The sequence below is a fragment of the Sphingobium sp. AP50 genome, assembly GCF_900109095.1.
Taxonomy (GTDB): Bacteria; Pseudomonadota; Alphaproteobacteria; order Sphingomonadales; family Sphingomonadaceae; genus Sphingobium.
The window spans coordinates 112,190-168,454 of sequence record NZ_FNYZ01000009.1 but is presented as its reverse complement, the minus strand read 5'-3'; the positions used below and the strand labels follow the sequence as shown (position 1 = coordinate 168,454).

Genomic DNA, 56,265 nt, shown 5'->3' with positions numbered 1-56,265 from the left:
GGCGTGGCGATGGCGATCGCTTTCGACTTCATGCTGCGCCGGTTGCGGATGAACATCGTCGATGTGCTGGGCAAGCGCGCGGATTTGCGCATGTCGGACAAGGTGTTCAGCCATGCGCTGCGGGTGCGCAATCGTGCCCGACCGGCTTCCACCGGCACCTTCATCGCGCAATTGCGTGATCTGGATCAGGTGCGCGAATTGCTGACATCGACCACGATCGCGGCGATTGCGGACCTGCCCTTCTTCCTCATCTTCCTGGCCATCCTCTGGTCCATCGGCGGGCCGCTGGTGCTGGTGCCGCTGGCCGCGCTGCTGTTGCTGATCCTGCCCGGATTGCTCGTCCAACGGCGGCTGCGGGCTTATGCCTCCGCTTCGATGCGGGAAGCCTCGCTGCGCAATGCCATGCTGGTCGAAGCGGTGCAGGGCATGGAGGATATCAAGGCATTGCAGGCCGAGGAGCGGTTCCGCCAGCATTGGAACCGCTATAATGCCGAAGCGGGTGAGGCCCAGCTCAAGCTGCGCGGCCTGACCAACAGCCTGACGGTCTGGACGCAAAATGTGCAGACGGGCGTCTATGCCGGCATCATCTGCGCCGGGGCGCCGATGGTGATGGCCGGGGATATCACCACGGGCGCGCTGGTCGCCTCCTCGATCCTGGGATCGCGGATGATGGCGCCGATGTCGCAGGTGACGTCGCTGCTCAGCCGGTTCCAGCAATCGCGCGTCGCGATCGGCAGCCTCAACCAGATCATGAACCTGCCCGTCGACCGACCGGATTCGGAACATCGGATTTCGGTCAATGCCATTGCCGGGACGATGACGATCCGCGAAGGGGTCTTCAGCTATGGCGACCCGAACAGCCCGCCGGCCCTGACGATCGTCGATCTGGAGATCGCCGCCGGGGAGAAGGTTGCGCTGCTCGGCCGCAATGGCGCGGGCAAGTCGACCCTGTTGCAGGCCTTTTCAGGCATGTTGCCGCCGATATCCGGCGAGGTGCTGGTCGATCATCTGGCGCTGCATCATGTCGATCCCGAAGATTTGCGCCGCGATGTCGGTTTCCTGTCGCAAAATAGCCGACTGTTCCACGGGACCATCCGCGAAAACCTGACCCTTGGCGCGCCGGACGTGTCCAATGAGGAAATCGTCGCCATGCTGGCGATGACCGGCGCGGCCGAATTTGTACGGCGGCTGCGCAGAGGGCTGGAGCATGTCATCCTGGAAGGGGGACGGGGCCTGTCGGGCGGCCAGATCCAGACGCTGTTGCTGGCGCGGCTGTTGTTGCGGCATCCGACCGTCGCCTTGCTGGACGAGCCGACCGCGTCGATGGACGAGGTATCGGAACGGCATTTCATCACCGGCCTCAAGACATGGGCGCTCGGGCGGACGCTGATCGTGGCGACCCACAGGATGCGGGTGCTGGAACTGGTCGACCGGGTAATCGTGATCGACAATGGCAAGATATTGCTCGACCAGCCAAGGGATGCCGCGCTGCGGACGATGCAGAATAATCGGGTGAGGGCGGCATGAGCATTGCCCTGACCGATAATGAGTGGCGGTTCGATGATGAAGGGCGCAGCCGTCTCATCGGTGCCAAGCGTCTGCTCTGGCTGGTCGCCTTTCTGTTCGTGGCCGGCTTCGCCTGGGCCTGGTTCGCCAAGCTGGATGAAGTCGCCAGCGGCAGCGGCCGTGTCGTGCCGACCAGCCGGGAGCAGGTCATACAGTCGCTGGAGGGCGGGATATTGGCCAAATTGATGGTCAAGCAGGACGACATCGTCCGGCCGGGGCAGATATTGGCGCAGCTTGATCCGACGCAGGCCGGATCGACGGTGGACGAAAGCGCCGCCAAATATCGCGCGGCACTGGCGAGCGCGGCGCGGCTGCGGGCGGAAGTCGGGGGCACGGCGATCGTCTTCCCGCGTGAGCTTGATCCCTATCCCGAGCTGAAGGCCGCCGAAACACGCCTTTATCAGGACCGTCGCCAGAGTCTGGCGAGCGCCGACCAGTTGATCGACGAATCGCTGGCACTGATCGGCAAGGAGGTGGGGATCGGCGAATCCCTGATTGCCGTCGGCGCGGCCAGCAATGTCGAGGTGCTGCGGCTGAAGCGGCAGCGCGCCGAACTGGCGCTCAAGAAATCCGATCTGCGGTCGCAATATCTGGTGGAGGCGCAGCAGGATCTGGCCAAGGTCAGCGAGGAAGTGGAGGCGCTGGCGCCGGTGGTGCGGGGCCGGTCGGACACGCTCAACCGCCTGACCCTGCGGTCGCCGGTGCGCGGCGTGGTGAAGAGCATCGAAGTCTCCACGATTGGCGGTGTGGTGTCGCCCAATGGGGAGATCATGCAGATCGTTCCGCTGGACGACCAGTTGCTGATCGAAGCGCGGATATCGCCGCGCGACATCGCCTTCATTCATCCCAACCAGCGGGCGACGGTGAAGATCACCGCCTATGACTATGCCATTTATGGCGGGCTGGAAGGGCAGGTATCGAGCATCTCACCCGACACCATCAAGGATGAGGTGAACCCCGACATCTATTATTATCGCGTGTTCGTGCGGACCAAATCCGTCTCGCTGGTCAACAAGGCAGGCAAGCATTTCCCAATCGTGCCGGGCATGATCGCCACGGTCGATATCCACACCGGCAGCAAGACGGTGATGCAATATCTGCTCAAGCCGCTGAACCGCGCACGGGAAGGGTTACGCGAAAGATGACGCCGGCACTGGAAGAAAGGCTGGCCGTGATCGGCGAGCAGATAGGCAAGCTTCCCACCGTCCTGATCGACGGTAGTCCTGCTGTGGTTCTGTTCCTGTCCTTCACCGACGGTACGGCGCGGGCGCAGACGCTGACGATCTCCGGGTCTGATGGCGCATCCTGCTGGCAATCCGCGCTGCCGCATCTGATGCAGGCATCCGACCGGCTGGACTGGCTGCGTATCGACTGGGTCAGGGCGGTGGAACGGACCGATTGGGATGGCTTGCGCCAGCGACTGGCGGCGACCAAGCGCAATTACTTCCGGTTGGGCATCGCGCTGGACGCGAAGCTGGAACGGGCCTTTCTGGAAACAGAAATCAACGCCAATGCCATGCTCTATGGCGGCAAGGGCTATCCGACGGCGACTGTCAATGAAGCTAATTTCCGGCGCTATGCCCGGCTGCGCCATGGGATCAGGGCGATCGATTTCAGCGATGATCGGCCGATCTGGCTATTCTCCACGGCGGGCCTGTTCATGGACGGCGACGGCGTGGTCCATGCGATCCGTCAGCAGGGGCGCAATGCCGGCCGCCGGACCATCGACCGGCTCGATCCCGACCTTTTGCAGACCCTGATCGATGATGGCAGCCGCTATCTGGCGTCACAGGTACAGGCGGACGGACGCTTCCATTATGGCTGGCATCCCTGTTTCGACCGGCCGATCAGTGCCTATAACAGCCTGCGCCATGCCAGTAGCTGTTATGCCATGCTGGAAAGCTGGGAAGTCACGCGCGATCCCGGCGTGTTGGCGGCGATCGAGCGGGCGCTGGCCTATCTGGAGCAGGAACTGATCCGCCCGGCGCTCTTGCCGGACGGGACGCAGGCGGCCTTCCTGATCGATCCGGGCAATGAGATAAAGCTGGGCGGCAATGCCGTCTGCCTGCTGGCGCTGGTCAAATATAGCGAATTGCTGGCGACCGATCGCTATCGTGATCTTCTGGAGCGACTGGCGGTCGGCATCCTGCATATGCAGGACGCGGCGAGCGGCGGCTTCGTCCATGTGCTGGATTATCCGTCGCTGGCGGTAAAGCAGGCTTTCCGCATCATCTATTATGATGGCGAAGCCGCCTTCGGCCTGATGCGTCTCTATGGCCTGACCGGTGATCCGCGCTGGATCGATGCCGTGGCCCGCGCCTTCGATCATTTCATCGCGGCGGGGCATGCATCGGCCCATGATCACTGGCTGGGCTATTGCGCGAACGAACTGACCCGTCATCGCCCGGCCGAGGACTGGTTCCGCTTCGGGCTGGACAATGTCCGCGACTATCTTGACTTCGTGGAACATCGCATCACCACTTTCCCGACCTTGCTGGAACTGATGATGGCGGCGCAGCAGATGATCGCCCGCCTCGCGACCGATCCCGATCATCGTCCTCTGCTCGACAGTATCGATCTCGCCCGGTTCGATCGCGCCTTGCATGCGCGCGCCCATTATCTGCTCAACGGTCATTTCTGGCCGGAACTGGCGATGTTCTTCGCCAATCCGGCGCGGATCGTCGGCAGCTTCTTCATCCGGCATCATGCCTTCCGGGTCCGCATCGACGATGTCGAACATTATCTGTCTGGCCTGATCGCCTATCGTCGTCATCTGATCGAACAGCAGGCAGAAGCGGAGGCGTTGCCCGATGAACAGGGATGGACGCCGCGCAGCGTGATGCAGGCAACCGGTGGCCGCTGGGTCATCCCCCCGTCGGCCGACTGGCGGGCGCAGGGACTGTGCATTCATCCGCCCAGCCAGCAACCGGGCGACATGGTGGTGATGCGCGGCCGGGAAGGGGAGCGCGGGATCGCACCGCCGCTATTCCCGCGACTGAAGCCGATGGCCGCCGCTGTCATCACCAGCGCGCCGGATCGCTACATCGATAGCGGCCTGCCGGTGCTGGCGGTGCCGGACTGTGATGCGGCGATGCTGGCGCTTGGCCGCCATGCGCGGGAGAGGAGCGCGGGCAAGCTGATCGGCGTCACCGGCAGTGCGGGCAAGACGACCATGGTTGCCATGCTGGCGCGGGCGCTGCGCCCCTGGGGCCGGGTTGGCGAGACGCGGATGAACGCGAACCTGCCCCATGGCATTGCCTGGAATCTTGCATCGATCCCGTGGGATACGCCGCATGTCGTGATGGAAATGGCGATCGGGCGCATGAAGCAGAATGCCCAACTGACCCGGCCGGATATCGCGGTCTTCACCAATATCGCGGCCGCGCATCTGGAATTCCATCGCGACCTCGCCACCGTCGCGCGGCGCAAGAGCGCCATTTTCGAAGGGATGACGCCCGGCGGCACCGCCATCCTCAATGCTGACATGGCGGAACTGCCGCTGGTGCGCGCGCTGGCGCAGGCGCATGACCTGCATGTCGTCACCTATGGCGAGGGAGCGGATGCCGACTTCCGCCTGCTCGACCGGCAGGATGTCCAGTTGACGGTGCAGACGCCCGCCGGACGGATCGATTATCCGTTGCAGGCCCCCGGCCGGCACATGGCGCTCAACAGTGTCGCCGTGCTGGCCACCCTTTCCACCCTGTCGCTGGACGCCGGGCGTGGCGTCGCCGCGCTTGCGGATTTCCGTCCGCTGGCGGGGCGCGGGGAGGAATTGCGGCTGACGATCGGCGGACGGCATATCAGGCTGATCGACGAAGCCTATAATGCCAACCCCGCCTCCATGGGGGCGGCGCTGGAGTTGCTGGGAACGCAGATCGGCGGACGGCGGATCGCGCTGTTGGGCGAAATGCTGGAACTGGGGCCTGACGCGGCCGACTATCATGGCGCGCTGGCGCCGCTGATCGCGGATCAGGGGATCGACCGGGTGCATGTAATGGGCGGCTTTTACACCGCTTTCTGGGCCACACTGCCGATGGCCTGTCGTGGCCTTTACGCCGATCATGTGGATCAGCTTTTCGATCATGTCATGGCCGGCGTGCAGGATGGCGACATCCTCCTGATTAAGGGATCGCATGGCAGCGGCCTTCATGCCCTGGTTGCTCGGCTGAAGGCCCAGGCACGGTTGGAAGAACAGCTCGGACGGGAGGTGATTGCGGCCGCATAACCGCAGGAAATTGCCTTTTTTGAGACTTTGTTAACTTGGCAGGCCCAGCATGGGCCTGCTCCACGAGAACGCAATGCAAGGAAGAATGCATGGGCTCGCGCGAACGCCATATGGAGGGATCATCGGGCCGGGATATGCCCCGCGCGTCGCTGCTCGCCCTCGCTCGCCAGACGCAGCAGGCGCGGATCAACTGCTCCGCCCATTTCCCCAAACATGTGTTCCGCGACTCCGCCTGGGACATCATGCTGGAACTGTTCATCACGGCAGAGGAGGGGCGCACGCTCTGCGTCAAGGATATCATGGCGATTTCGGGGGAAAGCGCCACGGGCACCGTTCGTCGGATCGAAGGCTTGGAGGCGGCGCAACTGGTCGTCAGGCATTATGACCCGCGCGATCACCGCCGCATGCTGGTGGCATTGAGCAAGAAGGGGCGGGAGGCGATGATCTCCTTCCTCCAGCATCTGTTCGAGGCAGGCGAGGCGGCGTCCCATGGCGATGCGCCACTCAAGCCGATTTCCTTCGTCCCCATTGCCCCCCGGAGACCGCAGCGGGGGCTGGGCGACTCCAGTTGAGCAGCGTCAACAGGTCGCGCGGCTGGCGACGGGTGAACCGCCGCCTGATGGCTGGCGTGCCCATATTGGTGCTGGCGACCGCGCCGACCGGCCCGATGCGGTTGCCCATGCCGCTATCTGATCTTCCGGCGCACACGTCATCCGCCCATATCGGGCCATCGATCAGCCCGCCCGATGTGGAACCAGCGGTCAATTACGCTCTGCCGACCGACAAGGCCCGCGCGCTGAATGCCGCCATCCCTTTTTCGGCGCGGGCCAATCCGGCGGCCAGCCCGTTCCATTTCGTCGGCGATGCGGACAATCTGTCGCGCGCGGTCGACTGTCTGGCCGCAGCACAAATCTATGAGGCGGGAGACGATGCCGTGGGGGAGCAGGCGGTGGCACAGGTGGTGCTCAACCGGGCGCGTCACCCCGCTTTCCCCAAGAGCATATGCGGGGTCGTCTTTCAGGGGCAGGAACGTGCGACCGGATGCCAGTTCACCTTCACCTGCGACGGCGCGCTGGCGCGGACGCCTCCTCCTGCGGCATGGGACCGCGCCCGCATAATCGCGCGAGCGGCGCTGGCCGGAGCGGTGTTCAAACCGGTGGGTCTGGCCACCCATTATCATACCGACTGGGTCGTCCCCTATTGGAGCGCCAGTCTGGACAAGACCGCAAGGGTGGGCACCCACCTGTTCTTCAGATGGGCCGGGAAATGGGGCACGGCTGCGGTTTTTCAGGATGCAACCGGTACCTCGGAGCCGGTAATCGGCCGTATCGCGCGCTTGTCGCTCGCGCACCGGACTGCGGATGCTTCGTCACTGCTGCCTGCTGCACTGCATGCCGGGCAAGAAGCCGGCGTCGCCGGACTTGCAAAAGGGCAGGTCATGCCGCCTGCCAACAAGAACTGGACGCCTTCGCCGGAAACGCGGCTAACTTTTGATACGACCTATGATCCAGTGCGTGCCGCAATAGGTTCGGACAGAAATGAGGCAGATAGGCGAGGAGAGGAGAAAACAGTGATTGCACTGCGGGAACGCGGGCATTCGCGTCAGCCCTGATTCCATCCAACTCTGCCAGCCCCGCCTTCACCAGCATAGATTCTCCGACGGCAATTGTGGTGGAGGGGCCAATGCCAGCGATCAGAACGGCCGAAAACTGCATCAAAGCATTTGCCGCTCTGTCCAGGAGCGGGCCATGATGGCGCCCGCGTGGGATGAAGGATATTGGATATCGATCGTAGCGTGTGGCGACGCGAAGTTGGCGCCTGCGGCGGCCGATCGCGGTTACGGGGTTTGCATCGGCGCTCGTCGTATCGTGTCAAAAATAATAATCTTCCGATAATAGGATATCGGCTCAACGCCTCTCAATAGCGATTGGCACCTGTCTGAAACTTCATTGGCTGCCCTCTAGAGGAAGGTTTCTAACTCGCCGCCATGCTATAGAATGCGATCTGGAGCCGGGCGAGATGGTCTGGCGTGGCGGGGATGTTCATCTTTACCGTAACCACGCTGCGCTGGTGGAAGAGCAGATGTCGAGAAATCCGTCGGGCGCGCCGAAATTGCGGATCAATCGGTGGCCCTTATCCATTTTTGACTATCGGATAGAGGATTTCGACGTGTTCGATTATGCGCCGCAAGCCCATATTTCCGCGCCCGTTGCCGTCTGATCGGACAGCGACAGGGACAATAGAAGGAAATTTGGGACAGCAAGGCTTGCCTTGTGGGGCGTTGAAATATAATATCTGCGTTAAGCAATATTATTGCAATGCACCATAGGAGGCAGGATGAGCGATCCCGATGGAATCGCGGGCTTGGAAGGACAGGCGGGGCGCAATCTGCCCCCGCTGAAGCTGCACGTGCCAGAGCCGCCGGCGCGGCCGGGCGAAGCGGCCGATTTCACCCATTTCGATATTCCCGCCGCCGGTGCGCAGCCCCGTCCGGATGAAGCGGCGCAGCCCGCCGACATGCGCGACATGGCCTATGGGCTGGTACGGGTGCTGGATGAGGATGGCCAGGCGGTCGGTCCGTGGAACCCTCGGCTGTCGGCCGAAACGCTGCTGAAGATGCTGCGATACATGGCGCTGACCCGTGCGTTCGACGGGCGGATGTTCCGGGCGCAGCGGCAGGGCAAGACCAGCTTCTACATGAAGTCGACCGGCGAGGAGGCGGTGTCGATCGGTGCGGCGCTGGCGCTGTCCCGCGATGACATGTGCTTCCCCAGCTATCGCCAGCAGGGCATATTGATCGCCCGCGACTGGCCGATCATCGACATGATGAACCAGATTTATTCCAACAAGGGCGACCGGCTGAAGGGCCGCCAGTTGCCGATCATGTATTCGGCGCGGGAGGCGGGCTTCTTCTCCATTTCCGGCAACCTCACCACCCAATATCCCCAGGCCGTGGGATGGGCGATGGCGAGCGCGGCCAAGGGCGATACGCGGATCGCCGCGACCTGGTGCGGCGAGGGATCGACGGCGGAGGGCGATTTCCATTCGGCCTGCACCTTCGCCAGCGTCTATCGCGCGCCCGTCATCATGAATGTGGTGAATAACCAATGGGCTATCAGCAGCTTTTCAGGTTTTGCGGGAGCTGAATCGACGACCTTCGCGGCGCGGGCGATCGGCTATGGCATTGCCGGTCTGCGGGTGGACGGCAATGATGTGCTCGCTGTTTACGCCGCGACCCGCTGGGCTGCCGACCGGGCGCGCGCCAATGCCGGGCCGACGCTGATCGAGCATTTCACCTATCGGGTCGAGGGGCACAGCACGTCGGACGATCCGACCGCCTATCGCTCGGCCGAGGAGAGCAGCCTCTGGCCGCTGGGCGACCCGATCGCGCGGCTGAAGGCGCATTGCATCGCGCTGGGCATCTGGGACGAGGAACGTCACGCCGCAATGGACAAGGAACTGGCCGAACTGGTCCGCGACGCTGCGCGTGAGGCGGAGAAGAACGGCATTCTTGGCCATGGCCTGCATCATCCGATGGAAAGCATGTTCGAGGATGTGTTCGAGGAAATGCCCCGGCATCTGAAGGAACAGCAACAACAGATGCTGGACGAATGGAAGGCGGCGGGACTGTGAGGGCGGTGTTTTCTATCCTCTCCCTACAGGGGAGAGGATATCGCAGCTTGGCGGCGTGCCGCCTAGCGAAGGTTGGAGAGGGGGCGTCCCGGACGCAGCCTCTCGCCATTCCCCCTCTCCAACTTCGCCTAGCCAGCAAGCTGGCAAGGCTCCGTATCCTCGCCCCTGAAAGGGGCGAGGAAAGGATGGTGCCATGACTGAGACAATGACCGAAACCACCCAGATGAACATGATCCAGGCGATCAACAGCGCCATGGACGTGATGATGGCGCGCGATCCCGATGTGGTCGTGATGGGGGAGGATGTCGGCTTTTTTGGCGGCGTGTTCCGCGCCACGGCCGGCCTTCAGCAGAAATATGGCAAGAACCGCGTGTTCGACACGCCGATCACCGAATGCGGGATCATCGGCGTGGCGGTGGGCATGGGGGCCTATGGCTTGCGGCCGGTGCCGGAAATCCAGTTTGCCGACTATATCTATCCCGCGCTCGACCAGTTGGTGAGCGAGGCGGCGCGGCTGCGCTATCGTTCCGCGGGCGAGTTCATCGCGCCGATGACGGTCCGATCGCCCTTTGGCGGTGGCATTTTCGGTGGGCAGACGCACAGCCAGTCGCCCGAAGGCATCTTCACCCATTGTTCGGGGATCAAGACGGTGATCCCGTCCACCCCCTATGACGCCAAGGGCCTGCTGATCGCCGCGATCGAGGATAATGATCCCACGCTCTTCTTCGAACCCAAGCGCATCTATAACGGCCCGTTCGACGGCCATTATGATACGCCCGCGACCAGTTGGGCCGGGCATGCGGACGCGCAGGTGCCGACAGGCTATTATCGCATCCCGCTGGGCACCGCGCGGATCGCGCGGGCGGGAGAGACGCTGACCATCCTCTGCTATGGCACGATGGTGCATGTGGTTGAAAATACCGTTGCCGCCATGGGCATCGATGCGGAGATTGTCGACCTGCGCAGCCTGGTGCCGCTCGACATCGATACGATCGAAGCGTCGGTGAAGAAGACCGGCCGCTGCCTGATCGTGCATGAGGCGACCCGAACGTCCGGCTTCGGCGCGGAACTGCTCGCCCAGGTGCAGGAGCGCTGCTTCTATCATCTCGAAGCGCCGATCGAGCGCGTCACCGGCTTCGACACGCCATATCCGCACAGTCTGGAATGGGCCTATTTCCCCGGCCCCGTGCGCATCCGCGAAGCCATCACCAAGATTATGAAGGATTGAGGGCTATGGTTGTTACACCTCCCTGCTCCGTTCGTGCCACGCACGACGTTTACGAAATCATTCTTACGCCCATGCACGAACGGGGGAGGATGTAATGGCGCTGTTCACATTCAAGCTGCCGGACATCGGCGAAGGCATTGCGCAGGCGGAGATCGTCGGCTGGCACGTCAAGGTCGGCGACCGGGTCGAGGAAGATCAGCCGATCGCCGACATGATGACCGACAAGGCGACAGTCGAGATGGAAAGCCCGGTGTCGGGGACCGTGGTGCGCCTCGCCGGAGAGCCGGGCGATCAGGTGCCGATCGGGTCGATGCTGGTGGAGATCGAGACGGAAGGCGCGGGGGCGATTGCGGTTGCGTCGGGTGAGGATGCGGTAGAAGCTGACATAGCCATCGAAGCAACCGAAACTCCCCTCCCTGTAAGGGAGGGGCCGGGAGTGGGTGCCGCCGAAGGCGGCTCCTCGGATGCAGCGGAAAAAAGCTCGCTGCGCTCACCACCCAGCTCCAACCCCTCCCTTGTAGGGAAGGGAGAAGAAGTGGTGCTCGCTTCCCCTGCCGTCCGCGCGAGGGCGAAGGATCTCGGCATCGACCTGGCGCAGGTGAAGCCCGCCGGCGAACATATCCGCCATTCTGACCTCGACGCCTACCTCCTCTACGGGCAGGGGCAGGGCTACACCCCCGCCGGGCGCAGCGCCCGACGCGCCGACGAGCCGATCAAGGTCATCGGCATGCGCCGCCGCATCGCCGAGAATATGGCCGCGTCGAAACGGCATATCCCCCACTTCACCTATGTCGAGGAAATCGACGTCACCGCGCTGGAGGAACTGCGCGAGCAGCTTAACGCGGGGCGCGGCGATCGGCCGAAGCTCACCATGCTGCCGCTGCTGATCGTGGCGATCTGCAGGAGCCTGCCCGATTTTCCGATGCTCAACGCCCGTTATGATGATGAAGCGGGCGTGGTCACGCGCCATGGTTCGGTGCATCTGGGGCTCGCGACGCAGACCGATGCCGGGCTGATGGTGCCGGTGATCCGCGACGCGCAGGACCGCAATGTCTGGCAACTGGCGAGCGAGATCCGTCGCCTCGCCGACGCCGCCCGCACCGGCAAGGCGAAGTCGGAGGAACTGTCCGGTTCCACCCTGACGCTGACGTCGCTGGGGCCGTTGGGCGGTGTCGCCACCACGCCGGTCATCAACCGGCCCGAAGTGGCGATCATCGGGCCAAACCGGGTGATCGAGCGCCCGGTCTTTCGCGGCAAGGAGATTGTCGCCGCCAAGCTGATGAACCTGTCGATCAGTTGCGACCATCGTGTGGTCGATGGCTGGGATGCGGCCAGCTTCGTTCAGGCAGTGCGCAAGCGGCTGGAGGCGCCGGCCTTCCTGTTCGTGGATTAGAGCATCGCGCGGAAAAATGGGCACCGGTTTTCCGCATAAAGCGATGCGAAAACAAAAAACTAGAGCGCGCGACCTGCGTCAGATTTAACGCAGCGCGCTCTAAGAAGAGAGCAGGGCGCCTATTTCGTCATCACGACGACGGCGCCCTCCTTCAGGTCCGGATTGAACAGCATGCGCATCGCGCGCTGCATCATCTTCCAGCGCCGCTTGCTCAGCCAGCGGCCCGAATAGTCCCGCTCCTGATAGAAGGTGCTGTAGAGCAAAGCGGGCATGGGCAGCACGCGAAAGCGGGTGAAGCCCGCCTCCTTGCCGCGCGCGATGATCAGGTGCGGGGGCATGTCGCGTTCGTTGACGCCGAATTTCGCCATCGCCTCGATCGATTCGGCCGACTGGCTATGGCCTTCGCCCGGTTCATGGGTGATCAGAATGCCGCCGGGCTTCAGCGCCCGCCAGGCCGACCGGATCGCCGCACCCTCATCCTCCGCATGATGCAGCGCGTCGTAGAAGATCGCCGCGTCATAATGGCCCTCCTGCTCCAGCCCTTCGAAATCGCTGCACAGGAAATGGGTGCGATCGGCCAGACCGTTCAGCGTCGCATTTTCGCGTGCCAGGTCGATCATGTCGGGCGCGATATCCTGCCCCGTCACCTCATGACCATGGCGTGCATAGAACAGGCTGGTCCAGCCCCCCCCGCAGCCAAGGTCCAATATGCGGGCCGGTGCTGGCGGCAGCAGCGACATGATGAAGCCGATCGAGGCGAGCTGAATGCCGCACTGGGGATCGGAAAAGGGTTTGTTGAGCGAATGTTCGCGGCCGCCCTCACCCATATTGGCGAGATAGGCGCGCTCTGCGTCTTTAGGCATGGCCCGGTCTTAGGGGCAGTCGGCCCCTTGCTCAAGCCTTACTGAATGGTGGCGCGATAGCTCAGCCGCCCGCTCTGGCCGGGAAAGGCGCTGTCGGGCAATTGCCAGCGAATATGGGTGACATCCTCCGCCACGGCCCGGCGCACGCCGCCCAAAGGGGTCGGTAGCCATAGCTGGTCGAACCGTGCCCAATGCTGGCCGCCGTCGATCGACACCTGCACGGCCGGATCGCGCAGGTCCGGGGTCGTGCCGCGCAGCACGGATCGGGTGGCGGTGAAATCGCGAATCGGGGCCGCGCCCTGATTGCGCCAGTTCAGGATCACGATCACCCGGTCGCCGGGCGCGATGCGATCGGCGCTCTCCAGCGTGCGGCGCAGGCGACCGTTGAGGTCGGTGGCGACCTTTTCCACGAACATCTGCGTGTCTAGGCGCACCATTGCCTGCGCGCCAGCCACTTGAGCATCTGCTACTTGCGCCGCCATCAGGCCGGCCAGCGCGAAAAGCAGCCCTTTCATGCCATTCCCCGTTCTTGCGTCCCCGCGACCGTTCTAGCCGCTGAGCGGAAATATTTGGTTAAGCCCCTGTTTCCTGTGTCGCTGGCGCAGTTAACGGCTTTGTAAATTGACGGCTTTGTCTGTCCGTCGCACATCAGGGTGAACGAACGGGGAATCAGCCAAGCGTGATCAATAATGACCAGCAGGAGATCAACCGGCGGCGTGACCGGTTGCTGGCGTCGCTCGCGCTGACATCGGGGATAGGCCTGCTGCTGGCCTTGCCTTTCGCACTGCGGGCGGGGGCGGAGTTTTTCCTGCCGCTGACCGCCGCGCTGGTGATCGCGATCGCGCTGGTTCCGCTGCTCGAATGGATGGAACGGCGCGGCATTCCGTCCGGCCTGTCGGCACTGATCGCAGTGGTCGGCTTCCTGCTGGTGGCGAACACGGCGCTGGTGCTGATCGTGGTGCCGGCGACCGACTGGTTCCGCATCCTGCCCCAGCGCCTGCCGCAAATTCAGGCGAACCTGGCGCCGCTGATCGATTTCTACGCCAGTCTCCAGCGCTTCGTGGATGAAACCGTGCAGATGCTGGCGACCGGGCCTGTGGCGGCGGCGCAGACGGCGGCGGTCGATGCGCCCCGGTCGCTGTTGCAATTTGCCGCGACCTCCGCCCCGTCGGCGATCATCCAGATGGTGTTCGCGCTGCTCATCATCTATTTCTTTCTCGCCGGCTGGACCAAGTTGCGCCGCCGCACGATCAACAGTCGGGGCAGCTTCGACGGCGCCATGGCTGTCGCACGGGTGATCCAGAATGTGGTCGATGCGACATCGGCCTATGTCATCACCATTGCGACCATCAATATCTGTCTGGGGCTGGCGGTGGCTCTTGCCCTGTGGCTGATCGGCATGCCGTCTCCGCTGATGTGGGGCGGTATCGTCGCCTTGCTCAACTTCGTGCCCTATTTTGGGCCGATGCTGGCGGCGGTGCTGCTGGGGCTGGGCGGCCTGATGGTGTTCGACGATGTCTATGTCGCCTTGCTGCCCGCCGGCTTGCAGGTCGGCTTCCATCTGGTGGAGGCCAATGTCGTCACGCCGCTGTTGTTGGGGCGGCGGCTGACGATGAACCCGCTGCTGATTCTCGTGTCGCTGACTTTCTGGGGATGGGTGTGGGGCACGCCGGGCGCGCTGCTGGCGGTGCCGCTGCTGATCATCATCCAGACCGTGGTGTCGGCCGCCGGAACCCCGGATATCGCCGGTTTCCTGTTTGAACAGGGCACGTTGACGGTCGCGCCGCGCAAAGAAAATGCGGAGAAAGATGAAACCGATGTTGCAGACGGTTGACAGCATCGCAGGACGCTCATAGACGGCGGCTCCACACCAAACGCGGGTGTAGCTCAGTTGGTTAGAGTGCCGGCCTGTCACGCCGGAGGTCGCGGGTTCGAGCCCCGTCACTCGCGCCACTTTCCTTGCAGGAAGGTGGATATGGTGTAGAAGATTTGCATCGTCTGGCGGCCTTGGCTGCGAAAGATGCCACCCTGCGCGGGTGTAGCTCAGTTGGTTAGAGTGCCGGCCTGTCACGCCGGAGGTCGCGGGTTCGAGCCCCGTCACTCGCGCCACTTTCCTTGACCGGAAAGTGAATTTTCCCAGATCGTGCATCGTCTGGCGACCGTCATGGTCGGATAAGATGCAGCACCTACGCGGGTGTAGCTCAGTTGGTTAGAGTGCCGGCCTGTCACGCCGGAGGTCGCGGGTTCGAGCCCCGTCACTCGCGCCATCACCCTGATTGTCCGGGTGATGGAGTCGGCGCATGGAAGCGCCGACATCCCTTTCTTTCAAATCAGATTTCGCCGCCGGTCACAGGCGGAGGCAGCGGCTCGGTCGCCAGCCAGCGATAGACGCCGCCTGCCGCCAGTGCGCCGACGATGGGCGCAATCCAGAAGAGCCATAATTGTTGCAGGGCGAGGCCGCCGACCAGCAGCGCCGGCCCGGTGCTGCGTGCCGGATTCACCGACGTGTTGGTGACCGGAATGCTGATCAGATGGATCAGCGTCAGCGCAAGGCCGATGGCGATCGGGGCGAATCCGCTCGGCGCCCGACTGTCCGTCGCACCCAGAATGACCGACAGAAAGCCGAAGGTCAGCACCAGTTCGATCGCCAGCCCCGATGCCAGCGAATAGCCGCCGGGCGACAGGGCGTCATAGCCGTTAATCGCCAGCCCATTGGCAGCAAGTACGAATCCCGGCTGGCCGCTGGCGATGAAGAGCAGCAAAGCCGCCGCCAGCACGGCGCCGACCAGTTGCGCGACGATATAGGGCGCGATGTCCCGCACCGGGAAGCGGCCGCCGGCCCATAGGCCGATCGTGACCGCCGGATTGAGGTGGCAGCCGGAAATATGGCCGATCGAATAGGCCATGGTCAGCACCGTCAATCCAAAGGCCAGGCTGACGCCCAGCAGGCCGATGCCCACGTTCGGAAAGGCGGCGGCCAGAACGGCGCTGCCGCAGCCGCCGAACACCAGCCAGAATGTGCCCAATGTTTCGGCGAATAGTCTCTTTTCCAACCCAACCATCACTGTCTCCTGTCCCAGTGGAGCCGTGCCACCAGAGATGGGATGTGTCGGTGCGGGGTGGCGCCGCCCGATAGGAAATATGGAGAAGGAATGCGCCGCCGATGGCGCGTGCGGGACAGCAATGTTGCGATCGGCATGGCGTCGCACTCCGTCCGTCAGCGAGCCGACCCGAGGAAATACGGGCAGGCCATTACACTAAGTCAACGAATGAATAGTCATTCGTTGCGGAGTTGTCACGATATTATCCGCGCCGCCAGCGCCCGGTTTCCATCCAGGCCAGCAGGCGCCGGAGTGGCAATATCCAGATCCACACGATGCCCAGCACCACATAGACCGGCACCTGCGCCCATACCGGCAGCAGGCCGATCAGGCCGGACAGGCTGCCCACCAGTACGGCCCATGCGACAATCAGGCCGACGATTGTCAGCATGCCCACTGGCTTGCGCCAGCTTGGCTGATGATAATGGCGCGGATCGATGCTCATACCGTCCCGTCCTCGCCTTCACCCTCGATCAGTTCGACCTCGGTCATGATGATGTCCAGCGGCAGATCCCACGGATCAGCGGGCAGGGCGTCGATTTCCTGCGCTGACCAGGCGAGGCCGACGCGCAGCGCATCGGGGAAACGGGCGAAGGCGCGGTCATAATAGCCGCCGCCCTGGCCCAGCCGGTTCATCGCCCGGTCGAAACCGACCAGAGGCGCGATGATGACGTCGGGCGTCACCGGGCCACCGCTCGGTTCGGGATGGCTGGTGCCGAACAGGCCGGGGAAGAGTTGATCCTCGGGCTGCCATGCGAGGAAATCCATGCTGCCCAGCCGATCGAGCACGCGCGGCAATGCCACGATCTTGCCCATGGTCTGGAGTTGGGCCGCCATGCGCTGGGCCGGGGCCTCATCGTCCATGCCCATATAGAGCGCCACGATGTTCGCATCAGCGATCCGGCGGGCCAGAGGAGAAGGCACGGCTTTGAACGCCAGTCGATGGGCAAGCGGATCGAGCGAGGCGACAAAATTGCGCCGCCTCTGTCGGGCGATCGCGCGCAGGCTGGTCTTGTCGGGCTGATCGTCGTTCATGGCTTGTCCGCTGGGTCTGAAAATAGAGTGCTCCTGCGAAAGCAGGAGCCCAGGATGCAGGGCCGTCCGTTCGACACTAGGCTCCTGCTTTCGCAGGAGCACGATCGGGGAGGTGTAAGAGAAAAAGCGGGTGACGGGACCGCCTCGGTCGTTTGCTGGAATATCCTCTGACGCCTCAACGTCAGGTGGGGACCATGTAGAACGGGCCTGAACCCGCCCAGGGACAGCCCCCTTGGATTTTGATTATCGCCTCAGGGATGTTCGCTAAAGCTCGTGTCGCGCAGTGCCCGTCATCGCCAATCTAGGCGTCCGAGGCGCTTACGGCAAGTCGCTCGCGCAGCTTTTCTATCCGGGCGGCCAGCGCCTCGATGGCGCGGGCGCTCGGCTCGTCGTCGGCCTCCAGCGCCAGTTGCGTCTGTCGCCCGGCCGCTTCCCGCCGCAGATCGTTGAGTTCGTCGGCCAGAAACAGCGCCGCGAACAACAGGGTGCGCACTTCCGTCATGCCGGGCGTGGACTGCTGCGCCTGACGCGCCTTCTGCTCGATCATGGTCGCCAGATGGGTGATATGCGCTTCCTCCCCGTCGCGACAGCGTATGGGATAGGGGCGTCCGGCGATCTGTAGCATTATTTCAGCCATGGGTCCGTCCGTTCAGCGAATCGATCAGTTCATCGAGAGATCGGAGTGCGGCACGTGCTGCCGTAGCGTCAAGGGCGGGGGAGGGGGAAGTCGCGGGCGTCTCCAGGAGACGGGCGACATCCTGCTCAAGCCGGGTCACTGCACGCTCCAGCGTGCCGATCGCCTGCATCATGCGGTCGCTTGCCATCGGCCAGTCATAGCGGAAGTCGGGGCCTTGCAAAAGCGGTCTTTAGGGCAGTGTACCGCTTCGATGCTGGTCCCGGCGGTGCGTCGCTGCGGCGACATGCGGTTGACGCATGGGGCTTGACGCGACAAAGGGAGCGCGATGTCGAATCGACCGCGCGCGCGGTCTTCCCGCTATGCCCGATCAGGAAAGATTCCCGCCCAAGATGACCGTTTCGGAAAAGTCGCTCGCCAACGCCATTCGGGCGCTCTCCATGGACGCCGTGCAGGCCGCCAATAGCGGCCATCCGGGCATGCCGATGGGCATGGCGGACGTAGCGACCGTTCTGTTCGGCGATTATCTGAAATTCGATCCGACTGATCCCAAATGGGCCGACCGCGACCGCTTTGTCCTGTCGGCCGGCCATGGGTCGATGCTGATCTATTCGCTGCTGCACCTGACCGGCTATGCCAAGCCGACGATCGAGGACATTGCGAATTTCCGCCAGTTGCACAGCCCCTGCGCCGGCCACCCGGAGAATTTCGAACTGGCAGGCGTCGAAGCGACCACCGGTCCGCTCGGTTCGGGCCTTGCCACCGCCGTCGGCATGGCGATCGCCGAGCGTCATCTGAATGCGCAGTTCGGCGACGATCTGGTCGATCACAAGACCTGGGTCATCGCTGGCGACGGCTGCCTGATGGAAGGCATCAACCATGAAGCCATCGGTCTGGCCGGTCATCTGGGCCTTGGCCGCCTGAACGTGCTTTGGGACGATAACAAGATCACCATTGACGGTGCCGTCGACCTGTCGAGCAGCGAAGATGTGCTGGCCCGCTATGCCGCCACCGGCTGGCATGTCGTGTCGTGCGACGGCCATGACGTCGCCGACGTGCGCCGCGCGCTGGCCGAAGCCGTTGCCGATCCGCGCCCCTCGATCGTCGCCTGCGCCACCAAGATCGGCTATGGCGCGCCGAACAAGGCCGGCACATCGGGCGTTCACGGCTCGGCGCTCGGCACCGACGAAGTTGCCGCCGCCCGCGAGTTTCTCGGCTGGACCGCCGAACCCTTCGTCATCCCGGCCGACATTGCCGATGCCTGGAAGGCGATTGGCGCCAAGGGCCGAGATGTTCGCGCTGCTTGGGAAGGTCGCCTTGCAAGCAACGAGAAGGCTGCGGAATTCACCCGCCGCATGGCTGGCGACCTGCCCGCCGACTTCTCGCTCGACGCCTATATCGACAGCCTGATCGCCAACCCGCAAAAGGTCGCGACCCGCAAGGCGAGCGAACTGGCGCTGGGCGCGATCAACGACCTGTTGCCCGAAACGCTGGGCGGTTCGGCCGACCTTACCGGCTCCAACAATACCAAGACCAAGTCGACCGGTCCGCTGACCAAGGACGATTATTCGGGGCGCTACGTCTATTACGGTATCCGCGAATTCGGCATGGCCTGCGCGATGAACGGCATGGCGCTGCATGGCGGCGTGATCCCCTATGGCGGCACCTTCCTGGTCTTTTCCGACTATATGCGCGCCGGCATCCGCCTGGCTGCGCTGCAGGAACAGCGGGTCATCCACGTCCTCACCCATGACTCGATCGGTCTGGGCGAAGACGGCCCGACCCACCAGCCGATCGAGCATGTCATGTCGATGCGCATGATCCCGAACCTCGACGTCTATCGCCCGGCCGACATCGTCGAGACGGCGGAGTGCTGGGAACTGGCACTGAAGGATGCGACCGGCCCGTCGGTGCTGGCGCTGACCCGCCAGAACCTGCCACAGCTACGCCTGGAAAAGAGTGAAAATCTGTCGGCCAAGGGCGCCTACCGCCTGGTTGCCGCGACCGCCGATCGCAAGGTTGTGCTGCTCGCCACCGGTTCGGAAGTCGAGATCGCCGTCGCCACCGCCAAGGCGCTGGAAGAACAGGGCATCGGCGCCGACGTCGTCTCGATGCCCAGCTGGGCGCATTTCGACGCGCAGGACGCCGCCTACAAGGCCGACATCCTGCCCGCCGGTGTGCTGCGCGCCTCGATCGAGGCCGGCACCACCTTCGGCTGGGAACGCTATACCGGCCTCGACGGCCTGCGCTTCGGCATCGACAGCTTCGGCGCGTCGGCCCCCGCCGAAGTCCTCTACGACCATTTCGGCCTGACCGCCGCCAAGATCGCGCCGCAAATCGCGGCCGCTCTCTAAAATCCTTTGCATGTCACCGCCCACCATGGTCGGTGACATGCAGACCCTATCTATAACCGAACATCACACCCCAGGAGGCTAGTGCAGTGGCAACGAAGGTAGCAATTAACGGTTTTGGACGTATCGGCCGCCTGGTGGCGCGCGCAATCCTGTCGCGCACCGACCATGACCTGGAACTGGTCAGCATCAACGATCTGGGCGCCGTCAAGTCCAACGCCCTGCTGTTCAAGCGCGACTCCGTGCATGGTAACTGGGCCGGCGATGTCAGCGTCGATGGCGATTTCCTCGTCGTTGATGGCAAGAAGATCAAGGTGACGGCGGAGCGCGACCCCGCCAACCTGCCGCACGCAGAGTTGGGCGTGGAAATCGCGCTGGAATGCACCGGCATCTTCACCACCAAGGACAAGGCCAGCGCTCATCTGACCGCTGGCGCCAAGCGCGTGATCATCTCTGCGCCGGGCACCAATGTCGATCGTACCGTCGTGTTCGGCGTCAACCATGACGCGCTGACCGCCGATGACATCGTCATTTCGAACGCCAGCTGCACCACCAACTGTTTGGCCCCGCTCGCCAAGGTGCTGAACGATGCGATCGGCATCGAAAGCGGCTTCATGACGACGATCCACAGCTACACCAACGACCAGAACACGCTGGATCAGCTGCACAGCGACATGCGCCGCGCTCGCGCCGCTGCCCTGTCGCAGATCCCGACCTCCACCGGCGCCGCCCGCGCGGTGGGTGAGGTTCTGCCCGAATTGAAGGGCAAGCTGGACGGGTCTTCGATCCGCGTGCCGACCCCGAACGTTTCGGTCGTGGACCTGAAGTTCATTCCCAAGCGCCCGACTAGCAAGGACGAGGTCAACAGCCTGCTGAAGGCCGCGTCGGAAGCCGGCCCGCTCAAGGGCGTGCTGGGCTATTCGGACGAACCTTTGGTGTCGATCGACTATAATGGCGATCCGCGCAGCTCGACCGTCGATAGCCTGGAAACCGCCGTGGTCGACGGCAAGCTGGTCCGCGTGCTGAGCTGGTACGACAATGAATGGGGCTTCTCGAACCGCATGATCGACACCACCGGCGTCGTCGCGAAGTTCCTGTAAGACAAAGGTTGAAGGGCAGGCGAAAGTCTGCCCTTTTTCGTCATCCCAGCGAAAGCTGGGATCTCGCTTTCTTCCTCTATGCGGGAAAGGGAGAGAGATCCCAGCTTTCGCTGGGATGACGTCTGTTAGGCCGGTTTGCATCGCCCGTCATTGCGAGCGTAGCGAAGCAATCCATCGACGCACCATGGATTGCTTCGCTACGCTCGCAATGACGAAGTCTATGTGTCAGGCAGCTTTCAAATATTAGGATCAGGGGAAAAGACATGACCAAGCCCTTCAAGACGCTCGACGATATGGGTGACATCACCGGCAAGATCGTGCTGGTGCGCGAAGACCTGAACGTCCCCATGCAGGATGGTTCGGTCAGCGACGATACCCGCCTGCGCGCGGCGATGCCGACCGTGCTGGAACTGGCCGATCGCGGCGCCAAGGTGCTGATCCTCGCCCATTTTGGCCGCCCCAAGGGGCAGAAGAACCCGGAATATTCGCTGTCGAAGATCACGCGTCCGCTGACGCAGGTGCTTGGCCGCGAAGTGCAGTTCATCCCCGACTGTCAGGGCGAAGCAGCCGTAGACGGCATCGCGGTCATGCGCCCGGGCGACATCGCGATTCTGGAAAATACCCGCTTCCATCCCGGCGAGGAAACGAACGACCCGGCGCTGGTAGAAGCCATGGCCGCCATCGGCGACCTGTACGTCAACGACGCCTTTTCCGCAGCCCATCGCGCCCATGCTTCGACCGAAGGTCTGGCGCACAAGCTGCCGGCCTTTGCCGGTCGCTCGATGGAAAAGGAACTGGACGCGCTTCAGGCTGCACTTGGCGAACCGGTAAAGCCGGTCGCGGCTGTCGTGGGCGGCGCAAAGGTGTCGACCAAGCTCGACGTTCTCAACAATCTCGTCGCCAAGGTCGATCATCTGATCATCGGCGGCGGCATGGCCAACACCTTCCTCTATGCCCGTGGCGTCGATGTCGGCAAATCGCTGTGCGAAAAGGATCTGAGCGACACGGCCGAAGCGATCTTCGACAAGGCGGAAGCGGCTGGTTGCATCATCCATCTGCCCTATGACGTCGTCGTGGCGAAGGAATTTGCGGCGAACCCGCCGTCGGTTCGCACCTGCAATGTGCATGAAGTTGCCGAAGACGAAATGATTCTGGATGTCGGCCCCGCTGCGGTCGAGGCACTGGGCGATGCGCTGAAGAACTGCCGCACTTTGGTCTGGAATGGCCCGCTCGGCGCCTTTGAGATCGCGCCGTTCGACACCGCGACGGTGGCGCTGGCCAAGACGGCGGCGGCGCTGACCAAGGAAGGCCAGTTGACGTCGGTCGCTGGTGGTGGCGACACCGTTGCCGCGCTCAACCATGCGGGCGTTGGCAGCGATTTCAGCTTCATCTCTACTGCTGGCGGCGCCTTCCTCGAATGGATGGAAGGCAAGGAGTTGCCGGGCGTTAAGGCGTTGACGATCTGAACGTGAAATAATCCGTTCGCTTCGAGCGAAGTCGTGAAGCGTGTCTCGACTTCGCTCGACACGAACGGAGGTTATTTCAATATCTTACCGGGCAATGCTGGCACTCCGGTCGAACAACAGAAAGCCCAGCGTAGCAATGCCGCCGATCGCCGCGCCGGCCATGGCGCTGGCCGACCAGCCGCCCGCTTCGAACGTGGCGGACCCGATCACCGATCCCAGCGCACCGATCACGAACATCACCGTCACATAAGCGGCATTGATCCGTCCGCGCGCATGGGGATCGAGCGAGAAGATCAGCTTCTGCCCGGTGATCTGGCTCATCTGCACGGCCGCGTCGATCAGTACCGCCATGATGGTGAAGCCGATCAGGCTGCCCGCCGCCACGGTCCAGTCCGCCAGCAGGAAGCCGACCGTCAAGCCCGCAAGACCAATCAGCGAAGCTGGCCGCGTCAGCTTGCGGTCCGCCATCCAGCCCGCGACCGGCGCGATCAGCGCGCCGCCAGCCCCCGCCAGCGCGAAGGCGCCGATACCGGTGTGGCTCAGATGAAAATCGTGGATCAGCGCCAGCGGCGCGGCGGTCCAGAACAGGTTGAAGGCGGCGAACATCATCGCCTGATAGAAAGCACGCATCCGCACCACCCGGTGCTGCACCAGTTGCGCGAAGGTCGATGCCAGCACCTCGCCATAATGCATCCCGCCCTTGGGCGTGCGCCGTGGGCAGGCGGCCAGCAGCGCGATGGCGACGATCCCCATGGCTACGGCCGACAGGATGAAGGTCGCGCGCCAGCCGACCGATCCCGCCAGAAAACTGGCGATCGGCCGCGCGAGCATGATGCCGAACAACAGGCCGCTCATCACCGTGCCGACGACGCGACCCTGCTTTTCGGGCGTGGCGAGGTGGGAGGCGAGGGGGACGATCACCTGCGCACCGATCGCGCCGATGCCGGTGACGATCGATGCGATCAGGAAGCTGGTCGGCCCGCTGGACAAGGCGATGCCGATGCAGCCCGCGATGGTGAGGATGATCGACCCCAGAATGATCCGGCGATTTTCGAACAGGTCGGCGATCGGCACGATCAGGAACAGGCCCAATCCATAGCCCAGTTGCGTCAGGGTGGTGATCAGCCCCGCCACGCTGGCCGACATGCCGATTTCCGGGCCGATCACGTCGATCAGCGTCTGCGCATAATAGAGATTGGCGACGATCACGCCGCACGCCACCGCCATCAGCAGGATTTTGGCGGCGGACAGGTCTACGCCGGGGGCGGGCGCGGGGGAGGCAATGCTACTGGACATGGCACGCCTAATGGGTCTTGAAGCGCAACCTTTCAACCCTAACCCTTGGTTTGGTCGGCTATGAAGGGGCCTTTTCCTTGAGCAGCGGCACCAGCAGACTATTGAGCGCATCCAGATCGAACGCGCCCGACTGGGCGTATCGCAGCACCCCGGCGCGATCGATGACGAAATTGGTCGGCACGCCGGTCAGCGGACCATAAGGCCCCTTGATCCGCCGGGCCGACGGCATCTTCATGGCGGCGAACAGCTTCTTCAACTGGGGGATCGGCACCGATCCCTCGGTGGTGATGGCAAAGACCTTCAGCCCATATTTTTGCTGTGCATCATAATAGGCGTCCAGCGTCGGCAATTCCTTGCGGCAGGGGACGCACCATGTCGCCCAGAAATTGAGCACTACCACCTGGCCTTTCAGGTCCGCCAGCGCGACCTTGCTCCCGTCGATCAGCGTGAGTTCGAAGGCGGGCGCCACGGTACCCACAACGGGCTTTTCTGCCGCCTGTACCGGCGAAATGCTGGTCAGCGACAGCGCCGCCGCTATGGCCAGAAACCGTCCGATCTTCATGCTGTCATCATCCCCCGTATAAACCCCACGCTTTGGATAGCATCACCGATCGGACATGCCAGCGATAACAGGCTGTTCCCGCCCAAAATCGCGCCCCCAAATTGCGCCGATGTTTCTTGCGGTGCGGCATGGGACTGGCTAACAGCCGGAAGACCGGCGATCATAAACAGGATGTCGCTCCCGGCCGGCAGATGATGGAGCATCTGTCGAAACTCCCATTTTTTCGCGCGCCGGTGCAAGGGCGCGCGCACAAGAGAAGGTATGTGCAGATGCTGGATCAGGACATGAAGCAGAAGATCGCGGACGGTAACGGCTTCATCGCCGCGCTCGACCAGAGCGGTGGCTCGACGCCCAAGGCGCTCAAGGGCTATGGCATCGAAGAAGGCGCCTGGGGCAGCGAAGAGGAAATGTTCGGCCTGATCCACGCGATGCGCAGCCGCGTCATCACCGCGCCGCCCTTCACCGGTGACAAGGTGCTGGGCGCGATCCTGTTCGAGCGCACCATGGACGGCACGGTCGACGGCAAGCCGACCCCGGCCGCACTGATCGAACGTGGCGTCGTGCCCTTCATCAAGATCGACAAGGGTCTGGAAGACGAAGCCAATGGCGTCCAGCTGATGAAGCCCAATCCGGGCCTCGACGCGCTGCTCGCCCGCGCCAAGGGGCTGGGCGTGTTCGGCACCAAGGAGCGTTCGGTGGTGAACCTCGCCAACGCCGAAGGCATCGCCGCCGTCGTCGCGCAGCAGTTCGAAGTCGGCCGCCAAGTGCTGGCCGGCGGCCTGATGCCGATCATCGAGCCGGAAGTGAACATCAAGTCGCCTGAGCGCGCCGAAGCGGACGAAATCCTGCTGGCAGAAATCCTGAAGAATCTGGATGCCCTGCCCGAAGGCGAGCAGGTGATGCTCAAGCTGTCGCTGCCCGCCAAGCCCGGCCTGTTCGACCCGCTGGTCGATCATCCCAAGGTGCTGCGCGTCGTCGCGCTGTCGGGTGGGTTCAGCCGCACGGAAGCCTGCGCCGAACTGGCCAAGAATCGCGGCATCATCGCCAGCTTCAGCCGCGCGCTGCTGAACGATCTGCGCCACCAGATGACCGAGGACGAATTCAACGCATCGCTGGGTGAAGCGATCGATGAAATCCATGGCGCATCGGTCGCCAAACAGCCGGTCGCGGCCTGATATGACCGGCGGCGCCGGACCGGCTGAGGCTGGTTCCGGCGCCGCCTTTTCCTATCATCGGGCGGTTGCCCCGATGCTCTGGGTGTTGGTCGGCCTGATGATCATAGAGATCGGGGTCGTCCATCTGCTGCTGGCGCTCTGGAGCCGCCGCGCAGCGCTGATCCTGTCGCTGGTCAGCCTCGCCACCCTTGTCTGGTTCCTGCGCTTCATCCGCTCCTTCAAACGCTGCCCGATATGGATCGGTCCCACCGAACTGATCTGGCGCATCGGCCATCTGCGCAGCCTCACCGTGCCCCTTTCGCAGGTGGCGGGTCTGCGCAGCGACTGGACGCTGGCCGATCTGGAGGCGGCGGGGGTCTTCAACGGCGCGCTGATCGCCCATCCCAACATCGTCGTCGCGCTGGACCCGCCGGTCAGCATGGGCCGCCGCACGATCCATTATCTGGCCCACCGGCTGGATGACCCGGCGGGTTTCACGCGGATGATTGAAAACCTTTGATTTAATTCGTCATTGCGAGCGCAGCGAAGCAATCCACTGACACCCACATGGATTGCTTCGCTGCGCTCGCAATGATGATTGACGTCCAGACGTCAATCTAACGTCCAGCCTTCAGCATCGGCAACACCTTGTCCAGTGGCAGCGCCTGCGCCGTGCCGCGATTGCCTTCTACCGTCTGCGCCTTGAACAGGGCGTTGAGGACGGCTTCCTCGGTCGCCTCGATGGTCGCCTGAAACAGCGGTGACATGCGGTCATTGGGCAGATCGTCGACCGGCGCCACGCTGTCCCGCTTCGCCGCCGTGCGCCGCACCGCCGGGCTGGTGGAAAAGGCGATGGCATAGTCGCCCGATCCGTTGGAGAAGCTGGAGCCGGTCCGCGCGATCCCGCCAAAGGCGCGCTCGGCCACGCGGCGCAGATTGCGGTCGGACAGCGGCGCATCGGTGGCGATCACGATCACGACCGATCCGTCAGCCTTCTTTTCTTCCACCTGTTTGCGATAATCATATTGGCCGAGCTTCACGCCGACCGGTACGCCCCCAATGGTGAGTACGCCGCCATAATTGGCCTGCACCAGCACGCCCACGGTCCAGCCGCCCAACGACACCGGCAGCTTGCGCGACGAAGTGCCGATCCCGGCCTTGAACCCAAAGGCAACGGTGCCCGTGCCCGCGCCGACCACGCCTTCCTCGACCGGGCCAGCCTTCGCGCTTTCGATCGCGCGGCGGGCGTCGGCGATGGTGACATGGCGCCCGCGAATATCGTTCAGCATCCCGTCATTGGTTTCGCCCACCACCGCATTGACCGATCGCACCTCCTCATTGCCCGGCTGCGCCAGCGTCCATTCGACCGAGGCGGCACCGGCCTCCGCGACATTGAGCGTATTGGTCAGCAGGATCGGCGTCTCGATCTCACCCAGTTCGGCCACCTGGGTCGATCCCATGAACTTGCCAAAGGCATTATAGGCGACGAAGCCGGCGGGCACCTTGTCCTGAAACAGGTTGCCGCCATGGGGCAGGATGGCTGTGACGCCGGTATTGACGTCATGGCTGCGCGGCAGCGTCACCTGACCCACCTTCACCCCGTCGACATCGGTGATGGCGTTGAGCGGGCCGGGGGACAGGATGCCCACGCTGACGCCGGCTTCCCGCGCGCGGGGGCGGGCGGCCTCCTTCGCCAGCACGGGCGCGCCGGACAGCAGCAACAGGATGGCGATGGCGTGGCGCATGATGCTTTCCCCAATTTTATGAACGGCTTCCCCTATCAGGGGCGCAGGCCTGCCGCCATGCTCTTGGCGCGCGCGCCCGAATGGCTATAAGGCGCGCATGACCGACTTTACCGATGAAGAGCTGGCGCTCGATCCGCATTTTGCCGACCAGTTCGAACAGGGCTTTCGCCCGGCCTGCCAGCTATATCTGATCTCCCCGCCGACGATCGACGAGACGTTCGTCGAGCAACTCGCCGCGGCGTTCGACGGCGGCAAGGTTGCGGCCTTCCAGTTGCGGTTGAAGGGGCTGGACGAGGAGGCTATCGCGCAGGCCGCCGAACCGCTGCAAAAACTCTGCGCCGAACGGGAGGTCGCCTTCATCATCAACGATAGCGCCGCTCTGGCGCACCGTCTGGGTGCCGATGGCGTGCATCTGGGGCAGGGCGATGGCGACCCGAAGGCTGCGCGCAAATTGTTGGGACCAAAGGTGCAGATCGGCATCACCTGCCATGACAGCCGCCATATGGCGATGGAAGCGGGCGAGGCCGGGGCCGATTATGTCGCGTTCGGCGCCTTCTACCCCACCACCACCAAGGAAGTGAGCCATCTGGCCGAACCGTCGATTCTGGGCTGGTGGACCACCTTGTTTGAATTGCCCTGCGTCGCGATCGGCGGCATCACGCAGGACAATGCCGGCCCGCTGGTGGCGGCAGGCGCGGATTTCCTGGCGGTCAGCGGCGCGGTATGGAACCACCCCGAAGGCCCGAAGGCCGGCGTTGCGGCCTTTGAAGCGGTACTCGCCAGCAAGGCGCCGCCTCCGCGCTAGGCGCTACATGTTCCCCCTACCGCTTGCGGGAGGGGGCTAGGGGGTGGGTATCCTGGTGCCAGCCCACCCCGCTGCTCCTCTCGTAAACGGGAGGGGCATAGTCTCTTCGCACCCTTCGGCTTGCTTGTGCGTTATCTCTTCATGAGAATGGAGAGTAGCGCCTTGAAAAATCATCTGTTGCTTGCCGCCCTGCTGTGCAGTGCCTGCAATGTCAGCGTGACGAATGCCAATGACAGCCAGCAGGCGCCCGATACCACGCCGCCTGTCGACAATGTAGCTGCGCAGGCGGCTGCGAAAAATGCAGCTTATGATTTCGCGATCGTGCCGGAGCAGAATGCCAAGCAGCCCAACCGCATCCTGATGGCGCAGGTGGCGCTGGATCGCGCCGGCTTTTCCCCCGGCGTGCTCGATGGGAAGGATGGCATGAGCTACAAGGCCGCCCTGCGCGGCTTTCAGGAAGCGCGCAACCTGCCGGTGACGGGGGAGTTCGACCAGAAGACCACCGCCGCCCTGCTGGAGGGGGAAGCGCGGCCCACCACCTGGCTGGTGAAAATTCCCGCCGATTTCGCTCGCGGTCCCTTCTTCACCATTCCCAGGGGGCTGAATGAGCAGTCGAGCCTGCCCGCGCTCACCTATCGCAACCTGCTGGAAAAGCTGGCCGAACGTTTCCACACCACGCCCGAAGCGCTGATCGCCCTTAATCCGCCGAATACCAAGGTCGGCGCCGGCGCGACGATCCGCGTGCCCGCCATCGACAGTCAACCCATCGCAAAAATCGAAGGCGACCAGCGCGGTTGGGGCGAAACGCTCGCCAGCCTTGGCGTGGCCAAGGATCAGCCCCAGGCCGATCATCTGGTGGTCGACAAGTCGGACGGGCTGCTCCGGGTCTATGACGGGCAAAGCCGCCTTGTCGCGCAATTCCCCGTCACCACCGGGTCGCAGCATGATCCGTTGCCGCTGGGCGAATGGACGATCAAGGGCGTCAGTCGCAATCCCGAATTTCACTATAATCCCAACCTCTTCTGGGACGCTGCTGCCAAGGATCAGAAGGCGGTGCTGAAGCCCGGACCCAATGGCCCGGTCGGCGTGGTGTGGATCGACCTGTCGAAGGATCATTATGGCATTCATGGCACGCCCGAACCGCAACTGATCGGCCGCGCCGAAAGCCATGGCTGCATTCGCCTGACCAACTGGGATGCCGCCCGGCTCGCGCAGATGGTGAAGAGCGGGGTGAAGGCGAAGTTTCAGGCATGACCGCGCGGCGGCGGAGCGCCTTATGGGGCGGCGGCGTTACGGCGCTGCTGTTCTGTGTCGCCTTTGCCCATTATTGCGTGCGCATCGTCCCGGCGGACGAAGCCTTGCCTGTTCCCGCGCCCGAAATGTCCCGACCGGTCGATCAGGGACTATTGCTCATCCCGGTCGAGGGCGTTCCCGCTTCCGCCCTGACAGATACTTTCTCGCAGGCGCGGGCAGGCGGTGCGCGACCGCATGATGCGATCGACATCATGGCGGCGCGGGGCAGGGTGGTACTGGCCGCCGCCGACGGCCGCATCGAAAAGCTCTTCTGGAGCGAGGCGGGCGGCCGCACCCTCTATGAACGATCGGCGGATGGCCGCCTGATCTATTATTATGCCCATCTGGACGGTTATGCGCCGGGCCTGCGCGAAGGGCAGGGCGTCAGGCGCGGCCAGCGCATCGCGACGGTCGGCAGCACCGGCAATGCCGATCCCGCCGCGCCGCACCTTCACTTCGCTGTGAACGTCATGCAACCGGGCGAGTCATGGCATGGCGGGCGACCAGTCAATCCCTATCCGCTGCTGGTCCGGCGCTGACCTGTCCTATGGCGGCGACTACGGGCTATACTTCCGGCAGGACGGTGGAAAATTTCCAACATAGGAAATTTGCTTTCAAGACTTGCGGGAAAAGTGCGAAGTTAAGCTGCCCCTTGCTCTCAGCCCCGTCCGGCTGTAAAGGCGCGCCCAGCCTCAAGAGAGGCCGGCTCTTTTCCACATTCAGACATATAGGCAGGCTCTTCCCATGAAGATCAGCGGCGTGGACATTCGTCCCGGCAACAATATCGAATATGAGGGCGGCCTGTGGCGCGCTGTCAAGATTCAGCATACGCAGCCCGGCAAGGGTGGCGCCTATATGCAGGTGGAACTCAAGAACCTGATCGATGGCCGCAAGAATAACGTCCGTTTCCGCTCCGCCGAAAGCGTCGAGCGTATCCGCCTCGACACCAAGGACTTCCAGTATCTTTATGCCGAAGGCGACATGCTTGTCTTCATGGATCAGGAAACCTACGAACAGATCAACCTGCCGACCGAACTGCTCGGTGATGCGGCCGCCTTCCTTCAGGACGGCATGATGGTCGTTCTGGAAATGTATGAAGAGCGCCCGATTTCGGTCCAGTTGCCCGAAACCATCGAAGCGACGGTCGTGGAGGCCGACGCCGTGGTGAAGGGCCAGACCGCTTCGGCCAGCTACAAGCCGGCGATCCTCGACAATGGCGTGCGCGTCATGGTGCCGCCGCACATCGTCAGCGGTACGCGCATCGTCGTCGATGTCTATGCCCGCGAATATGTGAAGCGGGCCGACTGATGCGGTTCGGGCGCAGCACGGCACTGGCCGCCATCTTCACGATCGGCGCCCTGCCGGTTGCGCTCCCTGCACCGGCATGGGCGCAGGCGCCATCGCGCGCCACGCCCACCAAGGCGCAACTCGACAGCGCAGCCTACACGCTGCGCATCGTGATGACGGCGCTCCAGTCGAATGAGGTTGAACAGCCGGTCAAGAACGCGCTGTTCGATTGCCTCTATTCCAATTCGATTGGGCAGATCAGTGCGGAGGCGGACAAGGTGATCGCCGCCAACGCTGGCAAGGTCGATCGCAAGGATGCGTCGCAGATGCTGGCAGTGGTCGCGGGAACCTGCGGCTATCGCCCGCCTGTGGCCAAGCCTGCCGCCAAGCCCGCCCCCAAGAGATAATCAACAGGCCGCCCCTGTCCGGGCGGCGGAGACAAGACCATGGTATCGCATTCCGGCCTCCTCACCGTCATGGAACGCGCCGCGCGCAAGGCCGGCTCCAAGCTGCGCCGCGACTTCGGCGAAGTCGAACATCTTCAGGTCAGCCGCAAGGGGCCGGCCGACTTCGTGTCGAAGGCCGATCAGCAGGCTGAAAAGACCCTGGTGGAAGAGCTTCAGAAGGCACGTCCCGACTGGGGCTTCCTGCTGGAAGAGGGCGGCGTGATCGAAGGTGATCCCACCAAGCCGCGTTGGATCATCGATCCGCTCGATGGCACCACCAACTTCCTTCACGGCATCCCGCACTTCGCCATCTCGATCGCGGTCGAGGAGCCTCTCTTCGGCGGTAACAAGCGCGAAGTGACCACCGGCCTCATCTATCAGCCGGTCACCGACGAAAGCTACTGGGCGGAAAAGAGCCGGGGCGCCTGGCGGCATGACCAGCGCCTGCGCGTGTCGGCCCGTCGCGATCTGGCCGATTGCGTCATCGCCACCGGCATCCCGTTCATGGGCCATGGCAATATGGCGGAATGGACCCGCATCTTTGGCGCGGTGGCCCCATCGGTCGCGGGCATCCGTCGCTTCGGCGCGGCCTCGCTCGACCTCGCCCATGTCGCCTCCGGCCGCTATGACGGCTATTGGGAAAGCGGGCTTCAGCCCTGGGACGTCGCCGCCGGCCTGCTGCTGGTGCGTGAGGCGGGCGGCTTTGCCAGCGACTTCCGCGGCGGCGACCAGCCCATCGAGCGCAAGGAAGTGATTGCCGGCAACGACGCGATCCACAGCAAGCTGCACAAGCTGGTGGCCGGCGCGCTGCGCTGATCCCAATATCTGGCGAGTCGTTTCAAAGGGTCGCTGCCGGGGCTGTCGCAGGACGTCACCCTGGCAGCGGCCCTTTTTCGTGTCCGGCGATGATGAAGAGTTTCTGCGGCGTTGCATCGCCGCAAAGTGTGCATCTGTTGTGCGTCGGGCGTGCCACCGGTGGATCGAAAGCGCGCAGTCGAGAACGGCTTTTTTCCAGGATGTGCAGAAGCATTTGATAGCGGTCAAATGCCGGTTTTCAGGCGCTTTCCATCCCAAGTGGCGGCGTGTTGAGAAGGCTGATCGCGCGGCGCGCGCGGCCATCCTCAAAGCTCCGCTAAGTGGCGGATTTCTTGCGAATCATTCTCACGCCCCTGGCCCCTTGCTTCGCATGTGCAGCGGGCCTAAAGCGCCCCCAACAATGACAATTTGTCCCAGGGGATAACATTGGTCGATCTCGCCCAATATCTGCCGATCCTGATTTTTCTCGGGATTGCCTTGCTGCTCTCCACGGCATTCGTGTTTCTGCCGATGCTGGTTGGCCGCCTTACCGGCGCGCACAAGCCCGACCCTGCCAAGCTCTCTGAATATGAATGCGGCTTCCCCGCATTTGAAGAGCCGCGTAGCCAGTTCGATGTGCGCTTTTATCTGGTCGCCATTCTCTTCATCATCTTCGATCTTGAAGCGGCGTTCCTGTTCCCCTGGGCTGTAAGCCTCGACCAGATCGGCTGGGCCGGCTGGGCGACGATGATGATCTTCATAGCGGAGCTGGTGCTCGGCCTCGTCTATGCGTGGAAGAAGGGAGCACTCGATTGGGAGTAGAACTCTATAATCCGGCGCCCGGCACCTTGCCGCCCGTTGGAACCCAGCCCGACCAGGCCTTTTTTGACTCGCTGAACAGCGAAGTGAATGACAAGGGCTTCCTGATCACCTCGACCGAGGAGCTGTTCCAGTGGGCCCGTACCGGCTCGCTGTGGTGGATGACCTTCGGCCTGGCCTGCTGCGCTGTGGAGATGATCCACGTCAACATGCCGCGCTATGACATGGAGCGTTTCGGTGCCGCACCGCGCGCTTCCCCGCGCCAGTCGGACGTGATGATCGTCGCGGGCACGCTCTGCAACAAGATGGCCCCTGCGCTGCGCAAGGTCTACGACCAGATGTCCAACCCGAAATATGTGATTTCGATGGGCAGCTGCGCCAATGGTGGTGGTTACTACCATTATAGCTATTCGGTCGTTCGTGGCTGTGACCGCATCGTGCCGGTCGACATCTATGTGCCGGGTTGCCCGCCGACCGCCGAAGCCTTGCTCTACGGCATCATGCAGTTGCAGCGGAAGATCCGCCGGATCGGGACGATTGAGCGTTAATATGGGCCATTCTGCACCCAAGATCGTGAACCCTGAGGGCATTGCCGAGGAAATCGGCGCGCTGCTGGGTTCGATGCTGATCGAAACCATCGATCATGCTGATGAGCTGACCTTCATTGTTGCACGCGATGATCTGGCCAATGCCATGATCGCGCTGCGCGACATGGCGCATTATCAGCAGCTGATGGAAGTGGCCGGCATCGACTATCCGGAGCGTCCGGAACGGTTCGAAGTCGCCTACCATCTGCTCAGCGTCACGCGGAACCATCGTATCCGCGTGAAGGTATCGACCGATGAGGATACGCCGGTTCCTACCGTGACGCACCTCTGGCCGGTCGCCGGCTGGCTGGAGCGCGAAGTGTTCGACATGTATGGCGTCGTGTTCGACGGCAATACCGACCTGCGTCGCATCCTGACGGACTATGGTTTCAAAGGGCATCCGCAGCGTAAGGACTTCCCGCTGACCGGCTATGTCGAGCTGCGCTATTCCGAAGAGGATAAGCGGGTCGTCTATGAGCCGGTGAAGCTGGCGCAGGACTTCCGCAGCTTCGACTTCATGTCGCCGTGGGAAGGGGCGCAATATGTGCTTCCGGGCGATGAAAAGGCTGCCGCGTCTGCCGCCCCCGCTGCACCTGCCGCCGCTCCCACCCCCAAGGTGACGGAGAAGAAGGGCGTGAGCGGGGCAGGGGAGCCAACCGACAGCGCGGCGAACAAAAAGTCTGAGGACAAGGCCTGATGTCCGACTATCTCGAAAAGATGGATCATGTCACCGACGCCGCTGACCCGGCCTATGGCGACACGGAAATCCAGAATTACACGATCAACTTCGGTCCGCAGCATCCCGCGGCCCACGGCGTGCTGCGTCTGGTCATGGAACTGGACGGCGAAATCGTCGAGCGCTGCGATCCGCATGTTGGCCTGCTGCATCGCGGCACCGAAAAGCTGATCGAGTACAAGACCTATATGCAGGCGCTGCCCTATTTCGATCGGCTGGACTATTGTTCGCCGCTCGGCATGGAGCATAGCTATGTTCTGGCGGTCGAAAAGCTGCTGAACCTGGAAGTGCCGCTGCGCGCGCAATATCTGCGCGTGTTCTTCGCGGAACTGACCCGCATCTGCAATCACATGCTCAATCTCGGCTCGCACGTCATGGACGTCGGCGCGATGACGCCGAACCTGTGGCTGTTCGAAATCCGTGAGGATTGCCTCAACTTCTTCGAACGCGCGTCCGGCGCCCGCATGCATTCGGCCTATTTCCGGCCCGGCGGCGTGCATCAGGACGTGCCGCTCAAGCTGCTGACGGACATTGCCGAATGGCTCGACACCCGTTTGCCGCGCCTGTTCGAAGACGCGATGAGCCTGGTAGTCGACAACCGCATCTTCAAGCAGCGTAACGTCGACATCGCCATCGTCAGCAAGGAAGACGCGCTGAAATGGGGCTTCTCCGGCCCTATGCTGCGCGGCTCGGGTATCGCCTGGGACGTGCGCAAAGCGCAACCTTACGACGTTTATGACCGCATGGACTTCGATATTCCGGTCGGCACCGCCTATGACTGCTATGACCGTTTCATGGTCCGCGTCGAGGAAGTGCGCCAGTCCGCGCGCATCATGAAGCAGTGCCTGAACGAAATGCCCGAAGGGCCGATCGCCAGCTTCGACCGCAAGGTTTCGCCGCCCAAGCGTGGTGAAATGAAGCGTTCGATGGAAGCGCTGATCCACCATTTCAAGCTCTACACCGAGGGCTTCCACGTCCCCGCAGGCGAAGTCTATGTGGCGACCGAAAGCCCCAAGGGCGAATTCGGTGTCTATCTGGTCAGCGACGGCAGCAACAAGCCCTATCGCTGCAAGGTCCGCCCGACCGCCTTCAGCCATCTGCAGGCGATGGACTTCCTGATGAAGGGCCACATGCTGGCCGATACAACCGCTGTCCTGGGCGCCATGGACATCGTGTTTGGAGAATGTGACCGCTAATGGCTGACGCAGTTCATATCCCGGACGAGGCTGAAACCCGTGCGCGCTGGGGCGCGTTCGAGTGGACCGCCGAAAATGCCGAACAGGCCAAGAAGGTCATCGCGCGCTATCCCGCCGGTCGCCAGCAGTCGGCGGTGATGCCGCTGCTCGATCTGGCCCAGCGTCAGGTCGGTGCGGAAACGCAGACCAACGGTTGGCTGCCCGTGCCGGTGATGGAATATATCGGGCGTCAGCTCGATATGCCGTACATGCGCGTCTACGAAGTCGCGACCTTCTACACCATGTATAACCTTGCGCCGGTCGGCCGTTATCATGTGCAGGTGTGCGGCACGACGCCGTGCATGCTCCGCGGTTCGGACGATGTCTTTTCGGCATGCAAGAACAAGGGGCTGGTCAAGGGCGGTACGACCCCCGACGGCCTGTTCACCCTGACCGAAGTCGAATGCCTTGGCGCCTGCGCCAATGCGCCGATGGTCCAGATCAACGACGATAATTTCGAAGATCTGACCTATGACAGCATGAGCGCGATCCTGGAAACGCTGGCTGCTGGCGGTCAGCCCAAGATCGGCCCGCAGATCGATCGTCAGACCAGCGCGCCGGAAGGTGGCCCGACCACTCTCAAGGCAATGGTCACCGAAAATCACGACTATCGGGGGGATTGGGCATGACCGACGCACCCGCACCGGCGGCACCGCCGCCCTTCGTTGGTCCGCTGACCGACAAGGACCGCATCTTCACCAACATCCACGGCTTCCAGGATTGGGGCGTCGACGCGGCCATGAAGCGCGGCGATTGGGATAATACCAAGAAGCTGATGGAAATCGGCCAGGATGGTATCATCGACATCATGAAGGCGTCGAACCTGCGCGGCCGTGGCGGCGCTGGCTTCCCGACTGGCCTGAAATGGTCCTTCATGCCCAAGGAAAGCAAGGACGGTCGTCCCAGCTTCCTGGTCATCAACGCCGACGAATCCGAACCGGGTTCGTGTAAGGACCGCGAAATCATCCGCCACGATCCGCATAAGCTGATCGAAGGCGCGCTGATCGCCGGTTTCGCGATGCGGGCGCGTGCCGCCTACATCTATATCCGCGGTGAGTTCATCTATGAGGCGAAGGTGCTCTTCGCCGCCGTCGAGCAGGCCTATGAAAAGGGCTTTATCGGCAAGAATGCCTGCGGATCGGGCTATGATTTCGACGTGTTCGTCCATCGCGGCGCGGGCGCGTACATCTGCGGCGAGGAAACCGCGCAGATCGAAAGCATTGAGGGCAAGAAGGGCCAGCCTCGTCTGAAGCCGCCTTTCCCGGCAGGTGCGGGTCTTTATGGTTGCCCGACCACCGTGAACAACGTCGAGAGCATCGCGGTCAGCCCGACGATCCTGCGGCGCGGTGCGGCCTGGTTCAACGGCTTTGGTCGTGAGAACAACCGCGGCACCAAGCTGTTCCAGATCAGCGGCCATGTGAACAAGCCCTGCGTCGTCGAGGAATCGATGTCGATCCCGTTCCGTGAACTGATCGACCGCCATTGCGGCGGCATCCGTGGCGGCTGGGACAATCTGCTCGCGGTCATTCCGGGCGGGTCGTCGGTGCCGCTGGTTCCTGCGAAGGAAATCATGGACGCGCCGATGGACTTTGACGGCCTGCGTGCGCTCGGCTCCGGCCTCGGCACTGCCGCCGTCATCGTCATGGACAAGTCGACCGACATCGTCCGCGCCATTTCGCGTCTCTCCTACTTCTACAAGCATGAGAGCTGCGGCCAGTGCACGCCGTGCCGCGAAGGCACCGGCTGGATGTGGCGGGTGATGGAGCGTCTGCGCACCGGCGACGCCGACCAGAGCGAAATCGACATGCTGTTCCAGGTGACCAAGCAGGTCGAAGGCCACACCATCTGCGCGCTTGGCGACGCGGCGGCATGGCCGATCCAGGGGCTGATCCGGCATTTCCGTCCGGAAATCGAGCGCCGGATCAACGAGAACAAGGGTAGTGCCCCCGTCATGGAGGCAGCGGAGTAACCATGCCGAAGGTCAAAGTAGACGGCGTAGAACTCGAAGTCCCGGCGGGCGCCACAGTCCTCCAGGCTTGCGAGCAGGCGGGGAAGGAAATCCCCCGTTTCTGCTATCATGAGCGCCTTTCCATCGCGGGCAATTGCCGCATGTGCCTGGTCGAGGTGAAGCCTGGGCCGCCCAAGCCGCAGGCGTCGTGCGCGCTTCCGGCCACCGAAGGCCAGGAAATCCGCACCGACAGCGAAATGGTCAAGAAGGCCCGCGAAGGGGTGATGGAGTTTCTGCTCATCAACCACCCGCTGGATTGCCCGATCTGCGACCAGGGCGGCGAGTGCGACCTGCAGGACCAGTCGGTCGCCTATGGCCGTGGTTCGTCGCGCTATGACGAAAACAAGCGCGCCGTCACCGAGAAGAATATGGGTCCGATCGTCAAGACGGTCATGACCCGCTGCATCCAGTGCACCCGTTGCGTGCGCTTTGCAGAGGAAGTCGCGGGCGTGCCGGAAATCGGCGCGATCTATCGCGGCGAGAATATGCAGATCACCACCTATCTCGAACATGCCGCCAAGAGCGAGTTGTCGGGCAATGTGGTCGATCTCTGCCCGGTCGGCGCGCTGACCGCCAAGCCCTATGCTTTCGAAGCGCGTCCGTGGGAACTCAAGAAGACCCATGCGATCGACGTGATGGACGCGCTCGGCACCAACATCCGTCTCGACAGCCGTGGTCGTCAGGTGCTGCGCGCCGTGCCGCGCATCAATGATGACGTGAACGAGGAATGGGCATCGGACAAGACCCGTCACAATGTCGACGGTCTGGTCCGCAAGCGTCTCGACAAGCCGTTCGTCCGCAAGGATGGCAAGCTGGTTCCGGCGACCTGGGCGGAAGCCTTTGCCGCTGTCGCCGCCGTCCAGCATGGCGGCAGCGTCGCGGCGATCGCCGGCGACCTGCTCGACTGCGAAACCATGTTCGCGGGCAAGGCGCTGGTCGAAAAGCTCGGCGGTTCGCTGCTGGAAGGCCGTCAGACCGGCCTGTCCTATGATGTGTCGAGCCTGTCGTCGGTGGTGTTCAACACGCCGCTCGCCGATCTTGAAACCGCGGACGTCATCCTGCTGGTCGGCACCAACCTGCGCTGGGAAGCGCCGCTGGTGAATACCCGCATCCGCAAGGCGATCAAGAAGGGCGCGAAGGTCTTCGCCGTCGGTCCCGAATTCGACCTGACCTACAAGGTAGAATGGCTGGGCAATGACGCGTCGCTGCTGGCCAAGCTGCCGGAAGCCGTGCTCGAAGCCTTCAAGGGCGCTGCCCGTCCGGCGATGATCGTCGGTGGCGGCGTGCTGGCCAAGGACGGCGCGCATGGCGACACGCTGGCGCTGGTCGAGACGCTGGGCCTGATCAAGGATGGCTGGAACGGTTACAATGTCCTGCACTTCGCGGCGGCCCGCATGGGCGGCCTGATGCTGGGCTATGCGACCAAGGGCGGTATCAAGGCGGTGGCGGAAGCCGCGCCCAAGCTGCTCTTCTCGCTGGGCGCCGACGAAGTCGACTATTCGGCCTTCGGCAGCAGCTTCAAGGTCTATGTCGGCCATCATGGCGACAAGGGCGCGCATGCGGCGGACGTGATCCTGCCGGGCGCAAGCTATGCCGAAAAGGCGGGCACCTACGTCAATCTGGAAGGCCGGGTGCAGTTCGGTGAAAAGGCCGTGTTCGCGCCGGGCGACGCCCGCGAGGACTGGTCGATCCTGCGCGCCCTGTCGGAAGCGGTGGGTGCCAAGCTGCCGTTCGACAGCTTCGACGCGCTGCGCGCCGAAATGGTCAAGGCGGTTCCGGCGCTGGGCGTCGAAGGCATCGCCGACTATGGCTGGTCCGTTCCTTCGCTGCCCACCGGAGCGACCGGCGAATTCGGCTCGCCGATCAAGGATTTCTACCTCACTAACGCCATCTGCCGCGCCAGCCCGACGATGCAGCAATGCTCGGCCGAGCTGATCCATGGCGTTGAGTTCGCGGAGGCCGCAGAGTGACCGCTTTCTTCCAAGGCCTGGGCCTGCCGTTCGAAGGCGCCTGGCTGCTCTCCACCGTCATTGGCATTCTGGTCATCGCGCTGCCGCTGATGCTGGCGGTTGCCATGATCATCTATGTTGACCGCAAGATCTGGGCCGCCATGGCGCTGCGCCGTGGTCCCAACGTTGTCGGCCCGCTGGGTCTGCTCCAGTCTTTCGCGGACGGTCTGAAGGTCTTCCTTCAGGAAACCATCGTTCCTTCGGCGTCGAACAAGGCCCTGTTCCTGATCGCGCCGATCATCACCTTCACCGTCGCGCTGATGGCCTGGGCCGTCATCCCCTTCGGCGTTGGTGTGATGGTGTCCAACATCAATGTCGGCCTGCTCTACATTCTCGCCATCTCGTCGCTCGGCGTTTATGGCGTGATCCTGTCGGGTTGGGCATCCAACTCCAAATACCCCTTCTACTCCGCGATCCGCGCCAGCGCGCAGATGATCAGCTATGAAGTCTCGATCGGCTTCATCCTGATTACCGTGGTCCTGTGGGCTGGCAGCTTCAACATGTCGGCGATCGTGGAAAGCCAGAAGGGCTATTACGGCTTCGTCAACGGCAACTTCATCAACCCGTTGCTGTTTCCGATGGCGATCATGTTCCTGATTTCGGCTCTGGCGGAAACGGCGCGTGCGCCGTTCGATCTGACCGAAGCGGAATCGGAACTCGTCGCGGGTTACCAGACCGAATATTCGTCCATGGCCTTCGCGCTCTTCTGGCTTGGCGAATATGCCAACGTCATCCTGATGTGCGGCCTGAACGCGATCCTGTTCTGGGGCGGTTATCTGCCGCCGTTCGACTGGGCGCCGCTTTACTGCGTGCCGGGTATCATCTGGCTGCTGCTCAAGATGGCCTTCTTCTTCTTCGTCTTCTCCTGGGTGAAGGCGACGGTGCCCCGCTACCGCTATGACCAGCTGATGCGGCTGGGCTGGAAAATCTTCCTGCCGACGTCGCTGTTGTTCGTCTTCCTGGTTTCGGGCTTCCTCATGCTGACAAGGTATTCGTGACATGAGCCTTGGCTATTACGTCAAAAGCTTCACCCTCTGGGAGTTCGTGAAGGCGCATTGGTTGACCTTGAAGTATTTCTTCAAGCCCAAGGCGACGATCAACTATCCCTATGAGAAGAACCCGATTTCGCCGCGTTTCCGTGGTGAACATGCGCTGCGCCGCTATCCCAATGGGGAAGAGCGCTGCATCGCGTGCAAACTGTGCGAGGCCATCTGTCCGGCGCAGGCGATCACCATCGAGGCGCAGCCGCGCGACGATGGCAGCCGCCGTACCACGCGCTATGACATCGACATGACCAAGTGCATCTATTGCGGCTTCTGTCAGGAAGCCTGCCCGGTGGATGCGGTCGTGGAAGGCCCGAACTTCGAGTTCGCGACCGAAACCCGCGAGGAGCTGATCTACGACAAGGCCAAGCTCCTGGAAAACGGTGACAAGTGGGAGCGTGCTATCGCCGCGAACCTTGCCGCTGATGCACCCTATCGTTAAGCCGCCGGCGTCAAAGGGAATATGAACCTGTGATCCACGTCCTCGCCTTCTACCTGTTCGCCATTTTGGTGGTGAGCAGCGGCGCGCTCACGATATTGTCGCGCAACCCGGTCCATTCGGTCCTCTGGCTGATCCTGGCCTTCTTCAACGCTGCCGGTCTGATGATCCTGCTCGGCGCCGAATTCATCGCGATGCTGCTTGTCATCGTCTATGTCGGTGCGGTCGCGGTGCTGTTCCTGTTCGTCGTCATGATGCTCGACATCGACTTCGCCGAACTGCGCGCCGGTTTCGTCAGCTATCTGCCCTTCGGCCTGCTGATCGCGGCGGTGCTGCTGGCGGAAATCGTCCTTGGCATCGGCCTGTGGAGCGTCGGTCCGATCGAACTGGCGCAGCGTGCCGCGCCGGTTAACCCGGAACTGAGCAATATCCAGGCGATCGGTGGCCTTCTCTACACCCGCTATATCTTCCTGTTCGAAGCGGCAGGCATTGTCCTGCTGGTTGCGATGATCGGTGCGATCGTCCTGACGCATCGGGCACGGGGTGGCGTGAAGGGCCAGAATGTCGCCAAGCAGAACCGCCGTCGTCCGCAGGACGCCGTGCGCAACATCAATCAGCCCGTAGGGCAGGGGGTGGAGCTGTGATCGGCCTTCAACATTATATGGTGGTCAGCGCCATCCTCTTCGTGATGGGGGTGCTGGGCATCTTCATCAACCGCAAGAATGTCATCATCATCCTGATGGCGATCGAGCTGATCCTCCTCAGCGTGAACATCAACCTCGTCGCCTTCAGCGCCTTCCTGGGCGATTTGGTGGGCCAGGTCTTCTCGATGTTCGTGCTGACCGTCGCGGCGGGTGAAGCGGCCATCGGCCTCGCCATCCTCGTCATTTACTTCCGTGGTCGCGGCACCATCGCCGTCGACGATGTCAACCGGATGAAGGGCTGAGCCTCCTGACATGATTCAGTATATCGTCCTTCTTCCGCTGCTGGCTGCTGCCATTGCCGGCCTTGGCAACAAGGCCCTTGGCAAGCTGCCCGCAAAGATCGTCACGACCGGCGCGCTGTTCATTGCTTGCGCGCTGAGCTGGGTGACCTTCATTCCTTTCCTGACCGGCCATGCCGAAGCGACGGTGACGCCGCTGTTCACCTGGATCGAAAGCGGCAGCTTCGATGCCCAGTGGGCGCTGCGCGTCGATACGATGACGGCGGTCATGCTGGTGGTCATCACCAGCGTTTCCAGCCTCGTCCACCTCTATAGCTGGGGCTATATGGACGAAGAGCCGGATCAGCCGCGCTTCTTCGCCTATCTCTCGCTCTTCACCTTCGCGATGCTGATGCTCGTGACCGCGAACAATCTGCTTCAGATGTTCTTCGGCTGGGAAGGCGTGGGTCTGGCCTCGTACCTGCTGATCGGTTTCTGGTTCCGTAAGCCGAGTGCAAACGCGGCCGCGATTAAGGCATTCGTTGTCAACCGCGTCGGCGACCTTGGCTTCATGATGGGTATTTTCGGCACCTATCTGGTGTTCAACACCATCTCGATCCCGGAAATCCTGGCCGCCGCGCCTTCGATGGCCGGTTCGACCATTGGTTTCCTCGGCTATCGTTTCGACACCATGACCGTGCTCTGCCTGCTGCTGTTCGTCGGCGCCATGGGCAAGTCGGCGCAGCTTGGCCTGCACACCTGGTTGCCGGACGCGATGGAAGGCCCGACCCCGGTGTCGGCGCTGATCCACGCGGCGACCATGGTCACCGCCGGCGTCTTCATGGTCTGCCGCCTGTCGCCCATGTTCGAAACGTCGGAAACGGCGATGCATGTCGTCACCTATGTCGGTGCCGCGACCTGTCTGTTCGCGGCTACCGTCGGCACGGTGCAGACCGACATCAAGCGCGTGATCGCCTATTCGACCTGTTCGCAACTGGGCTATATGTTCTTCGCGGCGGGGGTTGGCGCCTATGGCGCGGCGATGTTCCACCTGTTCACGCACGCTTTCTTCAAGGCGCTGCTGTTCCTGGGCGCCGGCTCGGTCATCCATGCGATGCACCATGAGCAGGACATGCGTTATTATGGTGGCCTGCGTAAGAGCATCCCGATCACCTTCTGGACGATGACGCTGGGCACCCTTGCCATCACTGGCGTCGGTATCCCGCTGGTGGGCGTCGGTTTTGCCGGCTTCTATTCGAAGGACGGCATCCTTGAAGCGGCCTTCGCGGCCGGTGGCCCGGGCGTTGGCGCCTATTATGTCGGCGTGTTCGCCGCGCTGCTGACCAGCTTCTACAGCTGGCGCCTGGTGTTCCTCACCTTCTTCGGCAAGCCGCGCTGGACCCAGTCCGAACATATCCAGCATGCGCTGCATGACGCCCATGGCCATGGTCATGACGATCACGGCCATGACGATCATGCGCATGCCGCCCATGATCATGGTCACGGTCATGACGATCATCATGCCCATGATGCAGGCGATGGCACGGGCGGGTATCACCCGCACGAAAGCCCGCTGGTCATGCTGGTGCCGCTGCTGGTGCTCAGCCTGGGGGCGGTGTTCGCCGGCTTCGTCTTCCACGACCAGTTCATCGGTCCGGAAGGTGGCGTGGAATTCTGGAAGGGCGCGCTCTTCTTCGACAGCCACCTGATGCATGCGGCGCATGAAGTGCCGACCTGGGTCAAGTTCGGTCCGTTCACCGTGATGCTGACCGGTCTGCTGATCGCATGGCTGGCCTACATCAAGAATACCGACTGGCCGCAGCGCTTCGTCGCGACCTTCGGTGCCCTGTACCAGTTCCTGCTGAACAAGTGGTACTTCGACGAGCTGTACAACTTCCTGTTCGTCAAGCCTGCCTTCGCCATCGGGCGCTTCTTCTGGAAGTTTGGTGACGTCGGCTTCATCGACCGCTTCGGCCCCAACGGGCTGGCTGCTCTGGTCGTGCAGGGCAACAAGATCACCCGTCGGCTTCAGTCCGGCTACCTCTACACCTATGCGCTGGTGATGCTCATCGGGCTCGCCGCGGCTGCAACCTGGGCGATGACACGATAATGGACGGCTTCCCCATCCTTTCCCTGATGATGGCAGTGCCGATGGCCGGGGCCATCGCCTGTCTCTTCGCAGGCGCCAGTGGCGCGCGCTGGATAGCCCTGATCGCCACGCTGGTCGATCTGGTGCTGGGCATCGCGCTCTGGGTGAATTTCGACCAGGGCGGGCTGCAATGGCAGTTCCAGGAATATTATCCCATCTTCGGGCGCTTTGCCTGGGCGCTGGGTATCGACGGCATCGCCCTGATGCTGATCGCGCTCACCGTCTTCCTGATGCCGATCTGTATCGGCGCAAGCTGGGAAGCCATTCAGAAGCGTGTGCCGGAATATATGGCGGCGTTCCTGCTGATGGAGGTGCTGATGATCGGCGTCTTCGCGGCGCAGGATCTCTACCTCTTCTACATCATGTTCGAAGCCGGCCTGATCCCCATGTATCTGGTGATCGGCATCTGGGGCGGCGCGGATCGTATCTACGCTTCGTACAAATTCTTCCTCTACACGCTGCTCGGCTCGGTCCTGATGCTGATCGCGATGATGTGGATGGTGCATGAAGCCGGCACGACCGAAATTCCGGTCCTGATGGGCTATAATTTCGATCCGCATGTCCAGACCTGGTTGTGGCTCGCCTTCTTTGCCAGCTTCGCGGTGAAGATGCCGATGTGGCCGGTCCACACCTGGTTGCCCGACGCGCACGTTCAGGCGCCGACCGCCGGTTCGGTCATTCTGGCTGGCGTGCTGCTGAAGATGGGTGGCTATGGCTTCATCCGCTTCTCGCTGCCGATGTTCCCGGAAGCCTCGGCCCAGTTCGCCTGGCTTGTCTGGGGTCTGTCGATGGTCGCGGTGGTCTATACCAGCCTCGTTGCCCTCGTTCAGTCGGACATGAAGAAGCTGATCGCCTATTCGTCGGTCGCGCATATGGCGATCGTGACCGTCGGCCTGTTCGCCTTCAATCAGGCGGGCATCGAAGGGTCGATGATGGTCATGCTGGGCCATGGTCTGGTGTCGGGCGCGCTGTTCCTGTGCGTCGGCGTCATCTATGACCGCCTGCACACCCGTGAGATCAACCGCTATGGCGGCCTCAGCATCAACATGCCCAAATATGCGGTGCTGTTCCTGCTGTTCACGATGGCTTCGGTCGGTCTGCCGGGCACGTCCAACTTCGTCGGCGAATTCCTGTCGCTGATGGGCATCTATCAGGCTTCGAGCTGGGTCGCGCTGGTCGCCACCACCGGCATCATCCTGGGTGCGGCCTATATGCTCTACCTCTATCGCCGCATCTGTTACGGCGATCAGGTGAATGCCGATGCCGCCGCGATGCCCGACCTGTCGGTGCGTGAAATCGCTCTGCTGGCACCGCTGGCTGCGGCCACCCTGTGGATGGGCGTCTATCCCGAGAGCTTCCTGGCTCCGATGCGCGCCGACATCCATGCGCTTGAAGCGCGTCTCGCCCCTGCGGCTCCCGCAGGAGATTCCAAGATCAAGATGGGTGCGCCCAAGCCTGCGGGCGAGGGCCATCACGAAGAAGCTGCCGCGCACGGGGAGGCGCACTGATGATTGACTCCGCTTCCCTTCTGGCGGTCCTGCCGGAACTCACCCTGACGGCGGGTGGCCTGATCCTGATGCTTGTCGCCGCTTTCGGCGGTGACAATTCGGCCCGGCTGGTAAACTGGCTCTCGGTTCTGGTCCTGATCGGTGCGGGTCTGGCTCTGCCTTGCTCGCTGGCTCACGGCCCGGACGCCTTTGACGGTCTGGTTCGCGCCGATGCTTTCTCCGCCTTTGCCAAGGGCCTGATCTATGTCGCGGCCGCCGCCGCGATCCTGCTGGCCCCGCGCTTCTTCTCGGTCGGCGGGCGTCCTCGCCCCGAATACCCGGTGCTGATCCTGTTCGCCGCCATCGGCATGGGCATGATGGTGTCCGCGGGCGACCTGCTGACGCTCTATGTCGGCCTGGAGATGAACAGCCTTGCCTCCTATGTGCTGGCCAGCTTCATGCGCCAGGACGAACGCTCTTCCGAAGCGGGCCTGAAATATTTCGTGCTCGGTTCGCTGGCGAGCGGCATCCTGCTCTATGGCTCGGCGCTGCTCTATGGCTTCACCGGCACCACCGCGTTCGATGGTATCGCGGTTGCCATGGGCGACGGCGTGTCGAAGGGCGAACTGTTCGGCCTCGTCTTCCTGCTGTCGGGTCTGGCATTCAAGATCAGCGCCGTACCGTTCCACATGTGGACGCCCGACGTCTATGAAGGTGCGCCGACCCCGGTAACCGCCTTCTTCGGCAGCGCGCCCAAGGTCGCTGCGATCGGCCTGACCGTTCGTGTCGCGATCGAGGCGCTGGGTCCGGCCGGTCTGGACTGGCAGCAGATCGTGATCTTCGTCGCGCTGGCTTCCATCCTGTTTGGCGCGGTTGCGGCTATCGGCCAGACCAACATCAAGCGCCTGATGGCCTATTCGTCGATCAACAATGTCGGCTTCGCGCTGGTCGGTCTTGCCGGCGGCACGCCCGCCGGTGCTGCTGCGACGATGAGCTATATGGCGATCTATGTCGTCATGACCATCGGTGGGTTCGCCTGCATCCTGCAGATGCGCGATGCGGACGGCAAGCCGATCGAGGCGATCGCAAGCCTCGCTGGCCTGTCGCAGTCGCGCAAGGGACTGGCCGCAGCGCTTGCCATCTTCATGTTCTCGATGGCCGGTATTCCGCCGCTGTTCGGCTTCTGGGCAAAGTTCCTGGTGTTCGACGCCGCCGTGGCTTCGGGTCTGACGGCATTGGCCGCATTCGGTATCGCAATGTCGGTGATCGGCGCCTTCTATTATCTCAAGATCATCAAGACGATGTATTTCGACGAGCCGACCATCAGCTTCGAAGCGAAGGGCGGCGCGGTTGAGAATGTCATCCTGACGGCCTGTGCCGTGGTGATCCTGCTGGGTTATCTGCTGAACCCCGTACTGGATCAGGCGAGCGCTGCCGCTGCGGCGTCGCTCTTCTGACAAATCTTCTCTTCGTAGAGGAAACCGGCTCCACCAATGCGGACATGTTCGCATTGGTGGAGCAAGGTGTATCGGAGGGCTGCTGGCTGCGCGCCGGCCGCCAGACCGGAGGACGGGGCCGCTTGGGCCGCGTCTGGGAAAGCCCGACCGGCAATCTCTATTGCTCCACGCTGGTCCGGATCGGCACGCACGATCCGCTGCCGCATACGCTGGCGCTGGTCGCCGCCAATGCGGTCCACGCGCTGGTCGCGCCACTCTGCGCCGGACAGGCGCGGATCAAATGGCCCAATGACATATTGGTCGATGGCGCCAAGATCGCCGGCATCCTGTTGGAGCGGGTTGGCGACGCCATCGTCATCGGCATCGGCATCAATGTGACCGATCATCCCACCGATCTGGATCGCCCCGTGACCAGCCTGTTCGGGCAGGGGAGCAAGGATGCGGAGGCTGGCGCGCTGCTCGAACGGCTGGCGCAGCTTTTTGCCCATTGGCTCGGCATCTGGCGGGCGCAGGGGCTCGATCCCGTTCGCGCCCATTGGTTGCTGAATGCTCATCCTATCGGCACCGCCATGCGGGTGGTTCAGCCGGATGGCGAGGTGGTCGAGGGCCAGTTCGATACGCTCGACCGGCAAGGCATGTTGATCCTGCGCTTGGCGAATGGCGATAGCCGTGCCATTCACGCCGGCGACATCATTCTGACCTGAAGGACGGGCCATGCTTCTCGCGATCGACGCGGGCAACACCAATGTCGTTTTTGCGCTGCTCGACGGGCGGGACATCCGCACGCGCTGGCGGATCGCGACGGACCCGCGCCGCACGGCGGACGAATATGCGGTCTGGCTGCACCAGCTTCTCCAGCTGGAGGGTTATGCGATGGCCGATGTCGATGCCGTCATCATCGCTACAGTGGTGCCGCGGGCGCTCCATAATCTTCAGGTGCTGGCCGACAAATATTTCAAGACCACGGCCCTTGTCGCGGGACAAGCACCGGTCGACTGGGGCATCGAACTGGACGTGGCGGAGCCGGCGTCGGTGGGGGCGGACCGGGTTGTAAACGCCATCGCCGCCCACCATCTTTATCCGGGCGATCTGATCGTCATCGATTTCGGCACGGCGACCACATTCGACGTGGTGGATTATAGCGGCGCTTATAAAGGCGGCATCATCGCAGCGGGGATCAACCTGTCGCTGGATGCGCTGGTCGCGGCGGCGGCGAAGCTGCCCAAGATCGCGATCGAGCCGCCGGAGAACCGGTCGGTCATCGGGCGCACCACGGTCGATGCGATGCAGATCGGTGTATTCTGGGGCTATGTGGCCATGATGGAAGGGCTGGTCGCGCGGATTCGCGCGGAAATCGGCCGCCCGGCCAAGGTAATTTCGACGGGCGGCCTGGCCGTCCTTTTTGACGACAATAGTGATATTTTCGATGCGATCGCGCCGGACCTGACCATTCAGGGATTGGCGCTGTTGTACGAACGGAGTTTGAGAACATAATGATACCCAAGGATGAGCTGCTCTTTCTAGCCCTGGGCGGGTCGGGCGAGATCGGCATGAACGTCAATCTATACGGTTGCCAGGGCAAATGGGTGATGGTCGATCTGGGCCTGACCTTTGCCGATCCGGCCTATCCGGGCGTGGAACTGGTCCTGCCCGACCTGTCCTTCATCGAAGAACGCAAGGACGACCTGCTCGGTATCGTGCTGACGCATGGGCATGAAGATCATATCGGCGCCATCCCCTATCTGGCCGCCGATCTGGGCGTGCCGCTCTATGCTACGCCCTTTACCGCAGGTCTGATCCGGCTGAAGCTGGAGGAAGAGGGCCTTACTAAGGACGTCAAGCTGCACGTCATCGAGAATGAAGGCAGCTTCAATCTCGGCCCGTTCGGCTTCCGTTATGTGCCGTTGGCCCATTCGATCCCGGAGGGCAATGCCGTCCTGATCGACACGCCGCATGGCCGCATCTTCCACACCGGCGACTGGAAGCTGGACGAGCAGCCTTTGCTTGGCCAACCGTCGACCCCGGCGGAATTGACCGCGATCGGCGACGAAGGCGTGCTGGCGCTGGTGTGCGACAGCACCAATGTCTTCAACCCCGAAGCCAGCGGCTCCGAAAGCGACGTGCGCGAAGGGCTGATGCAGACTATCGCCAGCGCCAAGGGGCGCGTGCTGGTGACGACCTTTGCGTCGAACGCCGCGCGCGTGCAGACGCTGGGCGAGGTAGCGGTGGCCACCGGGCGCAAGCTGTGCGTTGCTGGTCGTTCGCTCGATCGGATCATCAGCACCGCCAAGGCGGCGGGCTATCTGAAGGACTTTCCGCCGATGATCGATTGGGACGACGCCATGGCGTTGCCCCGCAGAGACGTGATGATCGTGGCCACCGGCGGGCAGGGTGAGGCGCGGGCCGCACTATCGCGCATCGCGTTCGACAGCCATCCGATCAAGCTGGCGGAAGGCGACACGGTCGTCTTTTCCTCCAAGCAGATCCCCGGCAATGAAATCGCCATCGGCCGCATCCAGAATGCGCTGGCGGCCAAGAATATTCTGATGGTCACGGACCGGCAGGCCGAAGTCCATGTGTCGGGCCATCCCGGCCGTCCGGAACTGGAAGCGATGTATCGCTGGATACGGCCCGAAATCCTTTTGCCGGTCCATGGCGAGCGGCGGCATATGGCGGAGCAGGCGCGTCTGGGCCTTGCCAGCGGCCTGCGCCATGCGGTGGTCCAGTCCAATGGCGATGTGCTGCGCCTTGCGCCGGGTACGCCGCAGATTATCGGTCAGGAAGATACCGGCCGGCTGGTGCTGGACGGCGACGTCATCCTGCCGGCTGACGGATCGACCATGAACGAACGGCGCAAGCTGGGCCTGCATGGCCAGATCAGCGTCGCCGTGGCGATCGACCGCAAGGGCAAGCTGATCGGCGATCCGGCGCTGCGCACGCAGGGCGTGCCGGTGGAAGAGGATAAGGCGGCATTTCTGGCGGAGGCGGCCGATGAGGCTGCTGCCGTGATCAGCAAGGGATCGATGGAAGACGATGCTCTGCGGGAGCGTGTCCGCCTCGCCGTTCGGCGCACCGCGACCCGCTGGACGGGCAAGAAGCCGATAGTGGACGTTTTGCTCATCCGCGCCTAATCAGGTCGTCATGAACTGGTACGCTGTCTTCGCCATCTATTTCCTGATGTGGGTGATCAGCGCCTTCATCATGCTGCCCTTCGGCATTCGCACTCCCGATGAAACCGGGGAGGTGTTGCTGCGGGGACAGGCGGACAGCGCGCCCAGCAATTTCCGGCCCGGCCGGGTGGCGTTGCGGGCGACGATCCTGTCGGCCGCACTCTTCGCCCTCTATTATGCCAATTATGTGCAGGGCTGGGTGACGCTGGACATGTTGCCGGGCTATCATTCGGGGCGATGAGCGCAGTTGTGCGCATCGTTCGGGCGGAGGCCGCCCATGTCGAACGATGGGCGCTGATGCGGCATGCGCTGTGGCCGGACGGGCTGATCGACGAGCATCGGGACGAGATATTGGCGATGCTGCGCGAAGGCGGAGCCGACGCTCTGTCCCTGTTGGCGATCGATGTGGCGGGGGAGCCTATCGGCTTTGCCGAAGCGACGCTGCGGCATGATTATGTGAATGGGTGCGATAGCAGCCCGGTACTGTTTCTGGAGGGCATCTATGTCGAGCCGTCGGCGCGGCTGAGCGGCGCGGCGCGGGCGCTGGCCGATGCGGTGATGGATTGGGGCAAGGGCCGGGGTTGCACCGAAATGGCGTCCGACGCCAATCTGGCCAATCAGGCCAGCCATGATTTTCATGCGGCGATCGGCTTTGTCGAGACGGAGCGGGTCGTCTATTTCCGCCGGATGATCGAATAGATCAGAGCGGCAGGATCGTCACCCGGTCGCCGGAACGCGCTTCGGGCGATCCGGCGGGACGCAGGATCAGGCAATCGGCCTGTGCCATGGCGGCGGTGGCGGCGCTGTCCTGCGAGGTGACGGAAACGATGCCATCCGGACTGCGGAAGGCGCGCAGATAATCGTCCCGTTCGGCGGTGGCCGGGAGCGGCGCGGCTAGTGTGGCTTCACCCGTCAGGGGCAGCGGATGGGCGGCGCCGCAGATATGGCGGACCAGCGGCAGCAGGAACAGGGTGCCGGTTACGAAGGCAGATACCGGATTGCCGGGGAGGCCCAGAAACAGGGCGTCGTTCAGGCGACCGGCCATTAGTGGCTTGCCGGGGCGCATCCTGATCTTCCAGAAATCGAGCGAGCCGCCGGCCTGAAGGAAGGCGGGGCGCACCAGATCATGGTCGCCGACTGACGCGCCGCCGGTGGAGACGATGATGTCGGCCTGTGCCGCCTGTTCCAGCGCGGAGACCATGGCGTCCAGATCGTCGGGCACGATACCGAGGTCGATGACGTCGCAGGGCAGCGTTGCGAGCATGGCGGCCAGCATCGGCGCATTGGACGAGGGCAGGACGCCGGGGGGCGTGGGCAGGCCGGGGGCGACCAGTTCATTGCCGGTGGAAAGCAGCGCGACCTTTGGTCGGGCGACGACCGGCAACTGGCCATGGCCGCCCAGCACGGCAAGGGCGATCTGGGCGGGGCCGAGAGGCGTACCGGCTTTGAGCAGCAGGCTGTCCCGCGCAAAGTCCGATGCGGCGGCGCGGATATGGCGACCGGCGGGCAGGGGATCGCCGCTGGCGGTCAGGCTGTCGCCGTCTCGCGTGGCATTTTCCTGGATCAGGATGGCGTCGGCACCGGCTGGCAAGGGCGCGCCGGTGAAGATGCGCATCGCTTCACCGGGGGCGAGCGGGGCAAGGTCGGCTGATCCGGCGGCGCTTTCGCCTGTGACGCGCCAGGGGCCGGGATGTTCGGCGGCGCGCACGGCATAACCGTCCATGGCGGAGAGGGCGGCCCAGGGCTGGTTGCGCAGTGCCAGCACATCTTGCGCCAGCCAGCGACCGGCTGCCTGAGCGATCGGCACGGTTTCGACCGGAAGGCGGCGGGCAAGGGCGAAGAGTCGCACCTGTGCGTCGGCGACCGGGAGGAGGCTCATGCGGCGCGCCAGTCGCCGGACTTGCCGCCGCTCTTGGCGATCAGGCGGACGCCGCCGATGATCATCCCCTTGTCCAGCGCCTTGGCCATGTCATAGACGGTCAGCAGCGCGACCGAAGCGGCGGTTAGTGCCTCCATTTCGACCCCGGTCTGGCCGGCGGTGCGGGCGGTGGCGGTGACGGTGACGCCGTTGCCATCCAGATCGAAATCGACCGTCACGGCGCTGAGCGCGATCGGGTGGCAGAGCGGGATGAGATCGGCGGTCTTCTTGGCCGCCATGATGCCGGCGACCCGCGCCACGGCGAGGACGTCGCCCTTCTTGACCAGCCCATCCGCGATTGCTTTGGCGGCTTCCCCGCTCATATCGATGCGGCCGGTGGCGACGGCTTCGCGCGCCGTCACCGCCTTGGCACCGACATCGACCATGCGCGCCGCGCCATCCTCGTCCAGATGGGTGAGGCCGGTCATTGCCCGGTCAGGAGGTTATGCGTCGCCGCCTCGACATCGGCCTGACGCATCAGCGTTTCGCCGACCAGGAAGCAGCGGACGCCATGGTCGGCCATGGCGACGAGATCGGCATGGCTGCCAAGGCCGCTTTCGGCGACGAAGGTGCAGCCTTCGGGTGCCTTGCCCACCAGTTCATAGGTGCGGGCGAAGTCGACGGTGAAGTCGCGCAGGTCGCGGTTGTTGACGCCGATCAGGCGCGAGCGGAGTTCGAGTGCGCGTTCCAGTTCGGCTTCGTCATGCACTTCGATCAGGGCGTCCATGCCCAAACCAAGGGCCGCGTCCTCGATCTCCTGCATCTGGCCGTCGTCCAATGCGGCGACGATGATCAGGATGGCGTCGGCGCCGAGTGCGCGGCTTTCCAGCACCTGCCAGGGATCGACCAGGAAATCCTTGCGCAGCACGGGCAGGGCGCAGGCGGAGCGGGCGGCCATCAGATAATCGTCATGACCCTGAAAATAGGGCTCGTCTGTGAGGACCGAGAGGCAGGCCGCGCCGCCGGCGGCATAGGCTTGTGCATGGGCGGGCGGATCGAAATCGGCGCGGATCAGGCCCTTGGAGGGGCTGGCCTTCTTCACTTCGGCGATCAGGCCGAAGCCGGAGCGGGCGGAATCGTCCAGCGCCTTGCGGAAGCCGCGCGGGGGCGTCTGTTCGCTGGCGCGGGCGTGCAGCGCGGCGATGCTGGTCGCGGCCTTGCGACGGACGACGTCCTCGCGCTTGAAGTCGCAGATTTCGATGAGCTTGTTGGTCATGAATAGGCAATCCAGCAATTCAAAAGGGCGTTGGCAAGGCCACGATCGATGGTTTCGGCGGCTTCCTCCACGCCTTCGCGCAGATCATGGGCCGCGTCCGCGACGACAAGGGCTGCGGCGGCGTTCAGCAGCACGGCATCGCGATACGGCCCCGGTTCGCCTTGCAGCAGGGCGCGCAGGGCAGCGGCGTTATGGGCGGCGTCGCCACCCCGGATCGCTTCGACCGGATGGGTCGAAAGGCCGAGTTCGGCGGCGGTCAGGCGGTGCATGGCGACGAGGTCATGGCCCTTCACTTCGGCCATGTCGTTGCCGCCCGCCAGCGACAGTTCGTCCAGCCCTTCGTCGCCGGAGATGATCATGGCGCGATCGACGCCCAGTTCGGCGAGCGCTTCGGCATAGATGGGGACATAGGCCGGGCGGGCGATGCCGACGAGCTGGCGACGGACATTGGCCGGATTGGCGAGCGGTCCCATCAGGTTGAAGATGGTACGCTCGCCGATCGCCTTGCGGATCGGGCCGAGGCGTTTGAGCGCCGGGTGGTAGTTTTGCGCGAAGAGGAAGCAGATACCGAGATCGGTCAGGGTCGCTTCGGCGGTGGCGGCGGCCTTGTCGAGGTCGAGGCCCAGCGCTTCGAGCGTATCGGCGGCCCCGGCCTTGGACGAGGCGGCGCGGTTGCCATGTTTGGCGACGGGGACACCGGCTGCCGCCACGACAAGGCTGACGGCAGTGGAGACGTTGAGCGTGTGATGGCCATCGCCCCCGGTGCCGCAGACGTCGATCGCGCCGGCCGGGGCGCTGACCGGGATCATCCGGGCGCGCATGGCGCGGGCGGCGGCGGCGATTTCGGTCGCGGTTTCGCCGCGTCGGGCCATGGTGACGAGGAAGGCGGCGATATCCTCTTCCGGCAGATCGGCGTCGAACAGCAGGTCGAAGGCCGTGGCGGCGGCGTCGGCGGAGAGCGGTGCGGAAGGATCGGGCAGGCTGGTCATCGCCCTCTGCCTTAGTCGGCGGGGGGCGGCAGTGTCGAGGGGGCGCGCACGCTTAACTTCGCATATTTCCCGCAAATCCTGACATATAATTTCCTATTTGAGTTATATTCGCAATGGATGCAGGGGCAGTATAGGCCTGCCTGCCGGGATAGGACAATTATGGGGCGGAAGGTTCGGCAAAGCCGTCTTTTGCCAGAGGAGCGGTCGCCTGAATGACGGTGGCTTTGCCTGGCCCCAGCAGATAGTTGTTCGCTGCGATGCAGAGATAGGGGCGCTCGGGCAGGTTATCGGCATCGCGGCGCAGCGCGGGCCATTTGCCGGTGCAGTCCGATGTCTTGCAGCGGCAGAGCAGCAGGCCGGAGGGCGTGCCTTCCTCCGGCATCAGGCGCTCCGTGAAGGCGCGTTCCTGTTGCGTGGCGGCGGGCACGTGGGCGAAGGCGGCTTTGGGCGCGGTTAGGCGGGCGAAATTCTGCTTCGCTTCCTTTGCCGGTATCGGCCAATCATAATATGGCTCGCTCAGCCGAACGAAGGCGGCCCGATCGCGTTTTGCCAGCGCGTTGAACAGGGCGTGGGCAGTGTCTCGCATAGCGGGAAGTGCGGGCCAGTCAGTGGGCGCATCCATGATATCGCGCTGTTCCGGCGGCACTTCCGCTTCGGTCAGGCGTGCTGGCCGTGTCGGATCGATCACCCGGATATGGGACGGGCTGATATAGGTGGCTAGGGAGGTGTGGCAGTAGCCGCCTACCATGATAATCTGGTCCGGTGCGCCAGTCTGCATTTCGGCGATGGCATCATTCGCGTCCTGACAACTGCCGACACGGCCGGTCACTTCGATCATTCGCGGGCGGTTTTCAGGCAGGCGGCCTGTCTTGTTATTGGGATACAGCACGATCGACCGAAGGGCGCCCTCACCAAAAGGCGGGGTGTGTTCGGTCAGGGCCTGCCGGTCGGCATAGAGATGTCGATCGATACCCAGTCCCTGCACCCGCACGCATTGACCGGCCCAGTCGCGATAGTTGGACTGAATCGTCTCTATGTCCGTGGATTTGGCTATCGCCGGAGAGCAGCGATCCGGGGATTTGGCTGAAGCTGCGCCCGCAACGTTCAGCAGCGCGGCGGCGATCAGAAAAGCCAATCGCCGCCGCATGGCCGGGTCAGGCCGCTTCGCGTTCCCGCACCGGCAGGCCGGCGATGCGCAGGAAATTGGCCAGCATGTCATGGCCATGTTCGGTGGCGATGCTTTCCGGGTGGAACTGCACCGAATGGATCGGCAGCGTCGCGTGGCGGAAGCCCATGACCGAGCCGTCTTCGCTGGTCGCGTTGACGACCAAAGTGTCGGGGATATTTTCCACGATCAGCGAATGATAACGGGTCGCGGTGAAGGGCGAGGGCAGGCCGGTGAACAGGCCGGTGCCGTCATGGCTGACCGGAGAGGTCTTGCCATGCATCAGGCCGCCCCGCACCACCTTGCCACCGAAATGCTGGCCGATCGCCTGATGGCCAAGGCATACGCCGAGCAGCGGCGCACCCGCGTCGGCACAGGCGGCGACCAGATCCAGGCTGACGCCTGCTTCATTGGGTGTGCAGGGGCCGGGCGAGAGCAGGAAGGCCTTCGCCCCGCTGGACAGCGCCTGTCCGGCCGAAATGGCGTCGTTGCGGACGACCTCCACCTGTGCGCCAAGCTCCATCAGATAATGGACGAGGTTCCAGGTGAAGCTGTCATAATTGTCGATGACGAGGATCATGACAGAGCCTTAGCGCGACATGGGGGCGGGGGGAAGGGGCCGCGCCCTTTTGGCGTATAATGGCGAAAGGGCCAGCCCGCACATGGCGGACTGGCCCTTTTGCTTTGCGATTACGGATGGGATCAGAAAGCGACGGTCAGCGAGGCGGCGATGGTCGTGCCCAGCTTGTACTTGTTATAATAGACCTTCGTGCCGCCCTGTTCCTGGAATTCCTGATATTTGCGGCCGGTGATGTTGCGGGCTTCAAATTTCAGTTCGCTGTTGATGCCGCCGGGCAGGGTGATGCCCTGACGCGCGACGAAGTCCAGTTGCAGGCCCGGCTTTTCCTTGATGTCGGGTTGCAGGTTCGGGCCACGGC

Annotated in this window: 56 protein-coding genes, 3 tRNA genes and 2 pseudogenes (2 of these 61 only partly in view); 43 read left to right on the top strand and 18 right to left on the bottom strand. The window is 63.3% G+C overall.

What is annotated here, in order from left to right; translation table 11 throughout:
• The 9 genes and pseudogenes from BMY84_RS16025 to BMY84_RS15980 all read left to right on the top strand — a co-directional run.
• Positions 1-1,527, top strand: partial view of a type I secretion system permease/ATPase gene (locus tag BMY84_RS16025; RefSeq protein ID WP_256215284.1) — the 3' portion only. Its footprint begins 627 nt before the window's first position; 1,527 of the gene's 2,154 nt are visible here — the last part of the coding sequence; the start codon falls outside the window, past its left edge; its stop codon occupies positions 1,525-1,527.
• Positions 1,524-2,711, top strand: coding sequence for an HlyD family efflux transporter periplasmic adaptor subunit (locus BMY84_RS16020; RefSeq protein WP_093085166.1), 1,188 nt, complete (start codon positions 1,524-1,526; stop codon positions 2,709-2,711). The genes BMY84_RS16025 and BMY84_RS16020 overlap by 4 nt, the downstream gene beginning before the upstream one ends.
• Positions 2,708-5,791: a Mur ligase family protein gene (locus tag BMY84_RS16015; protein WP_093085165.1), complete on the top strand. Its 3,084-nt coding sequence runs from the start codon at positions 2,708-2,710 to the stop codon at positions 5,789-5,791. Before BMY84_RS16020 ends, BMY84_RS16015 begins: the two co-directional genes overlap by 4 nt.
• 89 nt (positions 5,792-5,880) lie before the next feature.
• Positions 5,881-6,363 (top strand): MarR family transcriptional regulator, encoded by a 483-nt coding sequence (locus BMY84_RS16010; protein ID WP_093085164.1) that lies wholly within the window; start codon positions 5,881-5,883, stop codon positions 6,361-6,363.
• Between the two features lie 47 nt (positions 6,364-6,410).
• Positions 6,411-7,181, top strand: a pseudogene (locus BMY84_RS16005) (cell wall hydrolase); the annotation flags it as partial.
• Positions 7,182-7,765: 584 nt separating this feature from the next.
• A pseudogene (locus BMY84_RS16000) lies at positions 7,766-8,011 on the top strand (thymidylate synthase); the annotation flags it as partial.
• 117 nt (positions 8,012-8,128) lie between these two features.
• Positions 8,129-9,424, top strand: a complete 1,296-nt coding sequence (locus BMY84_RS15995; protein ID WP_093085161.1) for a 3-methyl-2-oxobutanoate dehydrogenase (2-methylpropanoyl-transferring) subunit alpha — start codon at positions 8,129-8,131, stop codon at positions 9,422-9,424.
• 223 nt (positions 9,425-9,647) lie between these two features.
• A complete protein-coding gene (locus BMY84_RS15985; RefSeq protein WP_093085227.1) occupies positions 9,648-10,652 on the top strand; it encodes an alpha-ketoacid dehydrogenase subunit beta in 1,005 nt (334 codons plus the stop codon).
• 94 nt (positions 10,653-10,746) lie between these two features.
• Positions 10,747-12,045: a dihydrolipoamide acetyltransferase family protein gene (locus BMY84_RS15980; RefSeq protein WP_093085158.1), complete on the top strand. Its 1,299-nt coding sequence runs from the start codon at positions 10,747-10,749 to the stop codon at positions 12,043-12,045.
• Between the two features lie 119 nt (positions 12,046-12,164).
• Here BMY84_RS15980 and BMY84_RS15975 read toward each other — a convergent pair whose 3' ends face one another.
• The gene (locus BMY84_RS15975) at positions 12,165-12,908 is read right to left on the bottom strand and encodes a class I SAM-dependent methyltransferase (RefSeq protein WP_093085156.1); all 744 of its coding nucleotides are present in this window, start codon (positions 12,906-12,908) and stop codon (positions 12,165-12,167) included.
• A gap of 38 nt (positions 12,909-12,946) precedes the next feature.
• Positions 12,947-13,423, bottom strand: coding sequence for a hypothetical protein (locus tag BMY84_RS15970; protein WP_177204040.1), 477 nt, complete (start codon positions 13,421-13,423; stop codon positions 12,947-12,949).
• A 164-nt stretch (positions 13,424-13,587) separates the two neighbouring features.
• On the opposite strand from BMY84_RS15970, the gene BMY84_RS15965 reads away from it, so the two are divergent.
• From BMY84_RS15965 to BMY84_RS15950, 4 genes are all read left to right on the top strand, one after another.
• Positions 13,588-14,742, top strand: a complete 1,155-nt coding sequence (locus tag BMY84_RS15965) for an AI-2E family transporter (protein WP_093012059.1) — start codon at positions 13,588-13,590, stop codon at positions 14,740-14,742.
• A 42-nt stretch (positions 14,743-14,784) separates the two neighbouring features.
• Positions 14,785-14,861: transfer RNA gene (locus BMY84_RS15960), tRNA-Asp, on the top strand.
• A gap of 79 nt (positions 14,862-14,940) precedes the next feature.
• Positions 14,941-15,017: transfer RNA gene (locus BMY84_RS15955), tRNA-Asp, on the top strand.
• Positions 15,018-15,098: 81 nt separating this feature from the next.
• A tRNA-Asp gene (locus tag BMY84_RS15950) sits at positions 15,099-15,175 on the top strand.
• 63 nt (positions 15,176-15,238) lie between these two features.
• Here BMY84_RS15950 and aqpZ read toward each other — a convergent pair.
• The 5 genes from aqpZ to BMY84_RS15925 form a co-directional block, all read right to left on the bottom strand.
• Positions 15,239-15,970, bottom strand: coding sequence for an aquaporin Z (gene aqpZ / locus BMY84_RS15945; RefSeq protein WP_093085155.1), 732 nt, complete (start codon positions 15,968-15,970; stop codon positions 15,239-15,241).
• 241 nt (positions 15,971-16,211) lie between these two features.
• Entirely contained in the window at positions 16,212-16,454 is a 243-nt protein-coding gene (locus tag BMY84_RS15940) for a DUF2842 domain-containing protein (RefSeq protein WP_093085153.1), read from the bottom strand.
• On the bottom strand, positions 16,451-17,044 hold the full coding sequence (locus tag BMY84_RS15935; protein ID WP_093085152.1) for a 5-formyltetrahydrofolate cyclo-ligase: 594 nt from the start codon (positions 17,042-17,044) through the stop codon (positions 16,451-16,453). Before BMY84_RS15935 ends, BMY84_RS15940 begins: the two co-directional genes overlap by 4 nt.
• A 301-nt stretch (positions 17,045-17,345) precedes the next feature.
• The gene (locus tag BMY84_RS15930; protein WP_093085150.1) at positions 17,346-17,681 is read right to left on the bottom strand and encodes a cell division protein ZapA; all 336 of its coding nucleotides are present in this window, start codon (positions 17,679-17,681) and stop codon (positions 17,346-17,348) included.
• The gene (locus BMY84_RS15925) at positions 17,674-17,901 is read right to left on the bottom strand and encodes a hypothetical protein (protein ID WP_256213258.1); all 228 of its coding nucleotides are present in this window, start codon (positions 17,899-17,901) and stop codon (positions 17,674-17,676) included. The genes BMY84_RS15930 and BMY84_RS15925 overlap by 8 nt, the downstream gene beginning before the upstream one ends.
• Before the next feature lie 169 nt (positions 17,902-18,070).
• Between BMY84_RS15925 and tkt the strand changes: the two genes are divergently transcribed.
• The 3 genes from tkt (at position 18,071) to pgk (ending at position 22,595) form a co-directional block, all read left to right on the top strand.
• The gene (gene tkt, locus BMY84_RS15920) at positions 18,071-20,032 is read left to right on the top strand and encodes a transketolase (RefSeq protein ID WP_093085224.1); all 1,962 of its coding nucleotides are present in this window, start codon (positions 18,071-18,073) and stop codon (positions 20,030-20,032) included.
• 86 nt (positions 20,033-20,118) lie between these two features.
• The gene (gap, locus tag BMY84_RS15915; protein ID WP_093085149.1) at positions 20,119-21,129 is read left to right on the top strand and encodes a type I glyceraldehyde-3-phosphate dehydrogenase; all 1,011 of its coding nucleotides are present in this window, start codon (positions 20,119-20,121) and stop codon (positions 21,127-21,129) included.
• Between the two features lie 263 nt (positions 21,130-21,392).
• Positions 21,393-22,595, top strand: coding sequence for a phosphoglycerate kinase (pgk, locus tag BMY84_RS15910; protein WP_093085147.1), 1,203 nt, complete (start codon positions 21,393-21,395; stop codon positions 22,593-22,595).
• Between the two features lie 84 nt (positions 22,596-22,679).
• Here the strand turns inward: pgk and BMY84_RS15905 are convergent, their stop codons facing one another.
• From BMY84_RS15905 to BMY84_RS15895, 3 genes are read right to left on the bottom strand one after another with little or no spacing between them, the layout of a single operon-like run.
• Complete coding sequence (locus BMY84_RS15905; RefSeq protein WP_093085146.1) at positions 22,680-23,891, bottom strand: MFS transporter; 1,212 nt, start codon at positions 23,889-23,891, stop codon at positions 22,680-22,682.
• A 58-nt stretch (positions 23,892-23,949) separates the two neighbouring features.
• Positions 23,950-24,453, bottom strand: a complete 504-nt coding sequence (locus BMY84_RS15900) for a TlpA family protein disulfide reductase (protein ID WP_093085144.1) — start codon at positions 24,451-24,453, stop codon at positions 23,950-23,952.
• On the bottom strand, positions 24,450-24,656 hold the full coding sequence (locus BMY84_RS15895; RefSeq protein WP_093085143.1) for a hypothetical protein: 207 nt from the start codon (positions 24,654-24,656) through the stop codon (positions 24,450-24,452). Before BMY84_RS15895 ends, BMY84_RS15900 begins: the two co-directional genes overlap by 4 nt.
• Before the next feature lie 66 nt (positions 24,657-24,722).
• Between BMY84_RS15895 and BMY84_RS15890 the strand changes: the two genes are divergently transcribed.
• Together BMY84_RS15890 and BMY84_RS15885 are read left to right on the top strand one after the other, a co-directional pair.
• A complete protein-coding gene (locus BMY84_RS15890; RefSeq protein WP_093085222.1) occupies positions 24,723-25,628 on the top strand; it encodes a fructose bisphosphate aldolase in 906 nt (301 codons plus the stop codon).
• Position 25,629: 1 nt separating this feature from the next.
• Positions 25,630-26,127 (top strand): hypothetical protein, encoded by a 498-nt coding sequence (locus BMY84_RS15885; RefSeq protein WP_093085221.1) that lies wholly within the window; start codon positions 25,630-25,632, stop codon positions 26,125-26,127.
• Positions 26,128-26,224: 97 nt separating this feature from the next.
• Here the strand turns inward: BMY84_RS15885 and BMY84_RS15880 are convergent, their stop codons facing one another.
• A complete protein-coding gene (locus BMY84_RS15880) occupies positions 26,225-27,352 on the bottom strand; it encodes a DmpA family aminopeptidase (protein WP_093085141.1) in 1,128 nt (375 codons plus the stop codon).
• A 97-nt stretch (positions 27,353-27,449) separates the two neighbouring features.
• Here BMY84_RS15880 and thiE point away from each other — a divergent pair, with 97 nt between their 5' ends.
• From thiE to aac(6'), 25 genes are all read left to right on the top strand, one after another.
• Complete coding sequence (gene thiE / locus BMY84_RS15875; protein WP_093085140.1) at positions 27,450-28,157, top strand: thiamine phosphate synthase; 708 nt, start codon at positions 27,450-27,452, stop codon at positions 28,155-28,157.
• 141 nt (positions 28,158-28,298) lie between these two features.
• The gene (locus BMY84_RS15870; protein ID WP_093085219.1) at positions 28,299-29,411 is read left to right on the top strand and encodes a L,D-transpeptidase family protein; all 1,113 of its coding nucleotides are present in this window, start codon (positions 28,299-28,301) and stop codon (positions 29,409-29,411) included.
• Complete coding sequence (locus BMY84_RS15865) at positions 29,408-29,989, top strand: M23 family metallopeptidase (RefSeq protein ID WP_093085138.1); 582 nt, start codon at positions 29,408-29,410, stop codon at positions 29,987-29,989. Before BMY84_RS15870 ends, BMY84_RS15865 begins: the two co-directional genes overlap by 4 nt.
• A gap of 205 nt (positions 29,990-30,194) precedes the next feature.
• Positions 30,195-30,758: an elongation factor P gene (gene efp / locus BMY84_RS15860; protein ID WP_093085137.1), complete on the top strand. Its 564-nt coding sequence runs from the start codon at positions 30,195-30,197 to the stop codon at positions 30,756-30,758.
• Complete coding sequence (locus BMY84_RS15855; protein WP_093085135.1) at positions 30,758-31,144, top strand: hypothetical protein; 387 nt, start codon at positions 30,758-30,760, stop codon at positions 31,142-31,144. Before efp ends, BMY84_RS15855 begins: the two co-directional genes overlap by 1 nt.
• Before the next feature lie 39 nt (positions 31,145-31,183).
• A complete protein-coding gene (locus BMY84_RS15850; RefSeq protein WP_093085134.1) occupies positions 31,184-31,999 on the top strand; it encodes an inositol monophosphatase family protein in 816 nt (271 codons plus the stop codon).
• A 426-nt stretch (positions 32,000-32,425) separates the two neighbouring features.
• On the top strand, positions 32,426-32,800 hold the full coding sequence (locus BMY84_RS15845) for an NADH-quinone oxidoreductase subunit A (protein WP_093012011.1): 375 nt from the start codon (positions 32,426-32,428) through the stop codon (positions 32,798-32,800).
• A complete protein-coding gene (locus BMY84_RS15840) occupies positions 32,791-33,345 on the top strand; it encodes a NuoB/complex I 20 kDa subunit family protein (RefSeq protein WP_093085133.1) in 555 nt (184 codons plus the stop codon). Before BMY84_RS15845 ends, BMY84_RS15840 begins: the two co-directional genes overlap by 10 nt.
• A 1-nt stretch (position 33,346) precedes the next feature.
• Positions 33,347-34,081, top strand: coding sequence for an NADH-quinone oxidoreductase subunit C (locus tag BMY84_RS15835; RefSeq protein ID WP_093085132.1), 735 nt, complete (start codon positions 33,347-33,349; stop codon positions 34,079-34,081).
• Positions 34,081-35,316 carry an NADH-quinone oxidoreductase subunit D gene (locus BMY84_RS15830; protein ID WP_093085131.1) on the top strand — a complete coding sequence of 412 codons (1,236 nt, stop codon included), beginning with the start codon at positions 34,081-34,083 and terminating at the stop codon, positions 35,314-35,316. Before BMY84_RS15835 ends, BMY84_RS15830 begins: the two co-directional genes overlap by 1 nt.
• Entirely contained in the window at positions 35,316-35,984 is a 669-nt protein-coding gene (locus tag BMY84_RS15825) for a complex I 24 kDa subunit family protein (protein WP_093085129.1), read from the top strand. Before BMY84_RS15830 ends, BMY84_RS15825 begins: the two co-directional genes overlap by 1 nt.
• A complete protein-coding gene (gene nuoF / locus BMY84_RS15820) occupies positions 35,981-37,324 on the top strand; it encodes an NADH-quinone oxidoreductase subunit NuoF (protein ID WP_093085128.1) in 1,344 nt (447 codons plus the stop codon). Before BMY84_RS15825 ends, nuoF begins: the two co-directional genes overlap by 4 nt.
• A 2-nt stretch (positions 37,325-37,326) precedes the next feature.
• Positions 37,327-39,333, top strand: a complete 2,007-nt coding sequence (nuoG, locus tag BMY84_RS15815) for an NADH-quinone oxidoreductase subunit NuoG (RefSeq protein WP_093085126.1) — start codon at positions 37,327-37,329, stop codon at positions 39,331-39,333.
• Positions 39,330-40,370: an NADH-quinone oxidoreductase subunit NuoH gene (nuoH, locus tag BMY84_RS15810; protein WP_093085125.1), complete on the top strand. Its 1,041-nt coding sequence runs from the start codon at positions 39,330-39,332 to the stop codon at positions 40,368-40,370. Before nuoG ends, nuoH begins: the two co-directional genes overlap by 4 nt.
• 1 nt (position 40,371) lies before the next feature.
• Positions 40,372-40,857: an NADH-quinone oxidoreductase subunit NuoI gene (nuoI, locus tag BMY84_RS15805; protein ID WP_056689625.1), complete on the top strand. Its 486-nt coding sequence runs from the start codon at positions 40,372-40,374 to the stop codon at positions 40,855-40,857.
• Between the two features lie 29 nt (positions 40,858-40,886).
• Complete coding sequence (locus BMY84_RS15800) at positions 40,887-41,498, top strand: NADH-quinone oxidoreductase subunit J (RefSeq protein ID WP_093011992.1); 612 nt, start codon at positions 40,887-40,889, stop codon at positions 41,496-41,498.
• Entirely contained in the window at positions 41,495-41,800 is a 306-nt protein-coding gene (nuoK, locus tag BMY84_RS15795; RefSeq protein ID WP_004211745.1) for an NADH-quinone oxidoreductase subunit NuoK, read from the top strand. The genes BMY84_RS15800 and nuoK overlap by 4 nt, the downstream gene beginning before the upstream one ends.
• Before the next feature lie 10 nt (positions 41,801-41,810).
• Positions 41,811-43,886 carry an NADH-quinone oxidoreductase subunit L gene (gene nuoL, locus BMY84_RS15790; protein ID WP_093085123.1) on the top strand — a complete coding sequence of 692 codons (2,076 nt, stop codon included), beginning with the start codon at positions 41,811-41,813 and terminating at the stop codon, positions 43,884-43,886.
• Positions 43,886-45,433: an NADH-quinone oxidoreductase subunit M gene (locus BMY84_RS15785; RefSeq protein WP_093085121.1), complete on the top strand. Its 1,548-nt coding sequence runs from the start codon at positions 43,886-43,888 to the stop codon at positions 45,431-45,433. Before nuoL ends, BMY84_RS15785 begins: the two co-directional genes overlap by 1 nt.
• Positions 45,433-46,869, top strand: coding sequence for an NADH-quinone oxidoreductase subunit NuoN (gene nuoN, locus BMY84_RS15780; protein ID WP_093085120.1), 1,437 nt, complete (start codon positions 45,433-45,435; stop codon positions 46,867-46,869). Before BMY84_RS15785 ends, nuoN begins: the two co-directional genes overlap by 1 nt.
• Positions 46,866-47,573, top strand: coding sequence for a biotin--[acetyl-CoA-carboxylase] ligase (locus tag BMY84_RS15775; protein ID WP_256215282.1), 708 nt, complete (start codon positions 46,866-46,868; stop codon positions 47,571-47,573). Before nuoN ends, BMY84_RS15775 begins: the two co-directional genes overlap by 4 nt.
• A 10-nt stretch (positions 47,574-47,583) precedes the next feature.
• Positions 47,584-48,363: a type III pantothenate kinase gene (locus BMY84_RS15770; RefSeq protein WP_093085117.1), complete on the top strand. Its 780-nt coding sequence runs from the start codon at positions 47,584-47,586 to the stop codon at positions 48,361-48,363.
• Positions 48,363-50,000, top strand: coding sequence for a ribonuclease J (locus BMY84_RS15765; RefSeq protein WP_093085115.1), 1,638 nt, complete (start codon positions 48,363-48,365; stop codon positions 49,998-50,000). The genes BMY84_RS15770 and BMY84_RS15765 overlap by 1 nt, the downstream gene beginning before the upstream one ends.
• Before the next feature lie 10 nt (positions 50,001-50,010).
• Complete coding sequence (locus BMY84_RS15760) at positions 50,011-50,280, top strand: DUF1467 family protein (protein ID WP_093085114.1); 270 nt, start codon at positions 50,011-50,013, stop codon at positions 50,278-50,280.
• A complete protein-coding gene (aac(6'), locus tag BMY84_RS15755; RefSeq protein WP_093085112.1) occupies positions 50,277-50,738 on the top strand; it encodes an aminoglycoside 6'-N-acetyltransferase in 462 nt (153 codons plus the stop codon). The genes BMY84_RS15760 and aac(6') overlap by 4 nt, the downstream gene beginning before the upstream one ends.
• A gap of 1 nt (position 50,739) precedes the next feature.
• Here the strand turns inward: aac(6') and glp are convergent, their stop codons facing one another.
• From glp to BMY84_RS15720, 7 genes are all read right to left on the bottom strand, one after another.
• Positions 50,740-51,918, bottom strand: coding sequence for a molybdopterin molybdotransferase MoeA (glp, locus tag BMY84_RS15750; protein WP_093085111.1), 1,179 nt, complete (start codon positions 51,916-51,918; stop codon positions 50,740-50,742).
• The gene (gene moaC / locus BMY84_RS15745; RefSeq protein ID WP_093085109.1) at positions 51,915-52,385 is read right to left on the bottom strand and encodes a cyclic pyranopterin monophosphate synthase MoaC; all 471 of its coding nucleotides are present in this window, start codon (positions 52,383-52,385) and stop codon (positions 51,915-51,917) included. Before moaC ends, glp begins: the two co-directional genes overlap by 4 nt.
• Positions 52,382-53,173, bottom strand: a complete 792-nt coding sequence (trpC, locus tag BMY84_RS15740) for an indole-3-glycerol phosphate synthase TrpC (RefSeq protein ID WP_093085108.1) — start codon at positions 53,171-53,173, stop codon at positions 52,382-52,384. The genes moaC and trpC overlap by 4 nt, the downstream gene beginning before the upstream one ends.
• On the bottom strand, positions 53,170-54,162 hold the full coding sequence (trpD, locus tag BMY84_RS15735) for an anthranilate phosphoribosyltransferase (RefSeq protein ID WP_093085107.1): 993 nt from the start codon (positions 54,160-54,162) through the stop codon (positions 53,170-53,172). Before trpD ends, trpC begins: the two co-directional genes overlap by 4 nt.
• A 157-nt stretch (positions 54,163-54,319) precedes the next feature.
• On the bottom strand, positions 54,320-55,297 hold the full coding sequence (locus tag BMY84_RS15730; RefSeq protein ID WP_143075061.1) for a hypothetical protein: 978 nt from the start codon (positions 55,295-55,297) through the stop codon (positions 54,320-54,322).
• Between the two features lie 19 nt (positions 55,298-55,316).
• Entirely contained in the window at positions 55,317-55,907 is a 591-nt protein-coding gene (locus BMY84_RS15725) for an anthranilate synthase component II (protein WP_093085104.1), read from the bottom strand.
• Between the two features lie 122 nt (positions 55,908-56,029).
• On the bottom strand, positions 56,030-56,265 hold the final stretch of the coding sequence (locus tag BMY84_RS15720; protein ID WP_093085102.1) for a TonB-dependent receptor domain-containing protein. The gene runs 2,455 nt beyond the window's last position; 236 of the gene's 2,691 nt are visible here — the last part of the coding sequence; its start codon lies beyond the right edge, outside the window; the stop codon is at positions 56,030-56,032.

What these genes read in the sequence shown, in the direction of transcription:
- aqpZ (WP_093085155.1), bottom strand. Translation starts at nt 15,970, where the DNA reads ATGGTTGGGTTGGAAAAGAGACTATTCGCCGAAACATTGGGCACATTC.
- BMY84_RS15725 (WP_093085104.1), bottom strand. Translation starts at nt 55,907, where the DNA reads ATGATCCTCGTCATCGACAATTATGACAGCTTCACCTGGAACCTCGTC.
- BMY84_RS15930 (WP_093085150.1), bottom strand. Translation starts at nt 17,681, where the DNA reads ATGGCTGAAATAATGCTACAGATCGCCGGACGCCCCTATCCCATACGC.
- BMY84_RS16010 (WP_093085164.1), top strand. Translation starts at nt 5,881, where the DNA reads ATGGGCTCGCGCGAACGCCATATGGAGGGATCATCGGGCCGGGATATG.
- nuoF (WP_093085128.1), top strand. Translation starts at nt 35,981, where the DNA reads ATGACCGACGCACCCGCACCGGCGGCACCGCCGCCCTTCGTTGGTCCG.
- BMY84_RS15770 (WP_093085117.1), top strand. Translation starts at nt 47,584, where the DNA reads ATGCTTCTCGCGATCGACGCGGGCAACACCAATGTCGTTTTTGCGCTG.
- BMY84_RS15835 (WP_093085132.1), top strand. Translation starts at nt 33,347, where the DNA reads ATGGGCCATTCTGCACCCAAGATCGTGAACCCTGAGGGCATTGCCGAG.
- pgk (WP_093085147.1), top strand. Translation starts at nt 21,393, where the DNA reads ATGACCAAGCCCTTCAAGACGCTCGACGATATGGGTGACATCACCGGC.
- BMY84_RS15970 (WP_177204040.1), bottom strand. Translation starts at nt 13,423, where the DNA reads ATGAAAGGGCTGCTTTTCGCGCTGGCCGGCCTGATGGCGGCGCAAGTA.
- BMY84_RS16015 (WP_093085165.1), top strand. Translation starts at nt 2,708, where the DNA reads ATGACGCCGGCACTGGAAGAAAGGCTGGCCGTGATCGGCGAGCAGATA.
- BMY84_RS15985 (WP_093085227.1), top strand. Translation starts at nt 9,648, where the DNA reads ATGAACATGATCCAGGCGATCAACAGCGCCATGGACGTGATGATGGCG.
- nuoL (WP_093085123.1), top strand. Translation starts at nt 41,811, where the DNA reads ATGATTCAGTATATCGTCCTTCTTCCGCTGCTGGCTGCTGCCATTGCC.
- BMY84_RS15905 (WP_093085146.1), bottom strand. Translation starts at nt 23,891, where the DNA reads ATGTCCAGTAGCATTGCCTCCCCCGCGCCCGCCCCCGGCGTAGACCTG.
- BMY84_RS15900 (WP_093085144.1), bottom strand. Translation starts at nt 24,453, where the DNA reads ATGAAGATCGGACGGTTTCTGGCCATAGCGGCGGCGCTGTCGCTGACC.
- BMY84_RS15980 (WP_093085158.1), top strand. Translation starts at nt 10,747, where the DNA reads ATGGCGCTGTTCACATTCAAGCTGCCGGACATCGGCGAAGGCATTGCG.
- BMY84_RS15895 (WP_093085143.1), bottom strand. Translation starts at nt 24,656, where the DNA reads ATGCTCCATCATCTGCCGGCCGGGAGCGACATCCTGTTTATGATCGCC.
- BMY84_RS15935 (WP_093085152.1), bottom strand. Translation starts at nt 17,044, where the DNA reads ATGAACGACGATCAGCCCGACAAGACCAGCCTGCGCGCGATCGCCCGA.
- BMY84_RS15995 (WP_093085161.1), top strand. Translation starts at nt 8,129, where the DNA reads ATGAGCGATCCCGATGGAATCGCGGGCTTGGAAGGACAGGCGGGGCGC.
- BMY84_RS15760 (WP_093085114.1), top strand. Translation starts at nt 50,011, where the DNA reads ATGAACTGGTACGCTGTCTTCGCCATCTATTTCCTGATGTGGGTGATC.
- nuoG (WP_093085126.1), top strand. Translation starts at nt 37,327, where the DNA reads ATGCCGAAGGTCAAAGTAGACGGCGTAGAACTCGAAGTCCCGGCGGGC.
- thiE (WP_093085140.1), top strand. Translation starts at nt 27,450, where the DNA reads ATGACCGACTTTACCGATGAAGAGCTGGCGCTCGATCCGCATTTTGCC.
- BMY84_RS15870 (WP_093085219.1), top strand. Translation starts at nt 28,299, where the DNA reads ATGAGAATGGAGAGTAGCGCCTTGAAAAATCATCTGTTGCTTGCCGCC.
- BMY84_RS15880 (WP_093085141.1), bottom strand. Translation starts at nt 27,352, where the DNA reads ATGCGCCACGCCATCGCCATCCTGTTGCTGCTGTCCGGCGCGCCCGTG.
- BMY84_RS15850 (WP_093085134.1), top strand. Translation starts at nt 31,184, where the DNA reads ATGGTATCGCATTCCGGCCTCCTCACCGTCATGGAACGCGCCGCGCGC.
- moaC (WP_093085109.1), bottom strand. Translation starts at nt 52,385, where the DNA reads ATGACCGGCCTCACCCATCTGGACGAGGATGGCGCGGCGCGCATGGTC.
- trpD (WP_093085107.1), bottom strand. Translation starts at nt 54,162, where the DNA reads ATGACCAGCCTGCCCGATCCTTCCGCACCGCTCTCCGCCGACGCCGCC.
- trpC (WP_093085108.1), bottom strand. Translation starts at nt 53,173, where the DNA reads ATGACCAACAAGCTCATCGAAATCTGCGACTTCAAGCGCGAGGACGTC.
- tkt (WP_093085224.1), top strand. Translation starts at nt 18,071, where the DNA reads ATGACCGTTTCGGAAAAGTCGCTCGCCAACGCCATTCGGGCGCTCTCC.
- BMY84_RS15940 (WP_093085153.1), bottom strand. Translation starts at nt 16,454, where the DNA reads ATGAGCATCGATCCGCGCCATTATCATCAGCCAAGCTGGCGCAAGCCA.
- BMY84_RS15830 (WP_093085131.1), top strand. Translation starts at nt 34,081, where the DNA reads ATGTCCGACTATCTCGAAAAGATGGATCATGTCACCGACGCCGCTGAC.
- BMY84_RS15855 (WP_093085135.1), top strand. Translation starts at nt 30,758, where the DNA reads ATGCGGTTCGGGCGCAGCACGGCACTGGCCGCCATCTTCACGATCGGC.
- BMY84_RS15890 (WP_093085222.1), top strand. Translation starts at nt 24,723, where the DNA reads ATGCTGGATCAGGACATGAAGCAGAAGATCGCGGACGGTAACGGCTTC.
- glp (WP_093085111.1), bottom strand. Translation starts at nt 51,918, where the DNA reads ATGAGCCTCCTCCCGGTCGCCGACGCACAGGTGCGACTCTTCGCCCTT.
- BMY84_RS16020 (WP_093085166.1), top strand. Translation starts at nt 1,524, where the DNA reads ATGAGCATTGCCCTGACCGATAATGAGTGGCGGTTCGATGATGAAGGG.
- efp (WP_093085137.1), top strand. Translation starts at nt 30,195, where the DNA reads ATGAAGATCAGCGGCGTGGACATTCGTCCCGGCAACAATATCGAATAT.
- BMY84_RS15865 (WP_093085138.1), top strand. Translation starts at nt 29,408, where the DNA reads ATGACCGCGCGGCGGCGGAGCGCCTTATGGGGCGGCGGCGTTACGGCG.
- BMY84_RS15765 (WP_093085115.1), top strand. Translation starts at nt 48,363, where the DNA reads ATGATACCCAAGGATGAGCTGCTCTTTCTAGCCCTGGGCGGGTCGGGC.
- nuoI (WP_056689625.1), top strand. Translation starts at nt 40,372, where the DNA reads ATGAGCCTTGGCTATTACGTCAAAAGCTTCACCCTCTGGGAGTTCGTG.
- BMY84_RS15785 (WP_093085121.1), top strand. Translation starts at nt 43,886, where the DNA reads ATGGACGGCTTCCCCATCCTTTCCCTGATGATGGCAGTGCCGATGGCC.
- nuoN (WP_093085120.1), top strand. Translation starts at nt 45,433, where the DNA reads ATGATTGACTCCGCTTCCCTTCTGGCGGTCCTGCCGGAACTCACCCTG.
- BMY84_RS15885 (WP_093085221.1), top strand. Translation starts at nt 25,630, where the DNA reads ATGACCGGCGGCGCCGGACCGGCTGAGGCTGGTTCCGGCGCCGCCTTT.
- BMY84_RS15975 (WP_093085156.1), bottom strand. Translation starts at nt 12,908, where the DNA reads ATGCCTAAAGACGCAGAGCGCGCCTATCTCGCCAATATGGGTGAGGGC.
- BMY84_RS15825 (WP_093085129.1), top strand. Translation starts at nt 35,316, where the DNA reads ATGGCTGACGCAGTTCATATCCCGGACGAGGCTGAAACCCGTGCGCGC.